Origin of the sequence: Amaricoccus sp. (assembly GCF_017993425.1) — a bacterium.
Taxonomy (GTDB): domain Bacteria; phylum Pseudomonadota; class Alphaproteobacteria; order Rhodobacterales; family Rhodobacteraceae; genus Amaricoccus.
This window is the reverse complement of the sequence record NZ_JAGOMQ010000020.1, coordinates 1-53,961: the sequence shown is the minus strand read 5'-3', so window position 1 is coordinate 53,961 and position 53,961 is coordinate 1. Positions and strand designations below refer to the sequence as shown.

General features: G+C 70.1%; 53 protein-coding genes and 3 tRNA genes (1 of these 56 only partly in view). 30 read left to right on the top strand and 26 right to left on the bottom strand.

The features are described 5' to 3' along the window. A protein-coding gene (locus KBB57_RS11240; protein ID WP_290749990.1) for a BolA family transcriptional regulator crosses the window boundary here: on the top strand, positions 1 to 214 show its 3' portion. The gene continues 113 nt to the left of window position 1, outside the view; the window shows 214 of its 327 coding nt (coding positions 114-327); its start codon lies beyond the left edge, outside the window; it ends in the stop codon at positions 212 to 214. Here the strand turns inward: KBB57_RS11240 and KBB57_RS11235 are convergent. Next, complete coding sequence (locus KBB57_RS11235; protein ID WP_290749988.1) at positions 179 to 625, bottom strand: DUF4177 domain-containing protein; 447 nt, start codon at positions 623 to 625, stop codon at positions 179 to 181. The two genes, KBB57_RS11240 and KBB57_RS11235, sit on opposite strands and share 36 nt — an antisense overlap. 15 nt (positions 626 to 640) lie before the next feature. Continuing rightward, positions 641 to 2,125 (bottom strand): Asp-tRNA(Asn)/Glu-tRNA(Gln) amidotransferase subunit GatB, encoded by a 1,485-nt coding sequence (gene gatB, locus KBB57_RS11230; RefSeq protein WP_290749983.1) that lies wholly within the window; start codon positions 2,123 to 2,125, stop codon positions 641 to 643. Between the two features lie 259 nt (positions 2,126 to 2,384). Between gatB and KBB57_RS11225 the strand changes: the two genes are divergently transcribed. The 5 genes from KBB57_RS11225 (at position 2,385) to KBB57_RS11205 (ending at position 6,746) form a co-directional block, all read left to right on the top strand. Continuing rightward, positions 2,385 to 2,945: a NifU family protein gene (locus KBB57_RS11225; RefSeq protein WP_290749980.1), complete on the top strand. Its 561-nt coding sequence runs from the start codon at positions 2,385 to 2,387 to the stop codon at positions 2,943 to 2,945. A gap of 19 nt (positions 2,946 to 2,964) precedes the next feature. Further along, positions 2,965 to 3,594: a tRNA (adenosine(37)-N6)-threonylcarbamoyltransferase complex dimerization subunit type 1 TsaB gene (tsaB, locus tag KBB57_RS11220; RefSeq protein WP_290750071.1), complete on the top strand. Its 630-nt coding sequence runs from the start codon at positions 2,965 to 2,967 to the stop codon at positions 3,592 to 3,594. Next, the gene (locus KBB57_RS11215) at positions 3,584 to 4,036 is read left to right on the top strand and encodes a GNAT family N-acetyltransferase (protein ID WP_290749977.1); all 453 of its coding nucleotides are present in this window, start codon (positions 3,584 to 3,586) and stop codon (positions 4,034 to 4,036) included. Before tsaB ends, KBB57_RS11215 begins: the two co-directional genes overlap by 11 nt. A gap of 122 nt (positions 4,037 to 4,158) precedes the next feature. Further along, positions 4,159 to 5,160, top strand: a complete 1,002-nt coding sequence (locus tag KBB57_RS11210) for a BMP family ABC transporter substrate-binding protein (RefSeq protein ID WP_290749974.1) — start codon at positions 4,159 to 4,161, stop codon at positions 5,158 to 5,160. A gap of 8 nt (positions 5,161 to 5,168) precedes the next feature. Continuing rightward, entirely contained in the window at positions 5,169 to 6,746 is a 1,578-nt protein-coding gene (locus KBB57_RS11205) for an ABC transporter ATP-binding protein (RefSeq protein WP_290749971.1), read from the top strand. Between the two features lie 10 nt (positions 6,747 to 6,756). Here the strand turns inward: KBB57_RS11205 and KBB57_RS11200 are convergent, their stop codons facing one another. Further along, positions 6,757 to 7,020: a BrnA antitoxin family protein gene (locus KBB57_RS11200; RefSeq protein WP_290749968.1), complete on the bottom strand. Its 264-nt coding sequence runs from the start codon at positions 7,018 to 7,020 to the stop codon at positions 6,757 to 6,759. Continuing rightward, entirely contained in the window at positions 6,983 to 7,252 is a 270-nt protein-coding gene (locus tag KBB57_RS11195; protein ID WP_290749966.1) for a BrnT family toxin, read from the bottom strand. Before KBB57_RS11195 ends, KBB57_RS11200 begins: the two co-directional genes overlap by 38 nt. A 44-nt stretch (positions 7,253 to 7,296) precedes the next feature. Between KBB57_RS11195 and KBB57_RS11190 the strand changes: the two genes are divergently transcribed. The 9 genes from KBB57_RS11190 (at position 7,297) to KBB57_RS11150 (ending at position 16,462) form a co-directional block, all read left to right on the top strand. Further along, on the top strand, positions 7,297 to 8,385 hold the full coding sequence (locus KBB57_RS11190; RefSeq protein ID WP_290749963.1) for an ABC transporter permease: 1,089 nt from the start codon (positions 7,297 to 7,299) through the stop codon (positions 8,383 to 8,385). Continuing rightward, positions 8,385 to 9,350: an ABC transporter permease gene (locus KBB57_RS11185; RefSeq protein ID WP_290749960.1), complete on the top strand. Its 966-nt coding sequence runs from the start codon at positions 8,385 to 8,387 to the stop codon at positions 9,348 to 9,350. Before KBB57_RS11190 ends, KBB57_RS11185 begins: the two co-directional genes overlap by 1 nt. Position 9,351: 1 nt before the next feature. Further along, positions 9,352 to 10,149, top strand: a complete 798-nt coding sequence (locus KBB57_RS11180) for a purine-nucleoside phosphorylase (RefSeq protein WP_290749958.1) — start codon at positions 9,352 to 9,354, stop codon at positions 10,147 to 10,149. Positions 10,150 to 10,318: 169 nt separating this feature from the next. Continuing rightward, positions 10,319 to 11,233 (top strand): sulfite exporter TauE/SafE family protein, encoded by a 915-nt coding sequence (locus tag KBB57_RS11175; protein ID WP_290749956.1) that lies wholly within the window; start codon positions 10,319 to 10,321, stop codon positions 11,231 to 11,233. Further along, positions 11,230 to 11,988, top strand: coding sequence for a TIGR02186 family protein (locus KBB57_RS11170; RefSeq protein ID WP_290749953.1), 759 nt, complete (start codon positions 11,230 to 11,232; stop codon positions 11,986 to 11,988). Before KBB57_RS11175 ends, KBB57_RS11170 begins: the two co-directional genes overlap by 4 nt. A gap of 15 nt (positions 11,989 to 12,003) precedes the next feature. Next, entirely contained in the window at positions 12,004 to 12,714 is a 711-nt protein-coding gene (locus KBB57_RS11165; RefSeq protein WP_290749951.1) for a heme-binding beta-barrel domain-containing protein, read from the top strand. Between the two features lie 146 nt (positions 12,715 to 12,860). Beyond that, the gene (locus KBB57_RS11160; protein ID WP_290749948.1) at positions 12,861 to 14,555 is read left to right on the top strand and encodes a jacalin-like lectin; all 1,695 of its coding nucleotides are present in this window, start codon (positions 12,861 to 12,863) and stop codon (positions 14,553 to 14,555) included. A 153-nt stretch (positions 14,556 to 14,708) separates the two neighbouring features. After that, the gene (locus tag KBB57_RS11155; protein ID WP_290749946.1) at positions 14,709 to 15,275 is read left to right on the top strand and encodes a hypothetical protein; all 567 of its coding nucleotides are present in this window, start codon (positions 14,709 to 14,711) and stop codon (positions 15,273 to 15,275) included. Between the two features lie 257 nt (positions 15,276 to 15,532). Next, positions 15,533 to 16,462, top strand: a complete 930-nt coding sequence (locus KBB57_RS11150; protein WP_290750069.1) for a glutaminase — start codon at positions 15,533 to 15,535, stop codon at positions 16,460 to 16,462. Between the two features lie 109 nt (positions 16,463 to 16,571). Here the strand turns inward: KBB57_RS11150 and ykgO are convergent, their stop codons facing one another. Together ykgO and KBB57_RS11140 are read right to left on the bottom strand one after the other, a co-directional pair. Beyond that, positions 16,572 to 16,697, bottom strand: coding sequence for a type B 50S ribosomal protein L36 (gene ykgO, locus KBB57_RS11145; protein WP_290749943.1), 126 nt, complete (start codon positions 16,695 to 16,697; stop codon positions 16,572 to 16,574). 82 nt (positions 16,698 to 16,779) lie between these two features. Next, positions 16,780 to 16,854: transfer RNA gene (locus KBB57_RS11140), tRNA-Val, on the bottom strand. Positions 16,855 to 16,981: 127 nt separating this feature from the next. Here KBB57_RS11140 and KBB57_RS11135 point away from each other — a divergent pair. The 4 genes from KBB57_RS11135 (at position 16,982) to KBB57_RS11120 (ending at position 21,157) form a co-directional block, all read left to right on the top strand. Then, positions 16,982 to 17,842: an N-formylglutamate amidohydrolase gene (locus KBB57_RS11135; RefSeq protein WP_290749939.1), complete on the top strand. Its 861-nt coding sequence runs from the start codon at positions 16,982 to 16,984 to the stop codon at positions 17,840 to 17,842. A gap of 25 nt (positions 17,843 to 17,867) precedes the next feature. Next, positions 17,868 to 18,335, top strand: coding sequence for a GFA family protein (locus KBB57_RS11130; RefSeq protein ID WP_290749937.1), 468 nt, complete (start codon positions 17,868 to 17,870; stop codon positions 18,333 to 18,335). Positions 18,336 to 18,388: 53 nt separating this feature from the next. Beyond that, positions 18,389 to 19,444, top strand: coding sequence for an alpha/beta fold hydrolase (locus tag KBB57_RS11125; protein WP_290749934.1), 1,056 nt, complete (start codon positions 18,389 to 18,391; stop codon positions 19,442 to 19,444). A gap of 666 nt (positions 19,445 to 20,110) precedes the next feature. Beyond that, positions 20,111 to 21,157, top strand: coding sequence for a class I SAM-dependent methyltransferase (locus KBB57_RS11120; RefSeq protein WP_290749931.1), 1,047 nt, complete (start codon positions 20,111 to 20,113; stop codon positions 21,155 to 21,157). A gap of 491 nt (positions 21,158 to 21,648) precedes the next feature. Here KBB57_RS11120 and KBB57_RS11115 read toward each other — a convergent pair whose 3' ends face one another. Beyond that, positions 21,649 to 22,908 carry a DNA polymerase IV gene (locus tag KBB57_RS11115; RefSeq protein ID WP_290749928.1) on the bottom strand — a complete coding sequence of 420 codons (1,260 nt, stop codon included), beginning with the start codon at positions 22,906 to 22,908 and terminating at the stop codon, positions 21,649 to 21,651. A gap of 149 nt (positions 22,909 to 23,057) precedes the next feature. Between KBB57_RS11115 and KBB57_RS11110 the strand changes: the two genes are divergently transcribed. From KBB57_RS11110 to KBB57_RS11085, 6 genes are all read left to right on the top strand, one after another. Continuing rightward, positions 23,058 to 23,972 (top strand): RHS repeat domain-containing protein, encoded by a 915-nt coding sequence (locus tag KBB57_RS11110; RefSeq protein ID WP_290749926.1) that lies wholly within the window; start codon positions 23,058 to 23,060, stop codon positions 23,970 to 23,972. A 379-nt stretch (positions 23,973 to 24,351) separates the two neighbouring features. Next, positions 24,352 to 24,681: a DUF6572 domain-containing protein gene (locus tag KBB57_RS11105; protein WP_290749924.1), complete on the top strand. Its 330-nt coding sequence runs from the start codon at positions 24,352 to 24,354 to the stop codon at positions 24,679 to 24,681. 207 nt (positions 24,682 to 24,888) lie between these two features. Beyond that, a complete protein-coding gene (locus KBB57_RS11100; protein WP_367272677.1) occupies positions 24,889 to 25,854 on the top strand; it encodes an RHS repeat domain-containing protein in 966 nt (321 codons plus the stop codon). A 181-nt stretch (positions 25,855 to 26,035) separates the two neighbouring features. Then, a complete protein-coding gene (locus KBB57_RS11095) occupies positions 26,036 to 26,452 on the top strand; it encodes a hypothetical protein (RefSeq protein WP_290749921.1) in 417 nt (138 codons plus the stop codon). 479 nt (positions 26,453 to 26,931) lie between these two features. After that, a complete protein-coding gene (locus tag KBB57_RS11090; RefSeq protein ID WP_290749918.1) occupies positions 26,932 to 27,678 on the top strand; it encodes a hypothetical protein in 747 nt (248 codons plus the stop codon). Between the two features lie 284 nt (positions 27,679 to 27,962). Beyond that, positions 27,963 to 28,562 (top strand): L,D-transpeptidase, encoded by a 600-nt coding sequence (locus KBB57_RS11085; protein ID WP_290749917.1) that lies wholly within the window; start codon positions 27,963 to 27,965, stop codon positions 28,560 to 28,562. A gap of 56 nt (positions 28,563 to 28,618) precedes the next feature. Here the strand turns inward: KBB57_RS11085 and KBB57_RS11080 are convergent, their stop codons facing one another. From KBB57_RS11080 to KBB57_RS11055, 6 genes are all read right to left on the bottom strand, one after another. After that, the gene (locus KBB57_RS11080; protein WP_290749914.1) at positions 28,619 to 29,689 is read right to left on the bottom strand and encodes an ABC transporter ATP-binding protein; all 1,071 of its coding nucleotides are present in this window, start codon (positions 29,687 to 29,689) and stop codon (positions 28,619 to 28,621) included. Positions 29,690 to 29,715: 26 nt separating this feature from the next. Next, complete coding sequence (locus KBB57_RS11075) at positions 29,716 to 30,675, bottom strand: levansucrase (RefSeq protein ID WP_290749911.1); 960 nt, start codon at positions 30,673 to 30,675, stop codon at positions 29,716 to 29,718. A gap of 11 nt (positions 30,676 to 30,686) precedes the next feature. Next, positions 30,687 to 31,565, bottom strand: a complete 879-nt coding sequence (locus KBB57_RS11070) for a carbohydrate ABC transporter permease (protein ID WP_290749907.1) — start codon at positions 31,563 to 31,565, stop codon at positions 30,687 to 30,689. Then, on the bottom strand, positions 31,565 to 32,641 hold the full coding sequence (locus KBB57_RS11065) for a carbohydrate ABC transporter permease (protein ID WP_290749904.1): 1,077 nt from the start codon (positions 32,639 to 32,641) through the stop codon (positions 31,565 to 31,567). Before KBB57_RS11065 ends, KBB57_RS11070 begins: the two co-directional genes overlap by 1 nt. A gap of 137 nt (positions 32,642 to 32,778) precedes the next feature. Continuing rightward, on the bottom strand, positions 32,779 to 34,047 hold the full coding sequence (locus KBB57_RS11060) for a sugar ABC transporter substrate-binding protein (RefSeq protein WP_290749902.1): 1,269 nt from the start codon (positions 34,045 to 34,047) through the stop codon (positions 32,779 to 32,781). Between the two features lie 19 nt (positions 34,048 to 34,066). Beyond that, positions 34,067 to 35,122, bottom strand: a complete 1,056-nt coding sequence (locus KBB57_RS11055; RefSeq protein WP_290749899.1) for a LacI family DNA-binding transcriptional regulator — start codon at positions 35,120 to 35,122, stop codon at positions 34,067 to 34,069. Positions 35,123 to 35,307: 185 nt separating this feature from the next. Between KBB57_RS11055 and KBB57_RS11050 the strand changes: the two genes are divergently transcribed. Continuing rightward, a complete protein-coding gene (locus tag KBB57_RS11050; protein ID WP_290749896.1) occupies positions 35,308 to 35,469 on the top strand; it encodes a hypothetical protein in 162 nt (53 codons plus the stop codon). 71 nt (positions 35,470 to 35,540) lie between these two features. Here the strand turns inward: KBB57_RS11050 and KBB57_RS11045 are convergent, their stop codons facing one another. The 9 genes from KBB57_RS11045 to KBB57_RS11005 all read right to left on the bottom strand — a co-directional run bounded on the left by KBB57_RS11045 (position 35,541) and on the right by KBB57_RS11005 (position 45,257). Further along, entirely contained in the window at positions 35,541 to 36,275 is a 735-nt protein-coding gene (locus KBB57_RS11045) for a dienelactone hydrolase family protein (protein ID WP_290749893.1), read from the bottom strand. A gap of 98 nt (positions 36,276 to 36,373) precedes the next feature. Then, positions 36,374 to 37,321: an FAD:protein FMN transferase gene (locus KBB57_RS11040; protein ID WP_290749890.1), complete on the bottom strand. Its 948-nt coding sequence runs from the start codon at positions 37,319 to 37,321 to the stop codon at positions 36,374 to 36,376. Beyond that, a complete protein-coding gene (locus KBB57_RS11035; protein ID WP_290749888.1) occupies positions 37,308 to 37,856 on the bottom strand; it encodes a nitrous oxide reductase accessory protein NosL in 549 nt (182 codons plus the stop codon). The genes KBB57_RS11040 and KBB57_RS11035 overlap by 14 nt, the downstream gene beginning before the upstream one ends. Before the next feature lie 3 nt (positions 37,857 to 37,859). Further along, on the bottom strand, positions 37,860 to 38,729 hold the full coding sequence (locus KBB57_RS11030) for an ABC transporter permease subunit (RefSeq protein WP_290749886.1): 870 nt from the start codon (positions 38,727 to 38,729) through the stop codon (positions 37,860 to 37,862). Next, positions 38,726 to 38,914, bottom strand: coding sequence for a hypothetical protein (locus tag KBB57_RS11025; protein ID WP_290749884.1), 189 nt, complete (start codon positions 38,912 to 38,914; stop codon positions 38,726 to 38,728). Before KBB57_RS11025 ends, KBB57_RS11030 begins: the two co-directional genes overlap by 4 nt. After that, entirely contained in the window at positions 38,914 to 39,798 is an 885-nt protein-coding gene (locus tag KBB57_RS11020; protein ID WP_290749881.1) for an ABC transporter ATP-binding protein, read from the bottom strand. Before KBB57_RS11020 ends, KBB57_RS11025 begins: the two co-directional genes overlap by 1 nt. Beyond that, entirely contained in the window at positions 39,795 to 41,132 is a 1,338-nt protein-coding gene (locus KBB57_RS11015; RefSeq protein WP_290749879.1) for a nitrous oxide reductase family maturation protein NosD, read from the bottom strand. Before KBB57_RS11015 ends, KBB57_RS11020 begins: the two co-directional genes overlap by 4 nt. After that, positions 41,129 to 43,036: a TAT-dependent nitrous-oxide reductase gene (gene nosZ, locus KBB57_RS11010; protein WP_290749877.1), complete on the bottom strand. Its 1,908-nt coding sequence runs from the start codon at positions 43,034 to 43,036 to the stop codon at positions 41,129 to 41,131. The genes KBB57_RS11015 and nosZ overlap by 4 nt, the downstream gene beginning before the upstream one ends. Positions 43,037 to 43,061: 25 nt before the next feature. Next, on the bottom strand, positions 43,062 to 45,257 hold the full coding sequence (locus tag KBB57_RS11005) for a NosR/NirI family protein (protein ID WP_290749875.1): 2,196 nt from the start codon (positions 45,255 to 45,257) through the stop codon (positions 43,062 to 43,064). Between the two features lie 217 nt (positions 45,258 to 45,474). Between KBB57_RS11005 and KBB57_RS11000 the strand changes: the two genes are divergently transcribed. After that, a complete protein-coding gene (locus tag KBB57_RS11000; protein WP_290749872.1) occupies positions 45,475 to 45,915 on the top strand; it encodes a pseudoazurin in 441 nt (146 codons plus the stop codon). Between the two features lie 23 nt (positions 45,916 to 45,938). Here the strand turns inward: KBB57_RS11000 and KBB57_RS10995 are convergent, their stop codons facing one another. Beyond that, positions 45,939 to 46,628 (bottom strand): Crp/Fnr family transcriptional regulator, encoded by a 690-nt coding sequence (locus KBB57_RS10995; protein ID WP_290749869.1) that lies wholly within the window; start codon positions 46,626 to 46,628, stop codon positions 45,939 to 45,941. Positions 46,629 to 46,697: 69 nt separating this feature from the next. Here KBB57_RS10995 and KBB57_RS10990 point away from each other — a divergent pair, with 69 nt between their 5' ends. Beyond that, positions 46,698 to 47,918: an NnrS family protein gene (locus KBB57_RS10990; RefSeq protein WP_290749867.1), complete on the top strand. Its 1,221-nt coding sequence runs from the start codon at positions 46,698 to 46,700 to the stop codon at positions 47,916 to 47,918. Between the two features lie 60 nt (positions 47,919 to 47,978). Next, positions 47,979 to 48,052, top strand: a tRNA-Gly gene (locus KBB57_RS10985). A 215-nt stretch (positions 48,053 to 48,267) separates the two neighbouring features. Here KBB57_RS10985 and topA read toward each other — a convergent pair. The 3 genes from topA to kynU form a co-directional block, all read right to left on the bottom strand. Beyond that, positions 48,268 to 50,898, bottom strand: a complete 2,631-nt coding sequence (topA, locus tag KBB57_RS10980; protein ID WP_290749865.1) for a type I DNA topoisomerase — start codon at positions 50,896 to 50,898, stop codon at positions 48,268 to 48,270. A 130-nt stretch (positions 50,899 to 51,028) separates the two neighbouring features. After that, on the bottom strand, positions 51,029 to 51,289 hold the full coding sequence (locus KBB57_RS10975) for a hypothetical protein (protein ID WP_290749862.1): 261 nt from the start codon (positions 51,287 to 51,289) through the stop codon (positions 51,029 to 51,031). Between the two features lie 906 nt (positions 51,290 to 52,195). Further along, positions 52,196 to 53,455, bottom strand: coding sequence for a kynureninase (gene kynU, locus KBB57_RS10970; protein WP_290749860.1), 1,260 nt, complete (start codon positions 53,453 to 53,455; stop codon positions 52,196 to 52,198). A 163-nt stretch (positions 53,456 to 53,618) separates the two neighbouring features. Between kynU and KBB57_RS10965 the strand changes: the two genes are divergently transcribed. Next, positions 53,619 to 53,695, top strand: a tRNA-Asp gene (locus KBB57_RS10965). Positions 53,696 to 53,961: the final 266 nt, after the last annotated feature.

Here is a 53,961-nt window from a genome sequence, read left to right as displayed (position 1 = left end):
CTGGCGCGAGGGCGGGAACACCCATTACCGCGTGGTGATGCGCAGCGCCGCCTTCGATGGCCTGAGCCGCATCGAGCGCGCGCGCGCCGTCCACGCCGCCCTGCGCGAGGAGCTGGCCTCCGGCCTGCACGCGCTGGCGCTGGAGCTCTCCGGCGAGTCCGACGGCTACGACGACGGCCTAGTCGGCGGGCCCGAGCCGGGGGGGCGGGCGTAGCGGCGTCGCCACCGCCGGCCCCGTCGCCGGCTGGACGGCCGGCTCGGCCACCCGCGGCTCGCGCCGGAGCGGCGCGGCGGACGCCGGCACCGGCCGGTCGACCGCCCCCAGCCGCGGGCCGGGCGGGGCCTCGTCCAGGCCCGCCTCCACCCGCGCCGCCGCGAGCCGCGGCTCGGCGCTCTCCCGCGGGCGGCGGAAGATGAGCACGGTCTCCACGGTCTCGGAAGGGCGGCGGAACCAGCCGCCGCCCTCGATCGCCGGCAGCGACTCGGCGCGGACGTATTCCCAGCCCTCGCGCGCCGCCACGTTGATCGCCTCGGCCAGCGTCGCGGCGAAGGCCTCGGCCGACTTCATCCCCTTCATCCGCTTCGGCCGTCGCGGGGCCGGCGTGACCTTGTATTCGTATGTCATCCCACCCCCTCCGGCTCAGTCGAGGCCGAGCCGCGCCCTGACGAGCTCGTTCACCGCCTGCGGATTGGCCTTGCCGCCGGTCGCCTTCATCACCTGGCCGACGAACCAGCCCGCCATCGACGGCTTGGCCTGGGCCGCGGCCACCTTGTCGGGGTTCGCCGCGATCACCTCGTCGACCGCCGCGGCGATGGCGCCGGCGTCGGTCACCTGCTTCAGGCCGCGGGCGGCCACCACCTCGGCCGAGTCGCCGCCCTCGGTCCAGAGAATGTCGAAGACGTCCTTGGCGATCTTGCCCGAGATCTCGCCCGTGCCGATCAGGTCGATCAGCCCGCCGAGCTGCGCCGGCGAGATCGGGCTCGTCTCGATGGTCCGGCCTTCCTTGTTCAGCCGGCCGAACAGCTCGTTGATCACCCAGTTCGCCGCCTGCTTGCCGTCGCGGCCGCGGGCGACCGCCTCGAACCAGTCGGCGCTCGGCGCCTCGGCGGTCAGCACGCCCGCGTCGTACTCGGTCATGCCGTAGTCCAGGACGAACCGCGCCTTGCGCGCGTCCGGCAGCTCCGGCAGGCCGGCGCCGATGGCGTCGACCCAAGCCTGGTCGAGCTCCAGCGGCAGCAGGTCGGGGTCGGGGAAGTAGCGGTAGTCGTGCGCCTCCTCCTTGGAGCGCATCGACCGGGTCTCGCCCTTCGACGGGTCGTAGAGCCGGGTCTCCTGCTCCACCGTCCCGCCGTCCTCGAGGATGGCGATCTGCCGGCGGGCCTCGTATTCGATGGCCTGCTGGATGAAGCGCATCGAGTTCATGTTCTTGATCTCGCAGCGCGTGCCGAGCGTGTCCGACCCCTTCGGCCGCACGCTCAGGTTCACGTCCGCCCGCAGGCTCCCCTCCTGCATGTTGCCGTCGCAGGTGCCGAGGTAGCGCAGGATCTGCCGCAGCTTGCGCACGTATTCCGCCGCCTCCTCCGGCCCGCGGATGTCGGGGCGCGAGACGATCTCCATCAGCGCGACGCCAGTGCGGTTGAGATCGACCAGCGTCGCCTCGGGGTCGAGGTCGTGGATCGACTTGCCGGCGTCCTGCTCCAGATGGATGCGCTCCACCCGTACCTTGCGGGCGACGCCCGGGGCCATGTCGACCAGCACCTCGCCCTCGCCGACGATCGGGTGGTAGAGCTGGCTGATCTGATAGCCCTGCGGCAAGTCCGGGTAGAAGTAGTTCTTGCGGTCGAAGCGCGAGAAGAGGTTGATCCGCGCCTTCAGCCCCAGCCCCGTGCGCACCGCCTGCTCGACGCAGAACGCGTTCAGCACCGGCAGCATCCCCGGCATCGCCGCGTCGACGAGGCTGACATTGGTGTTCGGCTCGGCCCCGAATCCGGTCGAGGCGCCGGAGAACAGCTTCGCCTGCGAGCTGACCTGGGCATGGACCTCGAGCCCGATCACCAGCTCCCAGTCGCCCTTCGCGCCGGCAATGATCTTCGGCTCCGGCTCCTTGTAGGCGAGTTCGGCCATGCTCTTCCTGCGGCGGATTCCTGAAAACTTCGGAGACTTATCCATCGCAGGCCCTGTCGGCAAGGGCGCTGTCGCCAGCCCCGACGCCGCTCCATCGCCAACAAATTGATATTACCTGACATTCCGCGACGCCGGATCTGCCCCACGCCGACGGCCGCCTCCCGACGCGCAAACGACCGACATTCTAGAACGATTCCAGCCTGACTTGACTCCCGGGCCTCGCGGGCGCACTTGAGGACCAGCAGACGGAGCGCCCGAGATGTTCATCCAGACCGAGTCCACGCCCAATCCCGCCACGCTCAAGTTCCTGCCCGGCCAGGTCGTGCTGGCGGCGGGCACGGCGGACTTCCCCTCCGAGACGGCGGCGGCGGCCTCGCCGCTGGCCCGGCGCATCTTCGGCGCGGGCGGGGTGACGGGCGTGTTCTTCGGCCACGACTTCGTCACCGTGACCAAGGCCGAAGACGTCGACTGGAGCCACGTCAAGCCGGCGATCCTCGGCGCGATCATGGAGCACTTCCAGTCCGGCGCCCCCGCGATGGAGGGCGAGGCCGGAACGGTCGAGCACGCCGCCCATGACGGACCCGACGCCGAGATCGTCGGGCAGATCAAGGAGCTGCTCGACACCCGCGTCCGCCCGGCGGTGGCGCAGGACGGCGGCGACATCACCTTCCACGGCTTCGACCGCGGCGTGGTCTACCTGCACATGCAGGGGGCCTGCGCCGGCTGCCCGTCCTCGACGATGACCCTGAAGATGGGCATCGAGAACCTGCTCCGGCACTACATCCCCGAGGTGACCGAGGTTCGCCCTGTCGGCCTCTGACGCCGAGACCGGAGCCGGCCTGCCGCTGATCCTCGCCTTCGACGCCGCCGGCGGACGCTGCGCCGCCGCGCTGGTCCGTGGCGGCCGCGTGCTGGCGGCGCGCGCCGAGGCGACCGACCGCCGCGAGGCGGAGCGGCTGATTCCCGTGCTGGAGGCGACATTGGCCGAGGGCGGCGCGGCCTGGAGCGATCTCGACGCCATCGCCGTCTCGACCGGGCCCGGGGACTTCACCGGCGTCCGCGTCGCCGTGGCGACCGCCCGCGGGCTCGCCCTCGCCCTCGACCGGCCGGCGATCGGCGTCTCGCGGCTGGAGGCGCTGGCCGTGGGGCACGCCGATGCGCTGGTCGCCGTCGACGCGCGCCGGGGCATGGTCGCGGCGCAGGCTTTCACCGGCGGCGCGCCGCGCGCGCCCGCCGCGCTGGTCGCCCTCGAGGATCTCGCGGGTCTCGCCCCGCCCGGCGCCCGCCGCCTCGGCGCCGCGGCCGCGCCGGGCGCGCCCGAGGCGGCGGAGGCGCCCGACCCGGCGGCGATCGCCCGGCTCGCGGCCGCCCGCCTCGGCGATCCCGGGCCGCCCCCGGCGCCGATCTACCTGCGCCCGCCGGACGCGGCCCCGGGCGAGCCGGCGCCGAGGCTCCTCGATGACGCCTGAGGCGCTGGCGGCGCTGCACGCGCGCTGCTTCGACGTCGCGCCGCCGCCCTGGTCGGCCGCGGCCTTCGCCGGGCTCCTCGCCGAGCCGGCGTGCTTCCTGCTCGCCCGGCCGCTGGGCTTCGCGCTCGGCCGCGCCGCCGCGGGCGAGGCCGAGCTTCTCACCATCGCCGTCGCCCCCGAGGCGCGCGGCCGCGGCGAGGGGGCGGGGCTCCTCGCCGGGTTCGAAGCCGAAGCGGCGCGGCGGGGCGCGGCGGAGGCCTTCCTGGAGGTCGCCGAGGACAACGCCGCGGCGCGCGCGCTCTATGCCCGGGCCGGCTTCGCCGAGGCGGGCCGGCGGCCCGGATACTACCGCCGGGCGCGCGCGCCGGCCATCGCTGCCCTCACCTTGTGCAAACGTCTGGCGCCCGTCGCGCTGGAGGCCGCTCGCGGAAAAACCGATTGACCGGCTTCGGGCGATAAGCCTTTACTACGCCGTCGCTTTGGGCCGGCGCCCCCTTGCGTCGCGGCAAGGCCGCGACCGACGCGCCGCCGGCGGGAACACGCGGTATTTCCTTGGAGGAGCAGATGACCCTGGCAAAGACCCTCGTGGCGGCGGCGGCGCTCGTCGCGGCGACGACGGCGGCGCAGGCCCAGAACGCCAATCCGGCGGTGATCTTCGATCGCGGCGGCAAGTTCGACAAGTCGTTCAACCAGGCCTCCTTCGAGGGCGCCGAGCGCTTCAAGACCGAGACCGGGATCGGCTACGCCGAGTTCGAGATCCAGCAGGACGCCCAGCGCGAGCAGGCGCTCCGCCGCTTCGCCGAGCGCGGCAACAATCCGGTGGTCGTCGCCGGCTTCTCGAACGAGACGGCGATGCAGACGGTCGCCCAGGAGTTCCCCGAGACGCAGTTCGCCATCATCGATGCGGTGGTCGACCAGCCGAACGTGCGTTCGGTCATCTTCAACGAGCACGAGGGCAGCTATCTCGTCGGGGTGCTGGCGGCGATGGCGTCGAAGTCGGGCAAGGTCGGCTTCGTCGGCGGCATGGACATCCCGCTGATCCAGAAGTTCGCCTGCGGCTACGTGCAGGGCGTCAAGGCCACCAACCCCGACGCCGAGGTGTTCCAGAACATGACCGGCAACACGCCGGAGGCGTGGAACGACCAGGCCCGCGGGGCCGAGATAACCCGCAGCCAGATCGACCGCGGCGCCGACGTGATCTACCACGCCGCCGGCGGCACCGGCATCGGCGTGCTGCAGGCGGCGGCCGACGCCGGCGTCTACGGGATCGGCGTCGATTCGAACCAGAACTACCTGCATCCCGGCCACGTCCTGACCTCGATGCTGAAGCGGGTCGACAACGCCGTCTACGACGCGCTCTCGGACAGCAACAACGGCAAGTGGACCTCGGGCGTCTACGTGATGGGCCTCAAGGAGGAGGGCGTCGGCTGGGCGCTCGACGAGAACAACGCCGCGCTGATCACCGACGAGATGAAGGCCGCCGCCGAGACGGCGCGGGCCAAGATCATCTCCGGCGAGATCAAGGTTCACGACTACACCACCGACGGCGCCTGCCCGGTGAGCTGACAGGGGCGATGGCTCCGGCCGATCCCTCCGCGCCGGACCGCGGCGCCCCGGCCCTCGCCATCGAGCTGGCGGGGGTCTCCAAGAGCTTCGGTCCGGTCCAGGCCAACCGCGACATCCACCTGAAGGTCCGCCGCGGCACGATCCACGGCATCGTCGGCGAGAACGGCGCCGGCAAATCGACGCTGATGTCGATCCTCTACGGCTTCTACCACGCCGACGCCGGCGAGATCCGGGTCAACGGCGCGACGACGCCGATCCCCGACAGCCAGGCGGCGATCCGGCTCGGGATCGGCATGGTCCACCAGCACTTCATGCTGGTCGAGCCGTTCACCGTGCTGGAGAACGTCGTGCTCGGCGCCGAGGACGGCGCCCTGCTCCGGCCGTCGCTCGCCAAGGCGCGGGCGGAGCTGAAGCGGCTGGAGCGGGAGTACGAGCTCGACGTCGACCCCGACGCCGTGGTGGGCGAGCTTTCCGTCGGCCTGCAGCAGCGGGTGGAGATCCTCAAGGCGCTCTACCGCCAGGCCGACATCCTGATCCTCGACGAGCCGACCGGGGTGCTGACCCCCGCCGAGGCCGATCACCTCTTCCGCATCCTCGGCTTCCTGCGCGAGCAGGGTAAGACGATCATCCTGATCACCCACAAGCTCCGCGAGATCATGGCGATCACCGACGAGGTGAGCGTCATGCGCCGCGGCGAGATGGTGCGCACCCTGACGACCGCCGAGACCACCCCGGCCGAGCTCGCCGAGCTGATGGTCGGCCGCCGCGTGCTCCTGCGGGTCGAGAAGGGCCCGGCGCAGCCCGGCGAGACCCTCCTCGAGGTCCGCGACCTGTCGCTGACCGACGCCAAGGGCGTGGCGCGGCTGAAGGCGGTGAGCTTCAACGTGCGCGCCGGCGAGATCCTCGGCGTGGCGGGCGTCGCCGGCAACGGCCAGTCCGAGCTCCTCGAGGTGCTGGCCGGCTACGCCCCCGCGACCTCCGGCGAGGTGCGCTTCCGGGGCCAGCCGCTCGACCTCTCGCGCCACACCAACGCCGACGACCGCCGCGACGCCGGCATCGCCCACGTCCCGGAGGACCGCCACCGCCGCGGGCTCGTCATGCCATTCGCGGAATGGGAGAATTCCTGCTTCGGCTACCACCGCGAGGCGCGGCTGCAGGGCGGCTTCGGCACCCTCGACCGCGACGCCATCCGCGACCTCGCCCGCCAGGGGATCGAGCGCTTCGACATTCGCCCGCCCTCCTGCGACCTGACGACCGCCAACTTCTCCGGCGGCAACCAGCAGAAGATCGTGCTCGCCCGCGAGATCGAGCGCGAGCCCGACGTGCTCCTGATCGGCCAGCCCACCCGCGGCGTCGACATCGGGGCGATCGAGTTCATCCACCGCCAGATCGTGGCCCTGCGCGACCGCGGTAAGGCGATCGTGCTGGTCTCGGTCGAGCTCGACGAGATCCGGGCGCTCAGCGACCGGATCGTCGTGATGTTCGACGGCGCCGTCTCCGGCGAGCGCGCCGCCGACGCGACCGACGAGCGCGAGCTCGGCCTGCTCATGGCCGGCATCGACCCCTCCAGGGGCCGCGCGGCATGACCGCCGCGGCCTACGGCTTGGCCGCCTTCAGGATCGCGTTGATCCGGCTCTGCCAGCCCGGCCCGGTCGCCCGGAACTTCTCCAGCACGTCCGCATCGAGCCGGATCGTGGTCGAGACCTTCGCCGCAGGCAGCGGCGGCCGCCCCCTTCGGATGACCGGCGCCGCGTCGAACTTCGCCCGCCATTCCGGCGTGGACAGGTCCGGGATGTCGTCGTCAAACGCCTCGGCCGGATCCTCAGACCCGGCCCCCGTAGATTGCTCTTTCCCGATCATTCGCCTTCCTCATGCGGATGATCCGACGGGCGTCTCCGCGCGGCGTCCATGCGACGAACACGATCCGGCCCCGCAGCCGTCCGACGGTCACATAGCGCGGCTCGCCGTCGTCCCTTCGGTCGTCCTCAACGGTGATCACGTCTCCGGCGAACACCAGACCCGCCTCCGCCATGTCCAGCCCGCGCTCATCCAGCGTGGCCTGACGCTTCACCGGGTCGAACTCGACGAGCACGAATTTCCGTTACTACATAAATTCCGCCCGAGCAAGAGGGCCGCATGACGCCCGCCCTGCCCCGCTGGGCCGACCTCGTCCTGATCCCGGGGCTGAACCTCGCGCTCGCCTTCCTCGTCGCCGGCCTCGTCGTGGTCTTCATCGGCGAGGACCCGGTCCAGGCGGTCCGCATCCTGATCCAGGGCTCGCTCGGCTCGTCCTACGCCATCGGCTTCACGCTCTACTACGCCACCACCTTCGTCTTCACCGGCCTCTCCGTCGCCATCGCCTTCCATGCCGGGCTCTTCAACATCGGCGGCGAGGGCCAGGCGGCGCTCGGCGGCGTCGGCGTCACCCTCGTCTGCCTCGCCGTGCCCTGGCCGCACTGGGCGCTGGCGCTGCCCTTCGCCATCCTCGGCGCGGGCCTCTTCGGCGGGGCCTGGGCGTTCATCCCGGGCTATCTCCAGGCGAAGCGCGGCAGCCACATCGTGATCACCACGATCATGTTCAACTTCATCGCCTCGGCGCTGGTCGTCTACCTCCTCGTCAACGTGCTGAAGGTCCCGGGCTCCATGGCGCCCGAGACCCGCAACTTCGCCCAGGGCGCCCACCTGCCCTTCATGCACGAGATGCTCGCCGCCGTCGGCGTCAAGATGTCGCGCACGCCGATGAACCTCACCTCGCTCCTCGCGCTCCTCGCCGCCTTCCTGACCTGGCTGCTGATCTGGCGCACCCGCCTCGGCTACGAGATCCGCGCGTTCGGCCATTCCGAGCCGGCGGCGGTCTACGCCGGCATCGACCCCGTCCGCATCACCATCCTCGTCATGGTCATGTCCGGCGCCATGGCGGGGATGATGGCGCTCAACGTCGTCATGGGCTTCCAGCACCGGCTGGTGCTCGACTACGTCGGCGGCGCGGGCTTCGTCGGCATCGCCGTGGCGCTGATGGGCCGCTCGCACCCGCTCGGCGTCATCCTCGCCTCGATCCTCTTCGGCATCCTCTACCAGGGCGGGGCCGAGCTCGCCTTCGACATGCCGGCGATCACCCGCGACATGATCGTGGTGATCCAGGCGCTGGTGATCCTCTTCACCGGCGCGCTCGAGAATCTCGTCCGCCTGCCCGCCGAGCGCGCCTTCGCGCGAAGGGGGCGCTGATGGACCTCACCACCGTCCTCCAGCTCCTCGACTCGAGCGTCCGCCTCGCCACGCCGCTGCTGCTCGCCTGCCTCGCCGGGCTCTACTCCGAGCGCGCCGGCATCTTCGACATCGGCCTCGAGGGCAAGATGCTGGCGGCGGCCTTCGTCGCGGCGGCGACCTCGGCCTATGCCGGCTCGGCCTGGCTCGGGCTCCTCGCCGGCATGGCCGCCTCCGTCGCGCTCGCGCTCGTCCACGGGCTCGCCTCGATCACGCTCAAGGGCAACCAGCTCATCTCCGGCGTCGCCATCAACTTCCTCGCCTCGGGCCTGACGGCGCTGATCGGCCAGAGCCTGTTCGGCCTCGGCGGCCAGACCCCGCAGCTCGAAGGGCCGCAGCGGTTCAACGCCGTGACGCTGCCGCTCGCGGAGACGCTGCGGGGCGTGCCGGTGATCGGACCGATCTATTTCGACCTCGTCTCCGGCCACAACCTCCTCGTCTACGTCGCCTTCCTCGCCGTGCCGGCGACATGGTGGGTGCTCTACCGCACCCGCTTCGGCCTGCGCCTGCGCGCGGTCGGCGAGAACCCCGGCGCCGTCGACACCGCCGGCGTCTCCGTCGTGCGGCTCCGCTACATGGCCGTGATCATCGCCGGGCTTCTCTGCGGCGTCGCCGGCGCCTACCTCTCCACCGCCATGTCGGCCGGCTTCATCCGCGACATGACCGCCGGCAAGGGCTTCATCGCGCTCGCCGCGCTGATCTTCGCCAAGTGGCGGCCCTGGCCGGCGCTGCTCGCCTGCCTGCTCTTCGGCTTCCTCGAGGCGGTGGGCATCCGCTACCAGGACATCAAGATCGGCGAGGTCGCCGTCCCGGTGCAGCTCATGCAGGCCCTGCCCTACATCCTGACCGTCGTCATCCTGGCGGGCTTCGTCGGCAAGGCGATCCCGCCCCGCGCCGGCGGCCGCCCCTATGTGAAGGAACGCTGAGATGGAGGCGCTCGACGTCGTGCGCGCCTGCGCCGGAAGCGAGCCCGTCGCGGTCGGTCTGGTGCTGGGCTCGGGCCTCGGCCCGCTCGCCGGCCTGATCGACGGGGCGGCGATCCCCTACGCCGACCTGCCCGGCTTCCCCGAGGCCGGGGTCTCCGGCCACAGCCCGAAGCTGCATGTGGGCATGCTCGAGGGCGTGCGCGTCGCGGCCTTCGGCGGGCGCGTCCACTACTACGAGCGCGGCGACGCCGCGGCGATGCGCGGCCCGCTCGAGCTCCTCGCCGCGCTCGGCGCCGACCGGCTGCTCCTGACCAACGCCGCCGGCTCGCTCGTCCCGCAGATCCGGCCCGGCGACCTGATGCTGATCGCCGACCACATCAACTTCTCGGGCATGAACCCGCTGATCGGCGAGCCCACCGACCGCCGCTTCGTCAACATGTCGGCCGCCTACGACCCCGGCCTGCGCGCTGCGCTGCGCGCCGCCGCCGCCGCCGAGGAGGTCGCGCTCGCCGAGGGCGTCTACGCCTGGTATTCCGGCCCCTCCTTCGAGACCCCCGCCGAGATCCGCGCGCTCCGCCTCCTCGGCGCCGACGCGGTCGGCATGTCGACCGCGCCCGAGGTGATCCTCGCGAACTTCCTCGGCCTGCGCGTCGCCGCCGTATCGGTCGTCACCAACATGGCCGCCGGCCTCTCCGACGAGGCGATCAGCCACGAGCACACCAAGGCGATGGCGCCCATCGGGGCCGCCAAGCTCGAACGCGTCCTCCGCCGCTGCCTCCGTGATTTTGCCGCGAAATAGCCGTGCGCTAGAAATGGCGCACGGTGGGACAGTGGGGGAATGAGGGCGTGAACGATGCCGGCAGGGCGGCGCCCAAGCCCGTTGCGCCCGACGTCGCCCCGATTTTCCCCGTGATCCCCTCCGCCCCAGCGGCTAGCGTGGGGCGAGGCCGCGCGAGTCGACCCCGCCCATGCAGATCTACCTGCCCATCGCCGAGATCTCCGTCAACGCGCTCCTGTTGCTCGGAATCGGCGGGATGGTGGGCGTGCTCTCCGGCCTCTTCGGCGTCGGCGGCGGCTTCATCCTGACGCCGCTCCTGTTCTTCCTCGGCATCCCTCCCGCCGTCGCCGTCGCCTCCGCCGCGAACCAGATCGCCGGCTCGTCCTTCTCGGCGCTGCTCGTCCACCTCCAGCGCCGCACCGTCGACGTCAAGATGGGCTGCGTGCTGCTCGCCGGCGGCCTGATCGGCTCCGCCCTCGGCGTCGAGCTCCTCGTCATGCTGCACCGCTACGGCCAGTTCGAGCTGGTGGTCAGCCTCCTCTACGTCGTGCTGCTCGGCACGATCGGCGTCCTCATGCTGATCGAGAGCGCCCGCGCCATCCGCCGCCGCAACGACCCCAACGCCCTCCTCATCCCGCGCAAGCGCCACACCTGGGCGCATGGCCTGCCGGTCAAGATGCGCTTCCGCACCTCGCAGCTCTACGTCAGCGCCATCCCGCCCTTCGTCATCGGCGCCGCGGTCGGCGTGCTCGCCGCGATGATGGGCGTCGGCGGCGGCTTCATCATGGTGCCGGCGATGATCTACCTGATCGGGATGCCGACCAAGGTCGTCATCGGCACGTCGCTCTTCCAGTTCCTGTTCGTCACCGCCTTCACCACCATCCTGCAGGCCGTGCAGAACCACAGCGTCGACGTGGTGCTGACCGTGCTCCTCCTCGTCGGCGGGGTGATCGGGGCGCAGGTCGGCGCGAGCCTCTCCGGCCGGCTCCGCGCCGAGCAGCTGCGCATCCTGCTCGCGGTCCTCGTCATCCTCGTCGGCTTCCGGCTCCTCCTCGACCTCGTGATCCGGCCCGAGGAGCTCTACTCGATCAGCGTGCGGCGATGATCCGCGCGGCCCTCCTCGCCCTCGCCCTCGCCGCCCCCGCCGCGGCGCAGACCGTCGTCACCGGCATCTCGACCGAGAACATCGCGCTCACCGCCGACTTCACCGGCTCCGACGTGCTGGTCTTCGGCGCCATCCGCCGCGACGCGCCGATCCCGGTCGGCGAGGACCCGATCGACATCGTCATCACCCTGCAGGGCCCGCCGCTCTCGATCCTCGTCCGCCGCAAGGAGCGCCGCTTCGGCATCTGGCTCAACGCCGAGGAGGTGCGCGTCCGCCACGTCCCCTCCTACTACGCCGTCGCCACCACGCGGCCGCTCGCCGAGATCCTCACCGACACCGAGCGCCTGCGCTGGCAGATCGGCCTCGACCAGGCCGTGCGCCGCGTCGCCGCCCACCCGACCCTGACCGACACCACCGACTTCACCGAGGCCGCCGTGCGGCTCAAGCGCGCCGACGGCCTCTTCGTCGACGCCGAGGGCGGCGTGACGCTGGCCGAGGAGACGCTGTTCCAGGCCCGCTTCCACCTGCCGACCAACCTCGTCGAGGGCGGCTACGCGGCGGAATACTTCCTCGTCCGCGGCAAGGAGATCATCTCCTCGGGCTCGACCGCGATCACCGTCGAGAAGGCCGGCCTCGAGCGCTGGCTCTACAACCTCGCCCAGAACCGCCCGCTCGCCTACGGCGCCCTCTCCGTCGCCGTCGCGCTCGCCGCCGGCTGGCTCGCCGCAACCGCCTTCCGCCTCGCCCGGCGCTGATCCCCGGAGGACCCGATGCCCCCCTTCCCCACCGACATCTTCACCGAGCCCGCCGACGTCGATCCCGACACGCTCGCCAACCTCGGGCCGCTGCGCCGCCTCGCCGGCGGCTGGCGCGCCGAGAAGGGCGTCGACGTCAACCCCAAGGCCGCGGGGCCCGAGCGCCGCGTCTTCATCGAGAGGAACGACCTCCTTCCCATCGACCCCCAGCCGAACGGGCCGCAGCTCTTCTACGGGCTGAGCTACCACATCCACATCAACACCGCCGAGGAGGACATCACCTTCCACGACCAGGTCGGCTACTGGCTGTGGGAGCCGAAGACCGGCCTCGTCCTGCAGACCCTCGCCATCCCCCGCGGCCAGGTCCTCCTCGCCTCCGGCCAGGCGAAGCCCGACGACGACAAGCTCATCGTCACCGCCACGCGCGGCAAGACCGACTACGGCATCTGCTCGAACGACTTCCTGGAATACGCCTTCCGCACCGAGAGCTACCGCCTCGAGATCGACTTCCTCCCCGACGGCTCCTGGCACTACCTCGCCGAGACCGTCCTCGACGTCCGCGGCGAGGCGAAGCCCTTCACGCACCACGACGAAAACACCATGCGCCGCACCGCCGCCCCCGAGCCGAACCCGCTGATGCGCATCCTCGCCGCCCGAAAGGCGCAGGGCGGCAAGACGCCTGACGGCAAAGCGCAGGCTGGCGCGGCGCGGCCCGGCAAGCCATAGCCCGGCCGTCCGCCGCCCCGCCCGCGACGCGATCAATGGCCGTCGCCCGGCGATCATCATCCCCATTGACCGCCACCGATCCGGGGCGCAGCGTCGCCGCGCCGGATACGCGGGCTGCGCGTCGGCCGGCACGGGGGGACAGATCGATGGCGAAGCCGCCGGACCAGAGCAATCAGGTGCTGCCCAAGGACATGACGTGGCCCGAGGCGACGCCCCTCGACACCGATCGCTACAAGGCCGACCTGCCGCAGCAGGAACGCTTCCCCGCCGCGCGCGAGGCCGCCGACCACACGTCCGAGGTGGGCGGAGAGAAAGGGACCCGGTCCAGGTCCAGACAGGACATGGTGTCCGAGCTCAGCGAGGACGAGCTGGCGCGCCTGCTCGCCGCAAACAACATCAACATGGCCAACAAGGACGCCAGCGGACAGGCGCTGATGTGCGGCTACAGCTTCGAGAACAAGGCGCTGGAAGCGGCCACAGACTTCGGCATCCGCGTCGCCGACGTCACGGTCCGGCCGGGCGACAACGAGAGCACCGTCGGCCAGAGCATCACCTACAGCGAGGTGGTCTCGAACCTCGAACGCCAGACCTCCGCCTCGGCGAAGGCCGGCGGCGGCATTCCCAGCATCTTCAGGTTCGACGGATCCTACACCAACGCGGTCGCGACGGCGGAACAGTCGACGAGCGTCACGATCTACTTCCAGTCGAGCCGGAGGGTCCCGAAGGCGGTCGTGAGCATCAAGGACATCTCCCTCGACCAGGAGCTCGTGCTGGTCCCCGCCCAGAAGGCGGTGGACGCGGGGGACGCGGTGGCGCTTCTCACGCTCCTGAAGCGCTACGGCCACTTCGTGCCGACGTCGATCGTCCTCGGCGGCCGCCTCACGCTCTCCTACACGCAGAAGCTCGAAAACACATCGAGCCTCAAGACGACCGAAGACAAGCTCAGCACGGCGGCCGACGCCCGGTTCACCGTCGAGGGCACGCCGGTCGAGGCGGGCGGCGGCATCGGCGGCCGCGTCTGGAACAACTACGAGAAGAGCACCGTCGAGCAGGCGAAGTCGCTGGCGCTGCAGACGCGGGGCGGGGATCCCGCGCTCGGCTCATCCGTGCCGGGCGAGCTCAGCGGCAAGTGGGGGGACAGCGTCGGGCCGTTCAGGCACTGGCGGATCATCGGCTTCCCGCCGCATTCCCTGATCCCGATCACCGACCTCTTCCCGTCGCCGCTCAAGGAGAAGGCCCTCGACCTGCTGCGCGCCTACTTCAGGAGCAACCTCCAGGTCGCCGAGACGGAGATCGTCGGCTCCAAGGCGGACGACAAGTTCGAGGTCGACGGCAAGGCGCTGCGCAGGGTCAGCCGGATCACCTCGTTCGACATCGATCACGGCGACAACTTCGACGGGTTCAGATGGAAGTTCGACCTCTACCCCGAGGCGGGCAAGCCATCGAGCGGCTCGGTCGGCTACGAGGGCGACATCCTCGGCAGATGGCGCGGCGAGAAGGACAGGAACGGAAACCCCAGGGCGATGATCGAGCTCGGCCCGGACGAGCACGTCGTCTCCATCGAGGCGCGCTGCCCGCCCGGCGAAGGCTTGCGCAGGATCGCCATCCGAACCAACAAGGCTCGATACCCCAGCGTGGGCTACTATGGCCGGGACGACAAGGCGACCGTGGCCACGGTGATCCAGGCGCCGCGAGTCGTCGGCTTCTGCGGATACAAGAGCGCGCTCGTCCATGCCATCGGGCTCTCCTACCTGGAGCTCGCCAACAACATCGACTCTCCCGACTTCCTCGAGAAGATGGAGCCGATCCTCTTCCCCAGGCGCGACTTCGGCGTGATCTGAGCGCGCCCACCCCCGACGCGAGGACGTGGCCGGCCGTCGAGGTCGGCCACGGGCAGCCCGGAGAGGCCACGCCCGGCGCGTGGCTCAGGTTCGACAAACGACACGCGGGATCCGTCGGCAGCCTGCCGCGGTCTCGATGCAGCGGAGGCGCCAATGTCCGATGCGCGATTCTGGTTCGACAAGCTGGACCCGACTCATGCCGACCGGTTCGCCCTGGGGGATCACCGGTTCCCCTCGAAGGTCATCGAGATGCTGGAGCACCCCAGCGAGGTGACCTGGCCATACATGTGGAAGATGTATGAGGGGAGGCTCAATTCCAGCCATATCGAGTTCGATAAGGAATACGCGCTCTTCATGCGGGGAACGACCAGCGAGCTCCTCAAGGCCCTCGAGCTGGACGCGTCCAGGGGCATAGACTTCGTGATGGTCCGCAAGGAGGTCTTCCTCGACATCCGCTACTTCCGCCACAAGGTCAGCAGGACCAAGACCGTCACCGTCATCGGCCTCGGCGCAAGGGAAGGCTACTGGGGGATCGTCGAGCCGGCGAACCGAGCCGAGACCACCCAGCACAAGAAGGGCTTCGTGCAGCTCGAGCTCCTGAAGAACTCCGACAAGCTCACCCTTCCGCGCGGCTATCAGAACATCGTCTTCAGCGGCGTCTCCCTCGCCCTTCTCTCCAGGCTCGTGGAGAAGTGTAAGGGCGTCGATCCGTGGTTCTGATATGACGCCCGGGAGAGCGTCACAAATGGCTCCCTGCAGAGCGTCCCAGAATTATACCTTGTATTTCAGTACGTTGCGAAGCTTGCACGCGTGCAAGCTTAACTGCGCCCCGGCCGACAGGGGCTTTGCGCTGGCGCAGGACGGGACGTGTCGAGATGCCTGACGGCCGGGCGCCGACCGGGCGCCCGGAGATGGACCCCGGGCGCGGCGCGACGTAGCGTGGCGCCCACGCCGCCGCCGCGAGACCGCCCGTGCCTGTGCCCGACCTCCAGGCCCTCGTGACCTCCATCCACGCCGACCTCGCGCCCCGCTTCGGCGCGGGCAATGTCGCCGACTACATCCCGCCGCTCGCCCATGTCGACCCGCGGAAGTTCGCCCTCGCCGTCGTGACGCCCGAGGGCGAGACCTTCGCCGCCGGCGACGCCGACGAGCCGTTCTCGATCCAGTCGATCTCCAAGGTGTTCACCCTGACCCTCGCCCTCGGCCGGCTCGGCGAGCGGGTCTGGGACCGGGTCGGCCGCGAACCCTCGGGCGACCCGTTCAACTCCATCGTCCAGCTCGAGCACGAGCAGGGCCGGCCCCGGAACCCCTTCATCAACGCCGGCGCGATCGTGGTCGCCGACATGGTCCTCGCCGGCCACACCCCGCGCGAGGCGATCGGCGAGGTGCTGCGCTTCGTGCGGTTCCTCGCGACCGACGACGACATCGCCATCGACGAGGCGGTGGCCCGCGCCGAGAAGGCGACCGGCGACCGCAACTTCGCGCTGGCGCATTTCATGCACGGCTTCGGCCGGCTGACCCGGCCGGTCGACCACGTGCTCGGCCTCTACTTCCACCACTGCGCCATCGCGATGACCGCCCGCCAGCTCGCCCGCGCCGGCCTCTTCCTCGCCGCCGGCGGCCGCGACCCGCTGACGGGCGCCCGCGTGGTCGCCCCCGCCCGCGCCCGCCGGCTGAACGCGCTGATGCTGACCTGCGGCCATTACGACGGGTCGGGCGAGTTCGCCTTCCGGGTCGGCCTGCCCGGCAAGAGCGGCGTCGGCGGCGGCATCCTCGCGGTCGCCCCGGGCCGCGCCTCCATCGCGGTCTGGTCGCCCGGCCTCAACGCGGTCGGCAACTCCCTCCTCGGCTCCGAGGCGCTGGAGATGCTCGCCGCCCGCGCCGGCTGGTCGATCTTCGGCGGCTGAAAGCCGCGTGTCCCGGCACGGGGAGCCGGATCGCCGGGGCCGCCGACCCCCAAAAAACGACGAGGCCGCGCCCGTCGCCGGGCGCGGCCTCGTCAGGAATTGTCCGGGATCAGCCCTGGCGCGCCTTGAAGCGACGCTGGGTCTTGTTGATCACGTAGACACGGCCCTTCCGGCGCACGATCCGGCAGTCGCGGTGGCGCGCCTTGAGGGAGCGAAGCGAGTTCACGACCTTCATGGCCTCTCTCCTCTGTCTGGGCGCGCGGGGAGCGGACCCCTGCGCCTCGGGTTGCGGTCGTCCCCCCGGGGGAGGAAGTGAATGGTGGGCGTAACTGGGATCGAACCAGTGACCCCTACGATGTCAACGTAGTGCTCTCCCGCTGAGCTATACGCCCGTCGTCCGGGCATGCGGGAGCCCGGACGTCGCGCCGTCTATATGGTGATGGCCGGCCGGGTTCAAGACATTTTGCCGCGGCCGCGCGAGCCCCTATAGTCTCCCCGTCAAGCCCTTGCGGGAGCGCCATGTCGGATCCGGTCTACCATCTCGCGCTGCCCGCCGAGCGCGCCTCCTGCGCCGTCTTCAGCTCTCCCCACAGCGGCCGCGACTACCGCGCCGCCTTCCCAACGCCGCCGCGGCTGTCGCTCGAGCAGCTCCGCTCCTCCGAGGACGCCTTCGTCGACGAGATCTTCGCCGACGCCCCCGCCTTCGGCGCGCCGCTCCTCGCCGCCCGGATGCCGCGGGCCTGCGTCGATCTCAACCGCGCGCCCGACGACCTCGATCCGGCGCTGATCCACGGCGCGGTCCGCCGCTTCCTCAACCCCCGCATCGCCGCCGGGCTGGGGGTGATTCCGCGGGTGGTCGCCGAGGGTCGGCCGATCGTCGAGGGCAAGCTGCCGCTCGCCGAGGCGCAGCGCCGGCTCGCCGCCTACTACCACCCCTATCACGCCCGCCTGCGCGGGCTCGTCGACGAGAGCCGGGCCCGGTTCGGGGTCGCCATCCTCTACGACTGCCACTCGATGCCGCGCGACGCGCTCGCCTCCGCCCCGACCGTGCGGGGCCGGCGGCCGAACGTGGTGCTCGGCGACCGGTTCGGGGCGGCCTGCGACCGCTGGCTGATCGACGCGGCGACCGACATCTTCGCCGCCGCGGGCTTCGTCGTCGCCCGCAACGCGCCCTTCGCCGGCGGCCACATCACCCAGACCTACGGCCGGCCGGCCGCCGGGGTGCAGGCGCTGCAGATCGAGATCGACCGCGGCCTCTACATGGACGAGGCGCGGGTCGAGAAGCTCGGCTGCTTCGGCGAGCTCCGCGCCCTCGTCGCCGGGGCCGCGGCCGAGCTCGCCCGCATCGGCCCGCGCCCCGCCGCCATCGCGGCCGAGTAGGCCGCCCGCAAAGGATTCCCCGGTGATGTTGCCCGACTTCCCCGTCGAGGGCGGCTGCCAGTGCGGCGCGGTCCGCTACCGCCTGACCGCGCCGCCGCTCTCGGTCTACAACTGCCACTGCGTCGACTGCCGGCGGGGGAGCGGGTCGACGCACGAGATGTCGATGCCGGTCCGGCGGGACGCCCTGCGCCACCTCTCCGGGGCGCTCGCCGGGTTCGACAAGACCGCGGAGAGCGGCCGGGTGGTGCGGATGCAGCGCTGCGCGGTCTGCGGCTGCAAGGTCTGGAACGAGCCGCTCGCCTTTCCGGAGCTGGCGGTGGTGAAGCCGGGCACGCTCGACGACTGCTCCTGGGCGGTTCCCGTCGGCAATATCTGGACCGATCATCGCCTGCCGTGGGTGGCGATCGACCCGCGGCTCGTCAACTTCCCGCGCCAGCCGCCGGACCGGCGGCCGCTCTACGACGCCTGGGCGGCGGCGACGCGCCGGGGCTGAGGCGGGACGCGGGACGGGATCCCGCGGCGGCGGAAGGGTGGTATCCTGCGGGAATGCTCCAGCAGAGCATCCAGTTCTGCGCCTCGCGGGACGGAACCCGCATCGCCGTCGCCTCCTGCGGGCGGGGGCCGGTGATCCTGCGGGCGGCGCACTGGCTGAGCCACTGCCAGTACGACCTCGAGAGCCCGGTCTGGCGGCCGTGGCTCGAGGCGCTCGCCGCCGGCCACCGCTTCGTCCGCTACGATCCCCGCGGCTGCGGGCTGTCGGACCGGTTCGTGGCGGACCTCTCGTTCGACGCCTGGCGGGAGGATCTGGATGCGGTGGCGGGGACGATCGCGGAGCCGCGGTTCGTGCTGCTCGGGGTGTCGCAGGGGGGCGCGCTGGCGATCTGCCACGCCCTCGCCCATCCCGAGCGGGTCAGCCGCCTGATCCTGATCAACGCCTACGGGCAGGGCGGGCGGGTGCGGGCGCGCACCGAGGCGGAGCGGCTGGAGGCGGAGACGCTGGTCAACCTGATCCGCATCGGCTGGGGGCGGGAGAACCCGGCCTTCTGCCAGTTCTTCACCAACCTCTTCATCCCCGGCGGAACGGCGGAGCAGCACCGGTGGTGGGGGGATCTGGAGCGCGAGACCGCGAGCGCGGAGGTGGCCGCGGCGCTGCTGCGGGAGATGCAGGGCATCGACGTGCTCGACGCGGCGCGCGAGCTCCGGGTGCCGACCCTGATCCTGCAATGCCACGACGACATGCGGGTGCCGTTCGAGGAGGGCTGCAAGCTCGCCGCGGCGATCCCGGGGGCGCGGTTCGTGCCGCTCGACAGCCGCAACCATGTGCTGATCCCGAGCGAGCCGGCCTGGGAGACGCTGCATTCCGAGATCGCCGCCTTTCTCGGCGAGGAGGGGCCGGCGCGGCGGCCGGCGCTCGACGGCGCGGGGCTGACGCCGGCGGAGGCGGCGGTGCTCGACCTGATGGCGGCCGGCCTCGACAACCGGGCGATCGCGGCGCGGCTCGGCAAGCGCGAGAAGACGGTGCGCAACCAGGTCTCCACCATCCTCGACAAGCTCGGGGTGGAGAGCCGCGCGCAGGCGATCGTCGCCGCCCTCGCGGGGTGAGGGAGAGGCCTCGCGCGCGACACGTGGGTGTTCACGCGTGAAAATTAGGCAAGCCATTGATTTTATTGAGTCGGGTTTTTGTGAACAGCAAGCCTGGCACACTGCACGACAGGAGCCGGTCGCCGCCCAAGGCTGCGGCGCTCGCCCCGACCGAAGCGGGCTCTGCCCGCGAGGCTGCGGCGCGACAAGCGAAAGCACGGCTTTCGCCGCGCCGACGGCTGGAGCGCGGTTGCGCGCGGAAGCCGTCAGGGGCGCAGATTTCTGCGGGAGCGCGCAATCCGTCCGTGATCGCCCCGGCGAGCGCGGAATCGCGCTCGCCCCCCGCAGGGGCGATCGCGGACGGATTTGCCACGGGTCAAATCCGTCTGGCTTCACCGTCCCGCACCCTCCCGACCGATATTTCTCTCCACTGTCGTGTAGTGTGCGAGCCTGGCCGCCCTGCACGATTCTTGCCTTGTCCCACATGACACGACGCCAGGGCCCTGCGCCCTCATGGCCGATCGCCCGCGACGATGTCGGACGGGCCCGCCCGGGCCGGGACGCCGGTCCCATCCGGGGCGAGAATTTCCCGGCCGGCGCGGGACGCCCGCCTCATGCGGCGCCGGCGGCGTGCGCCTATCCCGGAGACGGGCGGCGGGTCGCGTCGCCCGAATCGGGAGACGTCAGATGGCACTGGACGATACGGAACTGAACGCCTTCGTCGGCAAGGTGCTGGGCGACATCGGCGGCGCGGTCAGCGTGCCGCTGGTCCGGATCGGCGACGCGCTCGGCCTCTACGCCGCGCTGCGCCGGATCGGCCCCGCGACCGCCGAGGCGCTGGCCGAGGCCACGGGGTGCGCGCCGCGCTATGTCCGTGAATGGCTCAGCGCGCAGGCGGCGTCGGGCTACGTCAACCATGCCGAGGGGCGGTTCTGGCTCGACGGGGCGCAGGCGGCGGTGTTCGCCGAGCCGGACGGGCCGGTGAACCTGATCGGCGCCTTCGACACCGCGGCGGCGATGGTCGAGAACCAGGCCAAGGTGCAGGCGGCCTTCCGCACCGGCAAGGGCGTCGCCTGGGGCGACCAGGCGGGGTGCCTGTTCTGCGCGGTCGCCCGGCTGTTCCGGCCCGGCTACCTGAACGCCCTCGTGCAGGAGTGGCTGCCGGCGCTCGACGGCGTCGTCGAGCGCCTGACCGCCGGGGGGAAGGTGGCCGACGTCGGCTGCGGCCACGGGGTCTCGACGATCCTGATGGCGCAGGCCTTCCCGCGGTCGGAGTTCGTCGGCTACGACTTCCACCCGGGCTCGATCGCCGCGGCGACGGCGCATGCGCTCGCGCACGGGGTGGGCAACGTCCGTTTCGAGGTGGCGCGCGCGCAGGACTTCCCCGGCGGGGACTACGACCTCGTGACCTGCTTCGACTGCCTGCACGACATGGGCGACCCCGAGGCGGCGGCTGCGCATGTCCGCCGCCGGCTGAAGCCGGAGGGCGTCTGGATGGTGGTCGAGCCGGCGGCCGGAGACCGGCTGGAGGAGAACCTGAACCCGGTGTCGCGGGTCTACTACTCGGCCTCGACGATGATCTGCGTGCCGACCTCGCTGGCGCAGGAGACGGGCGCGGCGCTCGGCGCGCAGGCCGGCGAGCGCCGGATCGCCGACGTGATCCGCGCCGGCGGGTTCACGCAGGTGCGCCGCGCCGCGGAGACGCCGCTCAACATGGTGCTGGAGGCGCGGTGACGGGCGGCCGGGGGTTGGCGGGCGCCTGCCCTGCCTCGGCGCCCGCCAGCCCGGCCGGCGCTTCGCCAGCGCCGTCGACGGCCGCATGTCGCCGAAGGCGCGGGCGGACGCCGGCGGCTGGCAGACCATCCGGATCCCCCGCAGCAGCGGCATATCCACCCCGACGGCCCCGGGGAGAAAGGCCGCGCGGCTCATCTCGCGCCGCGCAAAACGCGCTCGCCGTGGCACAAACTGGCACAAAAATCCGACCCGCCGGCCGATGATCCGCAAGCCGATGACGACACGGCAAAAAAAGAGGCCGTGCGCTAGGCACGGCCCAAGTTTAGGGAGGAAACGCCCGTAGGGCGTGTATGATGCAACGCATCACGGCCTCTACATTATGACGCGCCGCAGCATAGTCAACGCCTGCGTCGCAGATCGGCTGCGATTCTTTTGGGGGAGGGGGGTAAATGCCCAAAAAAACGCCCGAGCGCACGCTAGGCGCTAATAAATCAGCCAAGCGCACGTCCAAGTTGCAGAGCCTGCGCTCCAAAGCGGTTTCTGATCGCGTCTGATACCCGCTCGGCGGCAAGGCGCTTGGCGTCGGCAGGGTCGAGGAGGTCTCCCGCGGCGTCGTCGGCAGCGGCCGATGCGAGCTCCGAGGCCCCGATTCCGAGCAGTCGGAACGGGCCCGCGCTCATTTCGCGCTGCAACATGGGCAGGGCGGCGCGGTAGAGGCGGTCGGCCATCCGGGTGGGGCCGGAGAGCTTGACGCGGCGGGTGAGGATGTGGTGGTCGGCCTGCTTGAGCTTCAGGGTGACCACGGATCCGGCGATGCCGGCGGCCTTCAGGCGGGCGGAGACCTCTTCGGCGAGGCCCCAGAGCACCGGGGTCAGCGCGGCGAGGTCGGCGATGTCCTCGGCGAAGGTGGTCTCGCTCGACACCGATTTCGGCGGCCGGTCGGGCGAGACGGGGCGGTCGTCCTCGCCGTGCGCCAGCCGCCAGAGGCGGTCGCCGAGGACGCCGAAGCGGGCGGCCAGCGCCTTGCGGTCGCGGCGGCGGATGTCGGCGAAGGTCCGCAGCCCCTCGGCGGCGAGCGCGGCGGCGGCGGCGGGGCCGACGCCCCAGATCGCGGCGACGGGGCGGGGCGCGAGGCTGTCGAGGGTCTCCGCCCGGCCGATGACGCTGAAGCCGCGCGGCTTCCCGACCTCGGAGGCGAGCTTGGCGAGGAACTTGTTGTGCGAGAGGCCGACCGAGACGGTGACGCCGAGCTCGGCCTCGACGCGGGCCTGGAGGCGGAGGAGGAGGACGGCCGGGGCGGCGCGGTGCAGGCGCGCGGTGCCGCGGAGGTCGAGGAAGGCCTCGTCGAGGGAGAGCGGCTCGACGAGCGGGGTCAGGGCCTCCATCATGGCGCGGATGGCGCGGCTGACCTCGACGTAGCGGCGCATCCGGGGCGGGACGACGACGGCCTCCGGGCAGCGGCGGCGGGCCTCGAACATCGGCATGGCGGAGCGGACGCCGGAGAGGCGGGCGATGTAGCAGGCGGTGGAGACCACGCCGCGGCGGCCGCCGCCGACGATGACGGGGCGGTCGCGGAGGGCGGGGTCGTCGGCCTTCTCGATCGAGGCGTAGAAGGCGTCGGCGTCGACATGGGCGATGGCGAGGGCGCCGAGCTCGGGATGGGCGAGGACGCGCGGCGAGCGGCAGGACGGGCAGCGGGGGCCGCCGTCGAAGGGGGCGAGGCAGTCGCGGCAGATCGCGGCGAGGTCCATGGGCGGCAGGATAGCAGGCGGGCGGGCGGGGGCAAACGGCGGTGACGGGCGTGGGCGGCGGCCCGGGGGGGCCTCCCGGGTTCCGGCCGTCCGGCGTGACGGCGCGGAAGTCGCGGGGCTTTCACGCGGCGGGCGATTGACCCGGGGCGATGAAGGCGCTCGACCGCGGGCTCGGCGGCAGGACGATGACGTACGACGCCGAGAACCGGGTGACCTCGGCGATGCTGGGTGGGGTGACGACGAGCTACGCCTACGGGGCCGACGGCACGCGGCGGAAGCGCCGGACGGACGGGGTCACGACGCTGACCATCGGGCCGATCGAGGTGCGCAACTACCGGGTCGCCGGCGAGGCGCTGCTGCGCTACCCGACGCCGTGGTTCCGGCTCCACGGCGGCAGCCTGGCGACGTTCCACCGCGACCAGGTCGGCTCGATCCAGCTGATCAGCGACGCCGCGGGCCAGCAGGGCAGGGTCACGACCTACCAGCCGTTCGGCGAGGCGCGCGACGTGGACGTGAACCCGCTCGCGCAGCCGGAGACGCAGGGCTATGTCGGCGAGCGCTTCGACGCGGGGCCCGAGCTGCAGTTCCTCAACGCGCGGTACTACGACCCGAAGCTCAGCCTCTTCACCTCGCCGGACTGGCTCGAGGTAACGGATCCCGGCGTGGGGACCAACCGCTACGCCTATGCCGGCAACAGCCCGGTCAACAACGCCGATCCGGGCGGGAACTGCCCCTCCTGCATCGGGGCAGCGATTGGGGCTTTGGCGGGTGGTATAGCTCAAGGTCTAAGCGACCTCACAAACGGCCGTCTCAGCAGCCTTCAAGAGTATGGCGCTTCGATAGGGACGGGTGCCTTGATCGGCGCAACGTTCGGCATCGCGGGGCCGGAAGCCTTGGGTGCTCGGATCGCCATAGGTGCGGCCAGCGGCGAGCTCGGAAGCCTTACCCATTCCGCCGCGCGGGGCAATGGGATGCCAAGCCCCTTGATCAGCTCATGGGTATCGTCAGTGGTGGAGTTCTGGGGGCCGTCATTCCGGCACCTCTTGCGCGGCCCGTTAACCTAAATATGGAAGCCGCTGTAGGAAAAGGACTAACAGCAGCGGAGCAACTTGCGGCTAATCGAGCTGCTGGTGTCGAGTTTGAGCGCGCCGTAGGGCTAGAACTAAGTCAGAGCGGGCTTTTTGTTGGACAGCAAATCACAATTAGGACAAGAAGCGGTGTGCCAACTCGTTTGGACTTTCTCACTGAAAACCCAGTGACAGGTGAGATTGACTGTGTAGAATGCAAAGCCTCGCTAAGCGCACCTTTAACCCAAAATCAAATGCTAGCTTTCCCCGAAATTCGTACTAGTGGCGGTACGATCGTTGGAAGGGGTAAGCTTGGCTTTCCTGGGGGAATGCAGATTCCGCCAACCGCCGTCCAAATCCGACGAGGGCCATAATCATGTCCGTTGATCAAACAGATACAATAGACTTTGCCACTATCGACAAAGATTCCGGGGACCTTTGGCTTACGATCAGCGATCACTTGCCTTGGGGTGAGGAGGAGGGGCGGCATCTCATTATCCTGCAAAATAAAATAAACTCTTATTTAGAATTTATCGAGAGTGGTGAGATCCTAGAGAGGATCCCTGATTCTAGGGGAAGAAAAATAGTTATAAATCTTATTAGCAAATATCCTCTAAGCCAAAGGGCTGAAACTTTTTTAGGAAAGGCGCAGGCTGCGGTGGAAGGCGTGGGTTTTCGGTTGCAGCACTCTGTTAAGCTGAGTTGAGGTAGTTGGTATTATCTAATTTTAGCGAGATCGTCGCCGGCTTCTATATATTTCCGTCCGCAAAGAAATGCCGTACTTGCGGGCGCAGGACGCCAAAGGCGACTGCCCTCCTCCGACGACTGCCAGTCCGTCGCCCTCCACCTACGATGCTGCGGGCTCGATGCGGTCGAAGACCGGCGGCAGGACGATGGCTTGGGACGCCGCCGGGTGAACGACGTCACGACGCTGACCATCGGGCCGATCGAGGTGCGCAAACTACCGCCTCGCCGGCGAGGTCCTGCTGCGCTACCCGACGCCGTGGTTCCGCCTCGACGGCAGCGAGCTGGCGACCTTCCACCGCGACCAGGTCCGCTCGATCCAGCTGATCGGCGATGCCGAAGGCCGGCAGGGCAGGGTCGCGACCTACCAGCCCTTTTCGGCGAGGCGCGCAATGTGACCGTGAATCCGATCGCACAGCCGGAGACGCAGGGCTATGTCGGCGAGCGCTTCGACGCGGGGCCGGAGCTGCAGTTCCTCAACGCCCGCTACTACGACCCGAAGCTCAGCCTGTTCACCTCGCCGGACTGGCTCGACGTGACCATCCCGGGCGTGGGGACCAACCGCTACGCCTATGCCGGCAACAGCCCCGTCAACAACAGCGATCCAGGCGGGAACTGCCCCTCCTGCATCGGGGCGGTGGTGGGGGCGCTGGTTGGCGGTCTTGTCGAGCTGGCAAATGATCTGAGCGACGGGAATATCTCGCACAGCGCAACCCAGTATGCTGCGGCCGTAGGGGGTGGCGCTGTGATCGGCATGACAGGGGGCGCCGCCGCTCCCGCGCTTCTTGGCGAACGGGTGGCCATCGGCGCCGCTACCGGGGTGCTGGCAACCAATGTCGACAGCGCAGCCAGATATGGGACGCAACCTGGCCTCGGAGCGCAAGTCATAGGAGCGATAATCGGTGGCGTATCCGGATGTATAACTCGACCTGCCGTAGAGGAAAAACTGGCAGTCGGCACGTTTGATCTTGGTTCACGCGGATCTAAGAATACATTAATAGCACAGAATATCGCGGATTCGGGGTGGCGACGAGAACAGTCAACACACGTGCACTTGCTATGCACGGGAATTCAGCGGCATCTCCTCGGACTGCCTACGTGTATGAGCTGTATGACATTGATGGTACATTTTTGAAAAATGGCATCGCCCAGAACATGCGAACGCGCTACACAAAGGGATACTTGGAGGATAAATTTATGATAGAGATTGCCAGTGGTAGAAGAAGTGATATGCTGGCGTTGGAACGGCAGCGAACATTGGCAAATCCTGGGCCACTCAACCGTGAACCATGGGCAGTTAAGATAAGGGTTAGCCAATGATTTCACTTGGCGTTCAGTTTGGTGGCCCCGAACATTCAGCATCTATCATCAATAGATCTCTAATTACCGCGGCCAGAATCGCTGTGAGTGTTCGTGATCAAGAATATAAATCTCTCAATGAAGGTTGGATTAACCCGATTTACATCGTCCCAGGAACGGTGTCCAAACCAGATTTTGAGGGGTGCAAGCTGGGCCACTTCTCGAAGAAAGATAAAGGGCTAGTGGTTGCGATTGCGGTTCCGCAATCAGTCGCGGATGGCGAAGAGATTAATAGTTTTATCGGGTTATCTTTGCGAAATGCCGCTCACATAGCAGCGGAATACTTCAAATGCAACAAGATCAGCTTTTCGACGTTGAAGGCAGAAAAAATCATTCTATCGATTGAGGCGGAACTCCAGCGAATGGTGGCCTGAAGCTTTGCTGGAGAAAGCACTGCGGTCGGGGCCTACCGATACGACGTCGCCAACCGGCCGAGCGGCTTCGGCGCGTATGTGGAGAGCATCGGCTACGACGCCTGGGACAACCCGGTCCGGCTCGTCTACGAGATTAGTAACAGCCTATCCATCAGGGAGGACACCTCCTATGCTCGCACGCACAATAGGGTACCGCCACTAAACGTCAAAGAGCGCCCATGGTTGTCTCTCCCACTTAGGTAAACATAATGGAAGTATTTTTTAGCTCTGAGGCAAATAGGGAAGTTGGAAATAGGTTGCACGTTATATCTGTAAGATCTCAGAAAATATGCGAGAAAATCATAAGCCGTACATCTCTTGAAGATCTTGATATAGAAGTTCGATACATTCCAATTGTTATGGAGAAATCCGTTATAACTAACCTCCAGAATAGGTCACGCCTCCATCGAAACAAGCGTATCTACGATCACTCCCCGTGGTTGGACTTTGCGACCTTTCGGGATGGTTCGTGGCCTGATCAGGTCCGGATCTTTCTGGATGGACTCAGAACCTGCGCCACACGCCTGCCGGAACTCGGCGCTGGCTCCGGGCAAGTTCAAGCGTTCTGCGACATGCTCGATCAGGTTGAAGGGCGTCTCAACGAAGAAGGCCCCCCATCAGAGGAGCGGAAGGTTACAGTCATCCCCCCTTCGAATCGGCTGCCGTCCAAGGCTGAGATCGCACGGGGATTCTCCGCCATGCGACGAAAAGACGCCGCAGTGGATCGAGACACTATGAGGATTTCTGATCCCGCGAGACGCATTGCCGGCTTCCGACTAACAGCGGAATCCAAGACCTATCTGAGCGACCGGTACGCCGATGCACCGCTCTACTATCGCAACTACCGCTCGGGGACCGAAAGCGAGGATTTCCGGGCGCTTGGTCCGGCATCGGAGGATGCCGCGGTTCGGGCAGTCCAAGAGGCGGCGCATCGGAGCGTCGCGCGCCTCGCCGCGGAGTTTGGCTTGGACCCGGACGCGACGATTGCACGCTTTGCGGACGATCGGGTGTCGATCGGCCTAGGACGGGATTTTCGGAAAGCGGAACTGAGGGAAAGAGCCGAGACCAGAGCAAGGCGAGGAGAAAAGCCCGAGTCTAGGAAAGAAAGCAATGCACAGATCGATGCGTTTCATCAACAGGCCCGCATGATTTTCCAAGAAGCAATCCTAAAGGTGCAGGATGTCTGAGTGGAAACTGACACTACAATTAGGCATGTGAAGCTATCGCTCCATGCGCCGACGAGGGGCAAGGGCGTCGGTCTCCGCCTGCGGCGGATCGAGTCTCGGGTTCGGGTCCCAAAGCCCGGAGAGGGTGCTCCGGCACATGAAACCGTTGCATCCGGTGATCGTCCGCCGGATTACGTGCTGGGTTTTGACGTTCGTTCCGCTATGGTGACGCTCCTCAATAGGGGAACGCGCGGGCGGGCGACCGGCGCCGCGGCAGGACCACAAGAAACGGAACAGGCAAGACCATGAGAGACGAAGACTTCCGGCCCGGGCGCCGGCGGTTCGCGAAGGCGGCCGTGGCTGGCGTGGCGGGATTGGCGCTGGGGGGACCGGCGCTGGCGCAGGCGATCGATCCGCTGGCGGGGGACGGGACCGGCGAGCCGCTGACGCGGCGGGTGTCCGGGGCGATCAGCCGGGACTGGCGCGACTATTTCGACTCGGTCGAGAACGAGGCGATCCTCGCCGACATCACCGACCGCAGCCTGCACTACTGGGGGGCGGACGGGTTCTATCGCATCTATCCGACCTCGGTGCCGATGAGCGAGGAGATGGTCCGGCGCGGGCGGACCGAGATCGTGGCGAAGCGGCCGGAGCCGGAATGGCGGCCGACGCCGACGATGATCGAGCGGAACCCGGACCTGCCGCGCTATGTCGGGCCGGGGCCGGACAATCCGCTCGGGGTGCGGGCGATGAACCTCGGCTGGCAGTACTACCTGATCCACGGCGGCAACGACATCCGCAAGATCGGGCGGCAGTCGTCCTCGGGGTGCATCGGGCTCTATAACGAGCACATCCTCGAGGTCTATGACCGGGCCAGGATCGGCACGCCGGTGCTGGTGATCTGATAGTGAGGGCGTCCCGCAGTGGGACGCCGGAGACCATCTCAAATCACAGCTTCCGCTCAGGCCGCCTCGAAGAGGTGCGCCTTGCTCGGCTCGAAGCCGACGAGCAGCTCGGCGCCGAGGTCGAACGGGCGATCGCCGTCGAGGGCGACGACCACGCGGCCGCCCGCGGTCAGGTCGACGTTGACCACGGTCTCGGTCCCCAGGCGCTCGACGAGCGAGACGCGGCCGTGCAGGTGGCCGCGGTCGGCCCCCTCGCCGGGGTGCAGGAACTGCGGCCGCACCCCGAGGACGGCCCGTCCACCCGAGCGGAAGGCGCCGATCGCGCGCGGGATCGACACCGGCTCCAGCGCCGGCGAGGCGACGACGACGCCGCCGTCGCGGGCCTCCTTCACCTCGACGTCGAGGAAGTTCATCTTCGGGCTGCCGAGGAAGCCGGCGACGAACTGGTTCGCCGGGTTGTGGTAGAGCTCGAGCGGGCTGCCGACCTGCATCACCTCGCCGGCGCGCAGCACCACGATCTTGTCGGCCAGCGTCATCGCCTCGACCTGGTCGTGGGTGACGTAGATCATCGTCGCCTCGAGATCCTTGTGGAGCTTGCCGATCTCCATCCGCATGTCGACCCTGAGCGCCGCGTCGAGGTTCGACAGCGGCTCGTCGAACAGGAAGACCTTGGGCTTGCGCACGATCGACCGGCCGATCGCCACGCGCTGCCGCTGCCCGCCGGAGAGCTGCGACGGCTTGCGGTCGAGCAGGTGCTCCATCTGGAGGACGCGGGCGGCCTCGCCGACCGCGCGCTCCTTCTCGGCCTTCGGGGTGCCGGCCAGCGTCAGGCCGAAGCCGATGTTCTCGCGCACCGTCATGTGCGGGAAGATCGCGTAGGACTGGAAGACCATCGCGATGCCGCGCTCGCGCGGCTGCTCGTCGTTGACCCGCGCGCCGTCGATGTAGAGATCGCCGCCGGTGATCTCCTCGAGCCCCGAGATCATCCGGAGCAGCGTGGACTTGCCGCAGCCCGAGGGGCCGACGAAGACCACGAACTCGCCGTGCCTGATGTCGAGGCTCACGCCCTTGATGATGTCGACCGTGCCGTAGCTTTTCTTTAGGTCGACGAGCTTCACGTCCGCCATGTCGTTTCCTCCAGTCTCGCTTGTTTTCAGCCGAGGCGCAGCCAGCCGTCGGCGTCGATCGTCACCGGCGCCGGGTCGGCGATCTCGCCGACGAAGGCGCCGCCGTTCGGATTGGCGATGAAGCCGAGGAGCACGAGCCCCTCGCCGGTGTCGACGATCCGCGCCGCGTAGCGGTCGACCGCCGGGTCGCCGTCGAGGAACGGCCCCGGCGCCACCGTCCAGGGCCCGCGCGGATCGTCAGCGACGAGATAGTGGTTCCCGCGGACCGGCGCGCCCGGATAGGTCGCGCGATAGGCGTCGGCATAGTGCTCCGGCGCGGTGCAGAAGAGGCAGTACCAGCGTCCGCCCCTCTCGAAGACCTGCGGCACCTCGAGCTGGCCGAAGTCGCCGGTGGTGTAGACCGGGTCCTCCAGCGTCCAGGCGTAGAGGTCGGGCGAGGTGGCGAAGCCGATCGCGCCGCCGGCGTTCGGCTCCGCCCGCCCGGGCACGCGGGCGGTGAAGAACATCATCCAGCCGCCCTTCGGGTCGCGCATCACCCAGGGGTCGCGCATCGCCCGGTCCGGCCAGTGGCCGGGCGTCAGCTCCTCGTAGCGCCCGTCGATGTCGAGGGCGAGCCCGCTGCCGACGCGGGTCCAGCTGTGCAGATCGGTGCTCGTCGCGTGCCCGATGCGCTGCTTCAGCCCGTCTTCCGAGCGTGAGCCGCCGGTATAGAAGAGATGCCAGAGGCCGTCGTCGCCCCGGACCACCGAGCCGGTCCAGGTGGTGCAGTCGTCCCAGGCCGGCCCCTCGGACGGGGCGAAGGCCGTGCCCTTGTGCTCCCAGGTCCGCAGGTCGCGGCTGGTCGCGTGGCCCTGGCTGACGTTCCAGTGCCGCAGGTCGGGGTTCTCCAGCGCCTTGTCGGCCTGGAGGAAGAAGGCGTGCCAGAGGTCGCCGTCGCGGACGTACCAGCTGTCCCAGACCCATTTCGTCGGAAGTGCAATCGTCATTGTCGTGGTCCTCAGCCCTTCACGCCGGTCGAGGCGATCGAGGAGATGAAGGCGCGTTGCAGCACCAGATAGAAGGCAAGAACGGGAACGGTGATCACCGAGAGATAGGCCATGATCTCGCCCCAGACCGGATTGAGCTGGAAGAAGTACTGGAGGCCGACCATCACCGGACGGAAGCCTTCGTCCTGCGTCACCATCAGCGGCCAGAGATACTGGTTGTACATGGCGAGGAACTTCAGGATCGCCCCCGTCGCGAGCACCGGGCCGGACAGCGGCATGACGACCTTGCGGTAGATCTGGAACCAGGTCGCGCCCTCGACGCGGCAGGCCTCGATCAGCTCGCGCGGCAGATCCTTGAAGAACTGGACGAAGAGGAAGATCGTCAGCCCGTCGGCGATGAACGGCACGATCTGCACGCGGTAGCTGTTGAGCCAGCCGACGCTGAAGCCGTCGGTGGAGAGCCACGGCAGGTTGTTGACGACGATCAGCATCGGGATGGCGATGGTCTCGAACGGCACGATCAGCGTCGCGATGATGATGGCGAGCACGAGATCCCGCCCGCGCCAGTTCAGGAACACGAAGGCGAAGGCGGCGAGCGAGCAGACGAAGAGCGAGAGCACCACCGTGACGCCGGTGACCAGCACCGAGTTGAAGATGAAGGTCGCCACCGGCGCCCGCCTGAACGCCCCGAGGTAGTTGTCGATCGAGATGTCACCGACCGGCAGGAACGCCCGCAGGTTGGCGGTGTCGGCGAGGAGCTGCGCGTCCGGCTTCAGCGAGGACATCAGCATGAAGAGCAGCGGGAAGATGAAGATCAGCGCGCCGAAGACCAGCAGCGCATAGCGCCAGGTCCGGTCCCAGGACATGTTCCTTCCTTCGACGGTCGCCATCACTTCTTCTCCCGGGTCAGATAGCCCTGCACGAGCGAGATCGTCAGCACGATCAGGAACAGCACGACCGAGATCACCGAGCCGGCGGCGATGTCCTGCTTGCGATAGCCGCGCTCGACGGCCTGGAACACCATGGTCTGCGTCGAGTCGACCGGTCCGCCCTTGGTCATCACGTCGATCTGCGCGAAGAGGGCGAAGGCCTGCATGGTGATGACGATGAGCACCAGCACCGCGGTGTTGCGCAGGCCGGGCCAGGTCACGTAGCGGAAGGCCTGCCAGCGGCTGGCGCCCTCGATGTTCGCCGCCTCGTAGAGCGTCGGCGAGATCGACTGGAGCCCGGCGAGCCAGATCACCATGTGGAATCCGACCGCCTGCCAGATCGACATGGCGATGATCGCGCCCAGCGCGGTCGACGGGTTGCCGAGCCAGTCGACCGGCTGGAACGCCCCGAACGTCAGCCACGAGAGCAGGTTGTTGAGCAGCCCGTTGTCGCCGTCGTAGATGAACCGCCATAGCAGCGCCACGACGACGATCGAGACCACCACCGGCATGAAGTAGACGGTGCGGAAGAAGTTGATGCCCCTGAGCTTCTGGTTGATCATCACCGCCAGCAGCAGCGCCAGCCCGCCCTGCAGGGGCGCGACCACCAGGACGAAGAGGAACGTGTTGCGGAGCGCCTTCATGAAGATGACGTCGCTCGCCAGCACGTAGACCCGTTCCTCGCCCCAGCCGAAGCTGAACCATTCCTGCTTGCCTTGCAGGTTCGGATAGTCGGGATTGTTGCGGGTATAGGTGCGCAGCCGCGGATAGGTCGGCTGGCCGTCGTCGTCGAGCACCACCGCGCCGCCGTCGTCGCGCTCGGGCTCGAGCGTCAGCGTCGCGACCCCGAGCAGCCGCTGGAAGTTCGCCGTGCCGACCCATTCGGTCGGGTTCGGCGAGAACAGCCGCTGGTTGGTGAAGCTGAAATAGAAGGCCAGCGCGAAGGGCACGATGATGAAGAGCATGATCAGACCGATCGCCGGGGCGGCCATCGACCAGCCGGCACGGTTCGAGGACAGCAGACGGGTTCCTGCCATGGGCCTTTTCCCTGAAGCGAGAGGGTTGGGGTCCGGCCCCCCGGGAGGAGTGGGGGACCGGATCAGGGCGTCCCCGTCTGGCCGGGAAATGCCCTGATGCTGTTGCCTGGGGCCGGCGGTCGCGCCGCCGGCCTGGGTCAGTGGCCGTAGCCCTTGTTGTTCTCGATGTCCGCGTTGATCTCGTCGACCGCGGAATCGAGGACGGTCGCCACGTCGGCGCCGTCGGCCATGTCGGAGAGGGCCTTGCGGAACACGACGCTCTCGACGACGTAGCCGGGCGTGACGGGCCGCACCAGCGCCTGGGCGGCGCTGAGATCGTAGAAGGCCGCCATCGGCGCGCCCGCCTTGTAGTTCTCCGTCATCTGCGCCGCGGCCGCCGTGGCGGGGGCGAGCCCCGAGGCGTCCGAGAACATCGCCTGGTACTTGTCCTGCATCGCGAAGCGGATGAAGGCGTTGGCGCCCTCCTGGTTCTCGCCCTGCGCCGAGGCGGCGAGCTGCCAGGACCCGGCGCCGATCTTCGGCCCGCTGCCGAAGTCCGGGGCCGGCAGGAACAGCACGTCGTCGCCGAAGGCCTCGATGACGGCCGCCGCGTTCCAGTTGCCGCTCCAGGTCATCGCGTACTTGCCGTCGCGGAAGCCGAAGGCCTGGAGCCCGGCGGCGGGATCCTGCGAGGTGCCCGGCGCCAGCTTGTCCGCGAAGAGGCCCTGCCACCACTCGCCGAACGCCATGGCCTCGTCGCCGTTCAGCACGCCTTCCGCGGTCTGGTAGGTCGAGCGGTCGACGATGTCGCCGCCGAAGCTCTGCAGGAACGGCGAGAAGGCGTAGGGATACCACTCGACCTTGTCCCACATGCCGAGGTCGAGCGGATACTCGAAGTCGCCGCTGTCCCGGATCGTCACGAGCGCCGCGTTGAACTCGTCGCCGGTCCAGGGCTCGTCGAGCGTCGGGATGCGGATGCCGTACTTTTCGAGCGTCGACTTGCGGGTGATCATCGCCACCGCGGCGTCCCAGAGGCCGACCGAGTAGATCTTGCCGTCCCAGCGGCCGATCGCGCCGGGCAGGAAGCCCTTGAGCTCCTCGTCCGCGATGTCGAGCGGCGCCAGGTATCCGGCCCAGGCCCAGTTCGGCATCACCGGCCCGTCGACGTCGATGATGTCCGGCAGCTCGCCCGAGAGCGCCGCCGCGGTCACCGAATCGTTGTAGGAGGTCTGCGGAAACTGCTGGAGCGTCACCTTCCAGTCCGACTGGGAGGCGTTGAAGTCGTCGACCATCTGGCCGAAGATCCTCGGCTCCCACGGGTTTCCGGCCCCGTGCTGCCAGAACGTGAGCTCGGTCTGAGCCGCCGCGCCCCCTGCGAGGCAGGTCGTCGCGAGCAGGCCCGCGCCGATCCGCGCCAGTATCGTCATTGTCTTCCTCCTGGTTTGCTTATCTGTCGGGCCGCGCCGGCCCTGGAATCACCGAGTCGCGCCACCTGAGCGCGCCCGGAACCTCGATCCGGGCGCCCGCCGCGATCGGCGCGCCCCCGCGCAGCTCCCCGAGCATCAGCCGCGCCGCCGCCTCGCCCATCCGGGAATAGGGCAGCTCCATGGTGGTGAGCTGCGGATAGAGCGTCTCCGAGATCACCCGGTAGTCGTCGTAGCCGGCCACCGACATCTCCTCCGGCACCGCGAGGCCCCGCGCCCGCAGCAGCCCGTAGACCGCGACCGCCAGCCGGTCGTTGCCGCAGCAGAGCACGGTCGGCGGCGCGTCGAGCGCCAGCAGCCCGGAGATCGCCGCGTCGAGCGCCTCGCGCTCCGCCGGCCCGCCGTCGCGGTCGGCGTCGATCACCAGCGCCGGGTCGTAGGCGATGCCGGCCTCCTCGAGCGCGCGCCGGTAGCCATCGAGCCGCAGCCCGCGCGCGACCAGCTCGGTCGCCAGCGTCAGGAAGCCGATGCGCCGGTGCCCCGCCGCGATCACCGCCGCGACCAGCGCATGTTCCCCGTGGCGATCGTCCGGCACCACGCACGGCGTCCCGGCCGCGTCGAACGCGTTCACCAGCACCAGCCGGTCGCCCGGTCCCGCGATCGGAAAGTCGATGCGCATGTGGTGCTTGGCGACGTAGAACAGCCCCTCGACCCGGTGCTCGCGCAGCGTCCGGGCGAGGGCGGGCACCCGCTGGACCTCGCCGCCCGAGTCCGAGATCAGCAGCGTCATCCCCTCGGCCGCCAGGGTCTGCTGGATCGCCTGCACGATGAAGAGGTCGGGCAGGCCGCCGCCGCCGACCTGGCTGCCGCTGATCGCGCCCGTCACCAGCCCGACGAGGCCCGTCCGCCCCGACCGCATGGTCCGCGCCGCGCTCGACGGGACGTAGCCGAGCTGCCCCATCGCCGCCTCGACCGCCGCCCGCGTCCGGACGTTCACCGGCGCGTCGCCGTTCATCACCCGGGACACCGTCTTGGGAGAGACGCCGGCAGCCTTCGCAACGTCATAGATCGTCGCCATCGAGATCACCCATCCCGCACGGTTTGTCCACCGGTGTCATGACATCGGTGTCAATACGCGCTTGTCGTGATTCGCGCAAGGCCGAAGCAGAGTCGGCTGGTTCGTCCGATGTTCCCTGCCGGCAGGATCGCCATCCCGACGCTGCGCGACTGGATCAAGCTGGAGACCGCGGCCTGCGGCTGCCGATGCGGCCGTACCAGGCGCGCCACGCGCTGGCGTCGATCCTCGTCAACCGGGATCCGGCAAGCTGCCGCAGGTCGTGGCCCTTGCTCGGGGACAGGATCTCGACGGTCGAGAAGACCTACGCCGGGGACGAGGACCGGCTGGTGGCCGACGCCAGGCCATGATCCCGACGGTCAGCACACTGATATCGTTTAGAAATTCTGGAGACGCCCCGCATGGGGCGCCGCCGTGGCTGTCAGCCCGGAAGGCGCTCGCCGAGGAAGCGCTGGAGGGCGGCCCAGGATTCCTGGTCGGCGCGCTCGCGGTAGTTCTCGGAGCCGAACACCGTGAAGGCGTGCGGCGCGCCGGAATAGACCTGGATCTCGTAGGGCACGGCGGACGCCTCCATGCCGGCGACGAAGGCGGCGACGTCGGCGAGCGCCGGGGTCTTGTCGGCGCCGCCGTGCAGGATGAGGACGGGCGGGGAGTCCTGCGGCCACGTCGCCTCGCCGCCCGGGATGCCGGCGTGGAAGGTGGCGAAGCCGGCGACGCCCACCGGGGCGCCGGCGCGGGCCGTGGCGAGCGTCACGGCGCCGCCGAAGCAGTAGCCGATGAGCACGACGTCGTCGGTCTTGCTGTGCCGTCCGGCCTCCTCGATTCCGCCGAGGACCAGCGCCCGGAGTTTCCCGGGGTCGGAGAAGGCGGCCTTCATGGCGGCCATGCGGCCATCGACGGTGTCGGGGCGGACGCCGGCGCCGTAGACGTCGAGCGCGAAGGCGTCGTAGCCGAGCTCTGCCAGCATGTCGGCGCGCTTGCGCTCGTAGTCGCCGACCCCGTCCCAGTCGTGGACGATGACGACGAGCCCCTTCGGCTCGGCGGCGGCGGCGAAGTAGCCCTCGAGCGCCGTGCCGTCGACCTCGTAGGCGACGTCCTCGGCCTGGGCGGCGCCGGCGGCCAGGCCGAGCGCTGCGGCGGCGATGATGCGGATCATGCTTTCCTCCCTGTGCTGCGCCCGACAGGCTAGGGCGGGTGATCGCAGGACGGCAAGGCGCAAGGGCGGAGCCGGCGGCGCTTTTGCCGGGGCGCGCGTCAGGAAAGCCGGGTCGCGTCAGCCTCCGGGAAGCGGGCGAGCACGGCGCGGGCCTCGGGCGCGGGGAGGAGGAGGACGAGCGCGGTCGAGAGGGCGTCGGCGGTGGCGGCGTCGGGGGCGGTGACGGTGACCGCGCCGGCGGCGGCCGTCGCGGCGCCCGAGCGCGGGTCGAGGATGTGGCCGAAGCGCCCTGCGGGGTCGAAGCGGAAGCCGGCGGGCGAGGAGGTGGCGACGGCGCGGTCGGCGAGGGCGAGGATGGCGTCGCTGTCGGCGACGCCCACCCGCCACGCCGCGCCGCCGTCGTCGCCGAGGGCGCGGATCTCGCCCATGTCGACCAGCGACGAGGTGACGCCGCCGGCGCGCAGCCGCTCGACGATGCGGTCGGTGATCCAGCCCTGGGCGACGCCGTTGAGGGTCAGCGCCATGCCCGGGCGGGGCAGGACGATGCGGTCGGGCTTCGCGACGACGGCGGCGAAGCCGATGCGGGCGCGGGCGCCGGCGATGGCGGCCGGGTCCGGGCCGGCGGGGGCGCCGCCGGACTGGAAGTGCTCCGCGTAGAGCCGCCAGAGCGGCTGCACGGTCGGGTCGAAGGCCCCGTCGGTGGCGGCGTGGAAGCGGCGGCAGTCGGCGAGGATCGCCACGAGCTCGGGGGGCGGCGCGGCGAGGGCGCCGGCGCGGTTGAGCGCGGAGAGCGCCGAATCGGGGCGATAGAGGCTGAGGATCGCCTCCAGCCGCTCGAGCTCGGCGACGCAGGCGGCGACGAGGCGCTCGGCGGCGGGGCGGTCGGGATGGTGGAGGATCAGCGTCGCCGGGGCGCCGAGGGCGCGGCCGCGCCAGGTGACCACCTCGGCGGTGGCGCGGGTGGCGCGGAGCGCCAGCGGCAGGCCGGCGGCGGCGGCGACGAGGCCGAGGGCGCGGCGGCGGGTGAGGCGCTCAGTCGTGGTCATGCGCGGCCTCGCTGTCGGGGTCGGCGGCGGCGTCCGGCTCGGCTTCGGGCTGGCTGCCGAGGATGTAGTCGGGCGGGATGGCGTCGAAGGCGACGACCTCGCCGCCGTGGCCGGCCGCGAAGGCCTCGGCCTTGGCCCGGTCGGCGAACGGGACGGCCTCGGCGCCGCCCATGGCGCCCTCGGCGTCGCTGTGGAGGACGTAGGAGGCGGCGCGCGCGTCGGTCCAGTTGTCGGCGCCGGGATCTGCCCAGGACGGCGCGGCGCCCATGTCGGAGACGTAGATCGCGGCGATGTCCTTCGGCTCCTCGGGCAGGAGGGTGAAGGCGACGGCGTCGCGGGCGGAGGAGAACCAGAGCGGCTCGTCGGAGCCTTGGAGCAGGACCTGGCCCTTGGGGCCCTCGTGCTCGGTCAGCATCATGCCGCAGTAGCGGCCGATGGCGGCGTCGGTGAGGGTGTGCGGCGCCGGGGCGGCGGCGTCCTCCCTGCACCCGGCCAGGGCGAGGGCGGCGAGGAGGGCGAGGGCGGGCGGGCGCATGGGTCAGGGCTCGCGGCGGGTGAACAGGAGGGCGGCCAGCGCCAGCGGCCCGGCGGTCCAGGCGAGGAGCACGGCGACGAGGACGGGCGGGGTGAGCGCAGTGTGGCCGGCGAGGGCGCCGATGCCGGTGAGCGCGCCGGTTCCCGCGGCGCCGAGGGTGAGCAGGCGGTAGGCGTCGGTCGGGTTGAGCGCGAGGAGGGCGTCGACGAGGCCGGCAGGCAGGCTGTGGCCGCCGGTGGCGACGAGGAGGCCGAGGAAGGCCATGTCGTAGAGGAGGACGAAGAAGAGCCAGAGGCCGATGGCGATGCCGCCGGCGGTGGAGCGCTGGCGGACGACGGTCGAGGCGAGGAGGCCGAGGGCGAGGAAGACGGCGCCGAGGAGGATCGAGGCGCCGATCATCGCGGCGAAGGCGGTCCAGGCCTGCGCGCCGAGGTTCCAGCCTATCGCGAGGGCGGCGACGCCGTAGCCGAGGATGGTGGCCACGGCGAGGATGGCGAGCTGGCCGGTGAACTTGCCGAGGATGACCGCGCCGCGGCTGACCGGGTAGGCGAGGAGGAGGAGGAGGGTGCCGCGCTCGGCCTCGCCGGCGATGGCGTCGTGGGAGAGGAGGAGCGCGATCAGCGGGACGAGGAAGATCGTCAGGCTGGCGAGGCTGACGGTGACGACGTCGAGGCGGCTCGCGCCGACGGTGCCGGTGGGGGCGCTGCCGAGGAGGGCGAGGGTGAGGGCGAGGGCGGCGAGGAGGAGGGTGGTGGCGAGGACCCAGCGGTTGCGGAAGCCCTCGCGGATTTCCTTCGAGGCGAGGATGAGGACGGTCGGCATCGGGGTCTCGCGGCGGGGGGCGCGGGCCTGGGCGTCGGGGACGGCGGTCATCGGGCGGCCTCGCGGCGGAGGAAACGGGCGTGGAGGTCGTCGAGGGGCGGCTCGGTGACGGCGAGGATGGTCGCACTGTCCCGGCGGTTGCGGAAGCCCTCGCGGATTTCCCTGGCGGCGAGGGCGAGGAGGGTCGGCACGGGCGTCTCGCGGCGGGGGGCGTCGGCGTCGGGGACGGCGGACATCAGGCGGCCTCGCGGCGGAGGAAGTGGGCGTAGAGGTCGTCGAGCGTCGGCTCGGTGACGGTGAGGTCGGCGAGGGCGCCGGGCTCGGCGAGGAGGCGGGAGAGGAGGGCGAGCTTGTCGGAGGCGGCGACGGTGGTCTCGAGGCTGCCGTCGGGGTTGCGGCGCCAGCCGGCGGCGGGGAAGGCGCCGGACGGGCGGACGCGGACGTGGACGGGGAGGCGGGCGAGCGCGCGGAGGTCGTCGAGGGGGCCGTCGGCGATCTTGACGCCGCGGTTGACGATGACGACGCGGTCGGCGCGGCCCTCGAGCTCGGTGAGCGCGTGGGAGGCGAGGAGAACGGTGGCGCCGGCGGCGGCGCGGTCGGCGACGATGGCGTAGAACTCGCGGCGGAGCGCGGGGTCGAGGCCGCTGGTCGGCTCGTCGAGGATGAGGACGCGCGGGCTGCCGAGGAGGGCCTGGGCGAGGCCGAGGCGCTGGCGCATCCCCTTGGAATAGGCGCCGACGGGGCGGTCGGCGGCGGCGTCGAGGCCGACGGCGGCGAAGGCGCGGTCGAGGGCGGAGGCGGGCACGCCCTTGAGGCGGGCGTAGAAGGCGAGGGTCTCGCGGCCCGTCAGCGCGAGGTGGAAGGAGACCGCCTCGGGCAGGTAGCCGACGGCGGCGCGGGCGCCGGGGTCGGCGGCGGGGTCGACGCCGAGCAGGCGAACCGTGCCGGCGGTCGGTCGGGCGAGGCCGAGGATCATCTTGATCTGGGTGGTCTTGCCGGCGCCGTTATGGCCGACGAGGGCGACGACCTCGCCGGGGCGGAGCGCGAGGTCGAGGTCGCGGACGGCGGTGATCGCGCCGTAGCGCTTGGTGACGCGGGAAAGGACGACGGTCTCGGTCATCGGGCGGGGTCCGGGGGCGCCATCAGCGGCGCCGAGTCGAGGACGCCGCCGGGGAGGGTTGCGGGGAAGCGGGACTGGGCCCAGCGGATCACCTGGACGGCGGGGCTCGTCATCAGCAGCCGGGCCTGCGGCGCGGTCCACATCACCCGGTCGATCAGGTCGTTCGGGCGATAGGCGGCGTCGGCGATGCCGTCCCCGTCGAGGTCGAAGGCGGGGTTGTCGGACCAGTAGTTGCCGCGGCCCTTCTCGGACCAGTCGATGACGCGCGTGCCGACGTACTTCACCTGCGTCTGGTTGCCGACGAAGGCGTTGCCGGAGACGGCGTTGCCCTCGGAGCCGGCGGTGAAGTGGATGCCGATCTCGCAGCCCTCGAAGCGGTTGCCCTCGATGACGCTCTTGTTGGCGTTGAAGATGAAAAGGCACTTCTCCGGGCCGATGCGGTCGCGGTCGGCATGCACCGCCGGCGCCTCGGACGTGGCCGGAATGTCGTCGTCGTCGGCGCCTTGCGAGAAGGTGAGCCAGCGGGAAGCGGGCAGCTCGCGGCCGGTGACGCGGTTGCCGCGGACCTCCGCATGGTTGGAGGAGTTCAGCATCAGCCCGTGGTCGCGGTCGCCGTCGGAGCTGTTGCCGAGGATCCTGACCCGGTCGGAGAACATGATCGCGTAGCCGACGGTGTTGTCGACGGAGACGTTGTCCTCGATCACGCTGTCGCTGGTGTACATGTAATGGATGGCGAAGCGGGTCTTCTCGAAGCGGTTGCCGCGGAAGGTGTCCTTCTTCGAGACGCGGGTGAAGATGCCGTCGCGACCGAAGCGGATGTGGTTGCCCTCGATCAGCGCGCCGGGGGCGTTCCAGATCATGACGCCGTTGCCGGCGTCGGCCTGCCGGCCGCTGCGGCCGGTGATGTCGTTGCCGCGGACCGTGGCGTCGGTCGCGCCCTGCAGGCGGACGCCGTGCAGGTTGTCGATGAGGACGTTGCCTTCGACGAGGGCGCGTTTCGACCCCTTCTCCAGCACGACGCCCGCGTCCATCGCCGCGCGGTCGTGGCCGGAGCCCTGGATGGTGAGGCCGCGGATGGCGACGTCGGGGGCGGTGACGGTGACGACGCTGCCCTCGCCCCCCCCGTCAAGGACAGCGCCGGGCTCGCCGCGCAGCGTGAGCGCGCGGTCGAGCGTGACGCGGCCGGCATGGACGCCGGCCGCAAGGACCAGCTCGTCCCCCGGCGCCGCCGCAGCCACCGCCGCGGCGAGGTCGTCGCCGGGCGCGACCAGGCGCGTCTCGGCGGCGGCGAGGCCGGGCAGGAGCAGGGCGGCGAGGAGGACGGGGAGGATCATGCGGCGGCTGGCTCCACCAGCATCCGGCCCTTCATCTCCATGTGCATCGCGTGGCAGAACCACGAGCAGTAGTACCAGTAGACCCCGGGCTTGTCGGCCTTGAAGGTCACCGAGGCGGTGGCCTGCGGCGCGATCTCGAAGTTGATGCCGTAGTTGATGATCGAGAAGCCGTGGGTCAGGTCCTCGACCTCGTCGATGTTGGTGATGACGACCGTCACCTCGTCGCCCTGCTTGACCGTGAATGTCTCGAGGCTGAAGGCCGGCGCCGAGGAGGTCATGTAGACCCGCACCTTGTCGCCGTCGCGGATCACGTCGCCGGCGATCATCAGGTCGATGCCGTCGGCCTCGGCGAGCTTCACCGTCTCGGCGAAGAACGGGTCGGCGCGGTCCCAGATCGAGATCGGGTTGATCTTCGAAGAATGCACGATCGTCGCGTCGTGCGGCTCGGCGAAGGTCGGGTTGTCGTGGACGACCACCATCTCGTCGCCGGAGATGTCGATCAGCTGGTCGCATTCCGGCTTGAGCGGGCCGACGTTCAGGAATCGGTCCTTGGAGAACTTGTTAAGCGAGATCAGCCACTTGCCGTCCGCTTCCTTGGTCTGCCCCATCGAGGTGTGGTTGTGGCCGGGCTGGTACTGCACGTCGAGCTTCTGCCGGATCGGGTCGACCTGCTCGCCCTTGAAGGCGCGCTTGGCGTCGTCGATGTTCCACTTGCAGACCTGGCTGTCGAGGAACAGCGTCGTATAGGCGTTGCCGCGGCCGTCATAGGCGGTGTGGAGCGGCCCGAGGCCCAGCTCCGGCTCGGCGACGACGGTGTCGCGCGGCTGGATCTTGTCGTCGAAGAGATCGTCGAACGTGCGCACGTCGAAGACCGTGACCGTGGGCGAGAGCTTGCCGTTCGCCACCACGTGGATGCCGTCGGGGGCGGTGTTGATGCCGTGCGGCCCGTTCGCCACCGGGACGTAGCGGGTGTAGGGCGAGCCCTGGGTGCCGTCGAGCACCGGCACGCCGTTCATCATCGTCGCCTTGCCGGCGGCGACGGCTTCCTCGATGCGCTTGAGGTTGAAGATGACCACCCAGTCCTCGTCGGCGGCCATCATGTCGGCGAGGGTGACGCCGCCCTCGGAGTTGTAGCAGGTGGCGAAGCAGTACTTGCCCTGGTAGTCGGCGTCGACGTTGTCGAGGTTGCCGTCGACCTTGATCTGCCAGGCGACCTCCATGGTGTCGCCGTCGATCGCCGAGAAGATCGACCAGTACTGCTTCGGGTCGTCGAGGATCTTGCCGTCGTTCGGGAGCGGCACGCCGTCCTCGCCGTTGGCGAAGACATAGCCGGTGCGCGGGTACTTCTGCACGCGCAGGCCGTGGACGGTGTGCTGGTTCGGGATCTGGACGATCTTGTCGCAGCGCATGACGTCGAGGCGGATGCGGCAGACGCGGGTGTTGGCCTTGTCGTTGGCGAAGAGGTAGCGCCCGTCATAGGTGCCGTCGGTCTGCGACGGGTGCGGGTGGTGCAGGTCGCCGTTCATGTAGGTGCCGCCGCGGGTCGACAGGAACTCGCGCGACTCCGGGGTGAGGCCCTCGGTCAGCACCCGCAGGCTCTCGTTGGTCTGGCCCCAGCCGGTGGCGCTCTCGCGGTTGAAGACGGGGATGCGCATCAGCTCGCGCATCGACGGCAGGCCGACGATGCGGATCTCGCCAGAATGACCGCCGGAGGTGAAGACATAGTATTCGTCGAGCTCGCCCGGCGCGACGGCGACGGACTGGTGCCCTTCCTGGGCGTGGGCCGGCGAGCCGAGCAGGCTGCCGAGCCCGAGCCCGCCGAGGGCCGGCGCGCTGGCGGCCAGCGCCGAGGTGCCGAGCAACTGGCGGCGGTTGAGCTGGGCCTTGTCGTCGGTCGACATCATGCGACTCCTTTCAGGTGTGGGCATGTCAGGTGTGGGCATGGGCGGGTTTCGGGCGGGGCCCGGGCGGGATCTTCAGCCCCGGGGCGCCGCCGGCCGCGATCTTGTCGCGGCGGGCCTTGACGACCATCATGTGCGGGCACCGCGTCTCGGAGTGGTAGAGCTCTTGGCAGTGCATGCAGTAGATGCACTCGTTGACGTTGATGTTGCCCTCGGGGTGGATCGCCTGGACCGGGCACTCGTTGGCGCAGCGATGGCAGGGCGAGCCGCATTCGGGCCAGCGCTTCAGCCACTCGAACATGCGCAGCCGGCCCGGGATCGCCAGCGCCGCGCCGAGCGGGCAGACGTAGCGGCAGAAGAACCGCTCGATGAAGAGGCCGGGCAGCAGCCACAGGAGCGCGATCGCGATGAAGACGAGCTCGCGGTTGAACTTCAGGATGATCGCGGTCTTGAAGGGCTCCACCTCGGCCAGCACCTCGGCGCTGGAGAGCGAGTAGAGCGACAGGCCGAAGAGGCCGAGGAAGATCATGTACTTGATCGGCCAGAGGCGTTCGTGGAGCGCCCAGGGGACCTGGATCTGGGGGATACGGAGCTTCTTCGCGGCGAGGCTCGCGAACTCCTGCAGGGAGCCGAAGGGGCAGAGCCAGCCGCAGAAGGGGCCGCGGCCCCAGAAGAGCAGGCCCGCGGCGACGGCGGCCCAGAGGATGAAGACGAGGGGGGCCGAGAGGAAGAACTCCCAGGAGAAGCCGGTGACGAGGGAGTTGAAGAAGGTGAGGACGTTGACGACCGAGAGCTGGGTGTTGGCGATCCAGCCGAGCCAGACCAGCGTGAAGGCGAGGTAGGCGTAGCGGACGCCCTTCAGCAGACGCGGGCGGCGGGCCAGCGTGTTCTGGAAGAAGAAGATCGCGGTGAGGACGAGGAGCGCGCCGATGGCGATGGCGATCGGGGCGCGGTTCATCTGCCAGATCGAGATCCAGAGCGCCGGCTCGTCCGGCTCGTCCGCTGCGGCGGCCGGGACGGGCGCCGGGGCGGGGGCGGGCGGCGCGGGCAGGAGGTAGCTCTCGGGCAGGGTGTAGCCGAGGTCGAAGGGGAGCGTGGTCTTGTCGCGCCCCTCGGTGCCGCGCTGGACGAGGAGCTGGAGGTCGAAGGGCGCGGCGGGGTCGAAGACGAAGTCCTCGGGGACGACGAAGAGGCCGACCTCCTTGAGGCGTGGGGCGCCGGCGGCGGCGATGCCGGTCAGGCGGGTGTGGTTGCGGTCGCGGAAGCGGACGCCCTGGCCGTCCTGGATCAGCTCGATGCGGTCGAAGATGCCGCCGCGGACATAGGCGGAGCCCTTGAAGGAATAGGCGCCGTCGCCGGCGACCATCAGCGCCGCCTGTCCGGGCTTCAGCGTCTTGGCGAGACGGTCCCAGGCGGCGTCGCCGAGGAGGCTGCGGCCGATCGTCGGGACGGAGACCGGCGCGACGTAGAGGGTGATGAACGTGTCGTCGGGATTCGCGGACTCGGGGTGGCTGGCGGCGGCTGGCTGGCCCGCCTCCGCGAACGCCTGCGACACCTCGCCGACGGTGAGCGCGAGGCTGCGCACCGATCCGTCGCCGAGGAGGGCCTGCCAGTCGCGGATCTCGCTCTGGCCCGTGTCGATGGCGCGCGCGGGCAGGGCCGGCGCCGCGCCGGCGGGGGCGCCGCCGGTGAGGCGGCCGCTGCGGATCAGGCGGACGGCCGAGCGCACGACGCTGTCGGCCATGACGAGGACGGTGACGGTGGCGCCGGAGACGATCTCGACCTGCGGCGGCTTGGCGGCGCCGGCGGCCACCGTGCCGAGGTCGGCGCCGATCAGGCCGTTGAGCGCGGCCATGATCTTCGCCTCGGGGATGCCGATGAGGACGATCGGCTCGTGGTGCTCGACGAGCTTCAGGCCGCGGACGGTCCCGGCCGGGTCGATGCCGACGACGATGCGGATCGGCTTGCCGGAGTAGCCGACGGAGGTGGTGAGGTCGCTGTTGAGATAGGCGAAGCCGACGCGCGCGCCGCCGGCGTCGAGCACGGGGACGAGCGGCGGGTCCCCCTCGGCGGGGCCGAAGCTGGCGCCGCCCGGGACGAGCTCGGACGGGGCGATGTCGGAGAGGAAGTCGGTGAGGGTCTTCGCCGCAGCGGGCAGCGCGAGGACGAGGGCGAGGAGGAGCGCCAGCGCGGCCCAGCCTGCTTGTCTGCGTGACCTGCCCACGGATGGCCCCCGTTCCCTCTCGTGCCCCCCTGTCTGGCCCGCGGGGCCGCGCGGTTCTTTGCGGAATTGCAAAGAGCGCTGCGACGGACGAAGCGCGCCGCGAGTTTGCGCCGGCGCAACGTCGCGGCGTGGCGAGGTGGGCTACATGCGCGGTCACGGCGTCGGGACGCGGCCTTGAGGGCGCGGAGGGTCGGCGGCCAGGGGGATGGAGATGAACATGCGACTCTTCGGAATCAGCCTCGCCGTCGCGGCGCTCGCGGCGGCTGGCGGGATGGCCTCGGCGGCGGAGTTCGAGGTGCAGATGCTGAACAAGGGCGCCGGCGGCGCGATGGTGTTCGAGCCGGACTTCGTGCAGGCGCAGCCGGGCGACGTCGTGCATTTCGTCGCGGTCGACAAGGGCCACGACGTGGAGAGCGTCAAGGGGATGATCCCGGACGGGGTCGAGCCGTTCAAGGCCAAGATGAACGAGAACTTCGACCTGACGGTGACGACCGAGGGCGTCTATGGCGTGAAATGCACGCCGCATTTCCCGATGGGGATGGTGGCGCTCGTCGTGGTCGGCGATCCGTCCTCGAACCTCGACGCGGCGAAGGCGGTCAAGAATCCGAAGAAGGCGCAGGAGCGCTTCGACGCGGCCTTCGCCCAGATCGGGCAGTAGGAGCGGCGGCGCGGGCGGCGGGTTCAGGCCCCGTCGCCGCTGCCGATCCGCTCGAGCGCGCCGAGGTCGGCGATGACGATGCGGGCGCGCCCCGTCCGGACGATGCCGCGGGCGCTCCACGACGAGACGATGCGCGAGACGCTGTGCAGCGTCGTGCCGGTCATCTCGGCGAGATCCTGGCGGGTGACCGGGAAGTCGATCCCGAGACCCCCCTCGACCGGCCGGCCCGCCTCGCGGGCCAGGCGCAGCAGGGCGTGGGCGACCCGGCGCTCGACCCCCTCGGTGGCGAGCTCGGCCATGCGGCTGTGTACGTCGACGATGTGCCGGCCCAGCGCCTGGGTGACGCGGAGGGAGACGACGGGATGCGTCTCGAGCAGGGTCGACCAGTAGCACATCGGCCAGCCGACGAGCTGCGAGGGCACCACGGCGCTGCACGTCGCCGGATAGTCCCGCCGCGCCAGCGCCAGCGCGAGGCCGCAGAAATCGCCCGCTCCGATCAGCCGAACCAGCACCTGCTTGCCGTCGGGCGTGAGCATGGCGACCTTCACCCGGCCCTCGACCACGAGGAAGAAGCGGTCCGCCGCCGCGCCCTGCTCGAACGCCGCCTCGCCCGGCCGGAGCGACCGCGCGGTCCCGTGGCGCGCGACCTCCTCGAGCTGCGGGTCGGCGAGGCCGTGAAAGGGCGGGGAGCGGCGGAGCGCCTCGACGATCATTGCGGTGAGCCAGCCTCTGCCGTCACGGCGACGCGCCGCCGAATGCCGCGAGTCTAGAGGAGCAGATCCATGCCAACAACCCGTCCGACCGATCCGCCGCGGGCGAGGCCCTACGGCATTCCGCGCGGGCTGCGCCGGGACGGGCCGGTGCTGTTCTCCTACGGGTTCCGGCCGTTCTTCCTCGGGGCCGGGGTCTTCGCCGTGGTGGCCATGGCGCTCTGGATCGGGGCGCTGACCGCCGGCCTGCCGATCGGCGGCGCCTACGGCGCCGCGGGGTGGCATGCCCACGAGATGCTGTTCGGCTTCGCGCCGGCGGTGCTGGCCGGGTTCCTGATGACGGCGATCCCGAACTGGACCGGGCAGATGCCGCTCGCCGGCCGGCCGCTCGCCATGCTGGCCGGGCTGTGGCTCGCCGGGCGGGTGGCGATGCTCGCGGCCGGGGTCGTCGGCGCGCCCGTCGCGGCGGCGGTCGACGCGGCCTTCCTGCCGGCGCTCGCCACCGCCTGCGCCCGCGAGCTGATCGCGGGGAAGAAGTGGAAGGACCTGAAGGTGCTGGTCGGCGTGGCCGTGATCGCCGCGGCCAACATCGGCTTCCACGCGGAGGTGCTGCTCTCCGGCGCGCCGGGGATGGCGGCGCGGGCCGGCGTCGCCGGGTTCGCGCTCCTCGTGACGATCATCGGCGGCCGGATCATCCCGAGCTTCACCCGCAACTGGCTGGCGATGGCCGGCGCCTCGCGGCTGCCGGTCGCGTTCAACGGCCAGGACGGCGTGGCGATCGGGGTGGGCCTCGTCGGGCTCGTCGCCTGGGTGGTCGCGCCGGAGGGGTGGCCGACCGCCGCCGCCGCGCTCGTCGCCGCCGTCGCGGTGGCCTGGCGGCTCTCGCGCTGGCGCGGGGCGGCGACGTGGCGGGAGCCGTTGCTCCTCGTGCTGCACGTGGCGTTCGGCTTCCTCGGGCTCGGCTTCGTCGCCATCGCGGCGGCGGCGCTGGGCTGGCTGCCGCAGGCCGCGGCGATGCACGTGCTGACGGTGGGCGGGATCGCCGGGACGATGCTCGCGGTGATGACGCGGGCGACGCGGGGCCATACCGGGCGGCCGCTGGTGGCGTCGCGCTGGACGCAGGCCTCGTATCTCTGCCTGTTCGGCGCGGCGCTGGCGCGGCCGGCGGCGGATCTCGCCGGGGATCCGCGGCTGCTCGACCTCGCGGGCGGCCTGTGGATCGCGGCCTTCCTGCTCTTCCTCGCCGAGTACGCGCCGATGCTGCTGCTCGACCGCCAGCGCTCGATGCGCTGAGCGGCCGGCGGATCAGGTCGCTTGACGCCCCGGTGGCGTTTGCCTTAGCCACGTGGCGGCGCGGGTATGGTGAAATGGTATCACACGAGCCTTCCAAGCTCTTGGCGCGGGTTCGATTCCCGCTACCCGCTCCACGCCCCCTGCCGCAGATGTCGACTCACTTCGAGGTCCGCCGTCCCCGCCCCGACCGCTCCGCGTCGAGCCGGGTGACATGCGCATGTCTCCCGGCGGGCGCCGTCGCTCGGCGAACCCGACGACGCCGGAAGGCCGCCGGAACTCAGCGGGCCAAGGCCCGAACGCCGACGTCGGGGCGGGGCGGGGCGCCGATCCGAGGCGCCCCGCCCCGACGTCACTCCGCCGCGGTCTTGGCGGCGGGCTTGCGGGCGGGCTTCTTCTTCGCGGCGGGCTTCGCCTTGCCGGTCTTGGCGGTCGACCGGCCCTTGGCCTTGCCCTTGCCCGCGGGAGCCTTGGCGGCGATCAGCTCCAGCGCCTGCTCCAGCGTCGCCGCCTCGGGGGCGGTCTCCTTCGGGAGCGTGGCGTTGACCTTCTCCCACTTCACGTAAGGCCCGTAGCGCCCGGCGTAGAGGGCGACGTCGCCGCCGTCGGGGTGCTGGCCGAGCACGCGCAGCGGCGCCACCGCGGCGCCGCGGGCGCGGCCGGGGCCGCGGGCGGCGCGCTGGGCGATCAGCTCCACCGCGCGGTTCATGCCGATGGTGAAGACCTCCTCGGGGTCCTTCAGGTTGGCGTAGGTCTTGCCGTGCTTCACGAAGGGGCCGAAGCGGCCGATGCCGGCCTCGATCGGCTCGCCGTCCTCGGGATGGACGCCGACGAGCCGCGGCAGCGACAGCAGCTCCAGCGCCCGCTCGAGGCCGAGGGTCGCGGGATCGACGCCCTTCGGCAGCGAGGCCCGCCGCGGCTTCTCGCCCTCGGCCGCCTCGCCGAGCTGCACGTAGAAGCCGTAGGGGCCCTTCTTCAGGGTCACCGGCTGCGGGACCGTGTCCTCCTCGATCACCGCGCCGTCGAGCGTGCCCTCGCCCAGCACCTTGCCGTCGAGGGCGGCCAGCTCGCCGTCGGCGTCGCCGGCGAGCGGGCGGGTGTAGCGGCATTCCGGGTAGTTCGAGCAGCCGATGAAGGCCGAGCCGTTGCGCGAGGTGCGCAAGGAGAGCCGGCCGGTGCCGCAGACCTTGCAGCGGCGCGGCTCGGGGTCCTCGGCGGTGACGGGAAAGAGGTGCGGCTCCAGCACCTCGTTGATCTTCTCGAGCACCTCGGTGATGCGCAGGCCCTCGGTCTCGCCGAGAGCGGCGGAGAAGTCCTTCCAGAAGCGGCCGAGCAGGACCTTCCAGTCCTCCTCGCCGGTGGTCACCCGGTCGAGGTCCTCCTCGAGGTCGGCGGTGAAGTCGTAGTCGAGGTAGCGGCGGAAGTAGTTGACGAGGAAGGCCGTCACCAGCCGGCCCTTGTCCTCGGGCATGAGGCGGCTGCCTTCCTTGCGGACGTAGTCGCGCTCCTGGATCGTCGAGACGATCGAGGCGTAGGTCGAGGGCCGGCCGATGCCGAGCTCCTCCATGCGCTTGACCAGCGTCGCCTCGGTGTAGCGGGGCGGCGGCTGGGTGAAGTGCTGCTCGGGGGCGACCGACTTCTTCTCCGCCCGCTCGCCCTGCATGATGACCGGCAGGCGGCGCTCGTCGTCGTCCTCGCCGTCGATCTCGACGTCGTCGCGGCCCTCGAAATAGACCTTGAGGAAGCCGTCGAAGGTCACGACCTGCCCGGTGGCGCGCAGGCCCACCTGGCCGTCGGCGCTCTCGACGTCGACGGTCGTGCGCTCGAAGCGGGCCGCCTCCATCTGGCTGGCGATCGAGCGCTTCCAGACCAGCTCGTAGAGCTTGCGCTGGTCGGGCTCGAGCGCGCCCATCCGGCCCGGATCCGCCGCCATGTCGGTCGGGCGGATGCACTCGTGCGCCTCCTGGGCGTTCTTGGCCTTGTTCTTGTACATCCGGGGGCTGGAGGGGACGTATTCCGCGCCGAAGCGGGCCTTGATGACGTCGCGGGCCGCCATGACCGCCTCGGGGGCCATGTCGATGCCGTCGGTGCGCATGTAGGTGATGTGGCCGGCCTCGTAGAGGCGCTGGGCCGCGTTCATGGTCTGGCGGGCGCCGAAGCCGAACTTGCGGCTCGCCTCCTGCTGGAGGGTCGAGGTCATGAAGGGCGCGGCCGGGTTGCGGGTCGCGGGCTTCGCCTCGACCGCGCGCACGGTCAGCTCGCGCGACTGCACCGCGGCGACGGCGAGCTCGGCGGCGGCGGCGCTGTCGAGGTCGAACTTGTCGAGCTTGCGGCCGGCGAGCGAGACGAGGCGGCCGAGGTATTCCTGCCCGCGCGGGGTGACCAGCACGGCCGAGACGGTCCAGTATTCCCGGGCGCGGAAGGCCTCGATCTCCATCTCGCGCTCGACGATCAGGCGGAGGGCCACGGACTGGACCCGGCCGGCGGACTTCGCGCCGGGGAGCTTGCGCCAGAGGACCGGCGAGAGGCGGAAGCCGACGAGGTAGTCGAGGGCGCGCCGCGCGAGGTAGGCGTCGACCAGCGGCTGGTCGATGGTCCGCGGCGCCGCCATCGCCTGGGTTACGGCGGACTTGGTGATGGCGTTGAAGACGACGCGCTCGACCTCGGTGTCCTTCTTGAGCGCCTTGCGGCGGGTCAGGGCCTCGATCAGGTGCCAGGAGATCGCCTCGCCCTCGCGGTCGGGGTCGGTGGCGAGGATGAGCTTGCTGTCGTCCTTGAGCGCCTCGGCGATGGCGCGGACGTGCTTCTGGCTCTCGGGGGCGACCTCCCACAGCATCTCGAAGCCGTGGTCGGGATCGACGGAGCCGTCCTTGGCGGGCAGGTCGCGCACATGCCCGTAGGAGGCGAGCACCGTATAGTCGGGGCCGAGATACTTGTTGATGGTCTTCGCCTTGGCGGGCGATTCGACGACGACGACGGCCATGGGCGCTCCTTCGCCGCGGGCAAACCCGGGTCGGCGGGCTATGTGTGCCGCCCCGCCGGGGATGTCAATCGACCGTTCCGGTTTGCGCGCTCCGCCTCGTGCGGCCCCGGCCGGTTCATATCCTTCTCGTTCATGCCCGGATCCTCTCGACCAGGCTGCGCAGCGTCGTCATCCCGTCGGTCATCGCGGTCTCCGGTTCAGGTTGCGCCGCCACCGCCAGCGGCACCTTGAACGTCGAGGCCGGTGTGACACGGGAGCCGCAGTCGCCCTCTTCCAGCAGCGCCGTCCCCGTCGGGGCATCGGCGACGAGAGTGCAGATCGTGTTCGCCTGCGCTGGCGCTACCGATGCTGACAAAAGCATCAGAGCGAGCGAAATGGCTAACGTGCGCAAGGCAACCCTCCGTATTCGGAGGATTTCCCTATTGTGCGTCGGTATTCCAGCCAACCGTCGACTGACGGCTCAGGGCTCCAAAACGGACCTTAACCCCGGAGCGGCTCGCGTTCGGGGTCGCGCTCTATGCCGGGTCTGAGCTGATACATGCTGAAACTCTATGGGCTGAACGCGATATCGGCCCGAGGGCAGGGTACGCGCACACTGCACGACAGGAGCCGGTCGCCGCCCGAGGCCGCGTCGCTCCCCCCGACCGAAGCGGGCTCTGCCCGCGAGGCTGCGGCGCGACAAGCGAAAGCACGGCTTTCGCCGCGCCGACGACCGGAGCGCGTTGGCGCGGAGGTCGTCAGGGGTGAAGATTTCTCCGTCGCGCGCAATCCGTCCGTGGTCGCCCCGGCGAGCGCGGAATCGCGCTCGCCCCCCGAGGGGCGATCGCGGACGGATTTGCCACGGGTCAAATCCGTCTGGCGTCACCGTCCCGCACTCTCCCGACCGGGGGTTTCTCTCCACTGTCGTGCAGTCTGGGGTACGCGAAGCGTTTCCCGAAGACCATCGGCCACCATCCCGGGATCCCAAAGAGAATTATTCGGGATCTGCGGGCAGAAGATCGAAGGGACGAGGCGAATTATGGTTTTGTTTCAGTCTCTTGTGCCGGGCGAAGCCAGGAGGCCGATTTCGGCGTGTCCCACCACGCGGAATGCGTCGCCGTCCGCACCGCCCCGCGTCGGGCAGGTTGACCTGCGCATGTCAACCTGCGGGAGCCGTCGCGAGGCGGGACCTCGCCGCTGGCCGATCCTTGCCCGCGGGCGGGCGCGACCAGCGTTGAGTTCACATTTACCCCTCACGCAAAATCAATGGCTTAGGTAATTTTCACGCGTGAACACCCCGCGCGCAACCCCGTCCGCCCTAGGTTACCGCCGCCTTCCGCCGGTATTCCGGGGCGTCCCAGCACGCCCCCGCCAGCACCTGGTGCAGCGTCCGCGCCGCCCGCACCACGTCGGCGTGCGAGAGGTAGAGCGGCGCGAACCCGAAGCGCATCACGTCCGGCGTCCGGAAGTCCCCGACCACCCCGCGATGGATCAGAGCCTGCACCACCGCGTAGCCCTCGGGATGGGTCAGCGCCACCTGGCTCCCCCGCTCCGCCGCGGCCCGCGGGCTGAGCAGCCCGACCCCGAACGCACCAAGCGTCTCCCCCGTCAGCGCGATGAACCGCTCCGTCAGCCCCTGGCTCTTCGCCCGGATCGCCGCCATCGGATAGTCCCGGAACATCGCGATTCCCGCCCGCATCGCCCGGAACGACAGGATCGGCTGCGTCCCGCACAGGAACTTCCGGATCCCCGGGTCCGGCGCATAGCCCATGTCGAACGCGAACGGCCGCGCATGGCCCCACCACCCCGACAGCGGCTGCCGGATCGCCGCCAGATGCCGGGCCGCCGCGAACACGAAGGCCGGCGCCCCCGGCCCGCCGTTTAAGTACTTGTAGGTGCAGCCCACCGCCATGTCGGCCCGCCCCGCATTCAGCCCGACCTCCACCACCCCGGCGCTGTGGCACAGATCCCAGATCGCCAGCGCCCCCTTCGCATGCGCCTTCGCCGTCACCGCCGCCAGGTCGCGCAACCGCCCGGTCCGATAGTCGACCTGGTTGACCAGCACGACCGCCACGTCCTCGTCGATCAGGTCGATGAGCTCCGGCCCGTCCACCCCCTCGAGCCGCAGCCGCGTCCCCGCCCGCGTCGCCACCGCCCCCTCCGCCACGTAGAGGTCCGTCGGAAAACTTCCCGCCTCGGCGACGACGACCGACCGCCCCGGCCGCAACCCGAACGCCGCATGCAGCGCCTTGTAGATGTTGAGCGACACCGTGTCGCAGACCACGACCTCGCCCGGATCCGCCCCGATCGTCGGCGCCAGCAGGTCGCCGTAGTCGGTCGGCATGGCGAACCACCCGGCGGCGTTCCAGCTGCCGATCAGGTCGCGCGCCCATTCCTGCGTCGCCGCCGCCTCGACCTCGGCCAGCGCCGCCTCCGGCGCCGGCCCGAGCGAGTTGCCGTCGAGATAGATCACCCCCGGCGGCAGCCGGAACCGCCCCCGCGCCGCCGCGAGCGGATCGCGCCCGTCCTCCGCCTCCGCCGCCGCCAGCGCGCCGGCCCAATATGCGTCGTCCGACATGGCTCCCCCCGTTTTGCCCGACCGTGGCGCCTTCTCCCCGCCCCTTCAAGCGCCGCCGCGCCGCCGCCGCATCGCCCCGCGCCGCACAAATCCGGCTTGACGCCCCCGCCGCGCCTCTCTACATCCCACCCCACGGCGCGCCCCCCGGGGCCTTCGCCGGTGCGCGGTTGTAGCTCAGTCGGTTAGAGTGCCGGCCTGTCACGCCGGAGGTCGCGGGTTCGAGCCCCGTCAACCGCGCCATTATCTCGACGAGAGTCGGATTCGCCTTGGCCGGCTTCAACTCTCCCGGGCGGGGAGTTTCAACTTCTGGCCCCGACTTGTTCTCCCGAATGCGCCGACGGCCCCGCTTCCGGTCCTCGTCCGCCAGCTCAACGGCGGCCTGATTGTCAATCGGCGCGCAAACTCGACCCCCGATCGGCGTCCAATTTTAACCCCCTTGTCCAGTTAGAGAGACGGGCCTGACGCGCGGGAGCTATCCTACGGCGCAGGCGCGTCAGGCCCGTCTC

What these genes read in the sequence shown, in the direction of transcription:
- KBB57_RS11080 (WP_290749914.1), bottom strand. Translation starts at nt 29,689, where the DNA reads ATGGCGGACGTGAAGCTCGTCGACCTAAAGAAAAGCTACGGCACGGTC.
- gatB (WP_290749983.1), bottom strand. Translation starts at nt 2,125, where the DNA reads ATGGCCGAACTCGCCTACAAGGAGCCGGAGCCGAAGATCATTGCCGGC.
- KBB57_RS11205 (WP_290749971.1), top strand. Translation starts at nt 5,169, where the DNA reads ATGGCTCCGGCCGATCCCTCCGCGCCGGACCGCGGCGCCCCGGCCCTC.
- KBB57_RS11085 (WP_290749917.1), top strand. Translation starts at nt 27,963, where the DNA reads ATGAGAGACGAAGACTTCCGGCCCGGGCGCCGGCGGTTCGCGAAGGCG.
- KBB57_RS11095 (WP_290749921.1), top strand. Translation starts at nt 26,036, where the DNA reads ATGATTTCACTTGGCGTTCAGTTTGGTGGCCCCGAACATTCAGCATCT.
- KBB57_RS11235 (WP_290749988.1), bottom strand. Translation starts at nt 625, where the DNA reads ATGACATACGAATACAAGGTCACGCCGGCCCCGCGACGGCCGAAGCGG.
- KBB57_RS11135 (WP_290749939.1), top strand. Translation starts at nt 16,982, where the DNA reads ATGTCGGATCCGGTCTACCATCTCGCGCTGCCCGCCGAGCGCGCCTCC.
- KBB57_RS11210 (WP_290749974.1), top strand. Translation starts at nt 4,159, where the DNA reads ATGACCCTGGCAAAGACCCTCGTGGCGGCGGCGGCGCTCGTCGCGGCG.
- KBB57_RS11040 (WP_290749890.1), bottom strand. Translation starts at nt 37,321, where the DNA reads ATGACCACGACTGAGCGCCTCACCCGCCGCCGCGCCCTCGGCCTCGTC.
- KBB57_RS11180 (WP_290749958.1), top strand. Translation starts at nt 9,352, where the DNA reads ATGGAGGCGCTCGACGTCGTGCGCGCCTGCGCCGGAAGCGAGCCCGTC.
- KBB57_RS10990 (WP_290749867.1), top strand. Translation starts at nt 46,698, where the DNA reads ATGCCAACAACCCGTCCGACCGATCCGCCGCGGGCGAGGCCCTACGGC.
- KBB57_RS11030 (WP_290749886.1), bottom strand. Translation starts at nt 38,729, where the DNA reads ATGACCGCCGTCCCCGACGCCCAGGCCCGCGCCCCCCGCCGCGAGACC.
- KBB57_RS11070 (WP_290749907.1), bottom strand. Translation starts at nt 31,565, where the DNA reads ATGGCGACCGTCGAAGGAAGGAACATGTCCTGGGACCGGACCTGGCGC.
- KBB57_RS11190 (WP_290749963.1), top strand. Translation starts at nt 7,297, where the DNA reads ATGACGCCCGCCCTGCCCCGCTGGGCCGACCTCGTCCTGATCCCGGGG.
- KBB57_RS11125 (WP_290749934.1), top strand. Translation starts at nt 18,389, where the DNA reads ATGCTCCAGCAGAGCATCCAGTTCTGCGCCTCGCGGGACGGAACCCGC.
- KBB57_RS10995 (WP_290749869.1), bottom strand. Translation starts at nt 46,628, where the DNA reads ATGATCGTCGAGGCGCTCCGCCGCTCCCCGCCCTTTCACGGCCTCGCC.
- KBB57_RS11225 (WP_290749980.1), top strand. Translation starts at nt 2,385, where the DNA reads ATGTTCATCCAGACCGAGTCCACGCCCAATCCCGCCACGCTCAAGTTC.
- KBB57_RS11035 (WP_290749888.1), bottom strand. Translation starts at nt 37,856, where the DNA reads ATGCGCCCGCCCGCCCTCGCCCTCCTCGCCGCCCTCGCCCTGGCCGGG.
- KBB57_RS11065 (WP_290749904.1), bottom strand. Translation starts at nt 32,641, where the DNA reads ATGGCAGGAACCCGTCTGCTGTCCTCGAACCGTGCCGGCTGGTCGATG.
- KBB57_RS11060 (WP_290749902.1), bottom strand. Translation starts at nt 34,047, where the DNA reads ATGACGATACTGGCGCGGATCGGCGCGGGCCTGCTCGCGACGACCTGC.
- KBB57_RS11155 (WP_290749946.1), top strand. Translation starts at nt 14,709, where the DNA reads ATGTCCGATGCGCGATTCTGGTTCGACAAGCTGGACCCGACTCATGCC.
- KBB57_RS11075 (WP_290749911.1), bottom strand. Translation starts at nt 30,675, where the DNA reads ATGACGATTGCACTTCCGACGAAATGGGTCTGGGACAGCTGGTACGTC.
- KBB57_RS11170 (WP_290749953.1), top strand. Translation starts at nt 11,230, where the DNA reads ATGATCCGCGCGGCCCTCCTCGCCCTCGCCCTCGCCGCCCCCGCCGCG.
- topA (WP_290749865.1), bottom strand. Translation starts at nt 50,898, where the DNA reads ATGGCCGTCGTCGTCGTCGAATCGCCCGCCAAGGCGAAGACCATCAAC.
- KBB57_RS11215 (WP_290749977.1), top strand. Translation starts at nt 3,584, where the DNA reads ATGACGCCTGAGGCGCTGGCGGCGCTGCACGCGCGCTGCTTCGACGTC.
- ykgO (WP_290749943.1), bottom strand. Translation starts at nt 16,697, where the DNA reads ATGAAGGTCGTGAACTCGCTTCGCTCCCTCAAGGCGCGCCACCGCGAC.
- KBB57_RS11120 (WP_290749931.1), top strand. Translation starts at nt 20,111, where the DNA reads ATGGCACTGGACGATACGGAACTGAACGCCTTCGTCGGCAAGGTGCTG.
- KBB57_RS11055 (WP_290749899.1), bottom strand. Translation starts at nt 35,122, where the DNA reads ATGGCGACGATCTATGACGTTGCGAAGGCTGCCGGCGTCTCTCCCAAG.
- KBB57_RS11110 (WP_290749926.1), top strand. Translation starts at nt 23,058, where the DNA reads ATGAAGGCGCTCGACCGCGGGCTCGGCGGCAGGACGATGACGTACGAC.
- KBB57_RS11115 (WP_290749928.1), bottom strand. Translation starts at nt 22,908, where the DNA reads ATGGACCTCGCCGCGATCTGCCGCGACTGCCTCGCCCCCTTCGACGGC.
- KBB57_RS11025 (WP_290749884.1), bottom strand. Translation starts at nt 38,914, where the DNA reads ATGTCCGCCGTCCCCGACGCCGACGCCCCCCGCCGCGAGACGCCCGTG.
- nosZ (WP_290749877.1), bottom strand. Translation starts at nt 43,036, where the DNA reads ATGATGTCGACCGACGACAAGGCCCAGCTCAACCGCCGCCAGTTGCTC.
- KBB57_RS11160 (WP_290749948.1), top strand. Translation starts at nt 12,861, where the DNA reads ATGGCGAAGCCGCCGGACCAGAGCAATCAGGTGCTGCCCAAGGACATG.
- KBB57_RS11045 (WP_290749893.1), bottom strand. Translation starts at nt 36,275, where the DNA reads ATGATCCGCATCATCGCCGCCGCAGCGCTCGGCCTGGCCGCCGGCGCC.
- KBB57_RS11050 (WP_290749896.1), top strand. Translation starts at nt 35,308, where the DNA reads ATGCGGCCGTACCAGGCGCGCCACGCGCTGGCGTCGATCCTCGTCAAC.
- KBB57_RS11020 (WP_290749881.1), bottom strand. Translation starts at nt 39,798, where the DNA reads ATGACCGAGACCGTCGTCCTTTCCCGCGTCACCAAGCGCTACGGCGCG.
- KBB57_RS11200 (WP_290749968.1), bottom strand. Translation starts at nt 7,020, where the DNA reads ATGATCGGGAAAGAGCAATCTACGGGGGCCGGGTCTGAGGATCCGGCC.
- KBB57_RS11185 (WP_290749960.1), top strand. Translation starts at nt 8,385, where the DNA reads ATGGACCTCACCACCGTCCTCCAGCTCCTCGACTCGAGCGTCCGCCTC.
- KBB57_RS11130 (WP_290749937.1), top strand. Translation starts at nt 17,868, where the DNA reads ATGTTGCCCGACTTCCCCGTCGAGGGCGGCTGCCAGTGCGGCGCGGTC.
- kynU (WP_290749860.1), bottom strand. Translation starts at nt 53,455, where the DNA reads ATGTCGGACGACGCATATTGGGCCGGCGCGCTGGCGGCGGCGGAGGCG.
- KBB57_RS11175 (WP_290749956.1), top strand. Translation starts at nt 10,319, where the DNA reads ATGCAGATCTACCTGCCCATCGCCGAGATCTCCGTCAACGCGCTCCTG.
- KBB57_RS11000 (WP_290749872.1), top strand. Translation starts at nt 45,475, where the DNA reads ATGCGACTCTTCGGAATCAGCCTCGCCGTCGCGGCGCTCGCGGCGGCT.
- KBB57_RS11015 (WP_290749879.1), bottom strand. Translation starts at nt 41,132, where the DNA reads ATGATCCTCCCCGTCCTCCTCGCCGCCCTGCTCCTGCCCGGCCTCGCC.
- KBB57_RS11105 (WP_290749924.1), top strand. Translation starts at nt 24,352, where the DNA reads ATGTCCGTTGATCAAACAGATACAATAGACTTTGCCACTATCGACAAA.
- KBB57_RS11165 (WP_290749951.1), top strand. Translation starts at nt 12,004, where the DNA reads ATGCCCCCCTTCCCCACCGACATCTTCACCGAGCCCGCCGACGTCGAT.